The organism is Dyadobacter sp. 22481 (assembly GCF_052044875.1).
Lineage (GTDB): Bacteria > Bacteroidota > Bacteroidia > Cytophagales > Spirosomataceae > Dyadobacter > Dyadobacter endophyticus.
The window spans coordinates 1,209,974-1,267,644 of record NZ_JBQENV010000002.1 but is presented as its reverse complement, the minus strand read 5'-3'; the positions used below and the strand labels follow the sequence as shown (position 1 = coordinate 1,267,644).

Here is a 57,671-nt window from a genome sequence, read left to right as displayed (position 1 = left end):
GATCTCAACGGCGGCACTTCGAGCGGCTACGGTACTTCATTTTCCGCTCCGCAAATCGCCGGTGTAGCCGCCATCCTCTGGCAAGCATTTCCGAACCTGACGGCGCAGCAGGTTATTTATGTATTGAAAAAATCGGGTCACCTGGCTGCTACGCCCGACAATTTGCTGGGCTATGGCGTTCCGAACCTGGTTAAAGCACAGGAAATCGCGCAGAACGAATTCGCACCGCTGGGGACCGAAGGAGAATTGCTGAGCTCCGTCGTTCTTTCACCCAACCCGGCGCAGGATGAGGTGACGCTTACGGTCCCGCAAACGCTGATCGGTAAAATGGCCAATGTAAGCCTGTTTGCGGCAAGCGGCGCAACGGTGCATTCGGCTGCGGCACGACTTGCTGCCAAACACACCATCGCTACCGGTCAGCTCGCGTCAGGCCTTTACCTGGTCCGCGTCAAAGTTGATAACCAGGAAAGGACGTTAAAGTTTATAAAGCGCTAGTTTTCCTTACCATCCGCATAATGGACTCGGAGTCGTTGGAATGCTGTACTTTGGAGACCGGTACCCATTGCACGTCTTTGGATTCACTGTTCAAGACAATTTCCTGCCCTTCCGTCGCTTTGAATGCAAAGCGAATGTCGTAATGGTAATGCTCGGGAATATCTTTATTGACGGGGATTAAATGCACGTCAACATCGAAAATGCCGTCTTTCAATGCTTGCAGGTCGGTGATACCGGTTTCTTCCATTACTTCTTTCATCGCTACTTCGCGCACATCCGGATCGCCGTCGCAATGGCCGCCCGGCTGGAACCAGCGGTCGAGTTTGCGGTGGTGCATCAACAGTACCGAATCTTTCCCAGGTGAAAGCACCCAGCCCGATGCTGTAATATGGCCTTTCAGCAGGGATCGTTCGAAACAATCGGGGTGCTGTTTTACAAAATCGACGGTATCATTGTGCATTTCAGCTTCTAAGCCCTGCTCCGGCTCGTACGATGCTAGCAATGCTAGCAAACTGTCCCTGTTCATTTAGACTATCTGGTTTTTTCGTTCTAATTTCACCACAAGTTTAACAACTGAAAGCAATAAACCACCTTATTCAAACAATGAAAAAGTATCTATTATCCATGTCCCTCGCTGCGTTGTTAGCGACCAGCGCATTAGCCCAACGCGTGCCGGCGCCCAGCCCCGCAGCCACTGTCATGCAAACCGTTGGTGTAACCGATTTCACCGTCAAATATTCGCGCCCGTTCATCAAAGGCCGTAAAGTATTCGCCAACGAATCGGCTTTGGCCCCTTATGACCAGCTTTGGCGCACCGGTGCTAATATGGCTACCGTCTTCGAGTCCAGCACCGAGTTCACATTTGGCGGTAAAAAAGTACCGGCAGGTAAGTATGCACTGTTCTCGATCCCCAATGGTGCCGCGTGGACAGTCATTTTGAATAAAGACTACAACCAGGGTGGTAGCGATAACTATAAAGAATCGGAAGACGTTGCGCGTACGACCGTCGTACCTACGTCGAACGAGTATAATGAGGCATTCAAAATCGAAATCGAACCGGTAACAGACAGCACCGCGTTTTTGAATCTTTCATGGTCGTCGGTAAACGTACCCGTCCCCCTCGCAGTAAGCACAGAATCGCTTACGTTGACGGCATTGAACAAAGCCGTAGCCGAAAAGCCCGAGGACGTGGCTACATTGCAAAGCACAGCAGGTTACCTTTTGTCGAAAGGCAAAGATTTGCAGGTAGCGCTTTCACTGGCCGATAAGGCGATTGGTCTGAAAGAATCATTCGGCGCATTGTGGACCAAAGCGCAGATTTTGAATAAACTCGGCAAAACCGCCGAAGCGATACCCGTGGCGCAAAAAGCATTGACAGTGGGTGCAGCGGCACCCGATGGCGCTTACAACTTCTACAAACCACAAGTGGAGAAAGCTATCGCCGAAATGCAGGCCAAAGCTGCACCGGTGAAAGAAGCGGTTTCGACCGTTAAAAAGAAGAAGAAATAATCTAGAAGAATTAATGCAGACGAGGTTGAAAAACACCTCGCTGTCAACCTGAGCGGAGTCGAAGGGCATTTGCGTCACGCATTTACCCTTCGACTCCGCTCAGGGTGACAACTTAACCACATTGATACAACTTCCATCTTTTACCTGAAAAACCGCGGAACGCTCCATTGGTAACGCACGGCCAATATCCTCAGCACGATAATCACAATGGCCGATAAGATGAATGTAACATTCCGTTCCACGCCGAAACTATCGAGGATCAGGTACACGCAGGCGCCCGTAAAGCACGCGGTTGCATATACTTCCTTTCGGTAAATAATAGGAATTTCGTTCGTCATCACGTCGCGGATCACCCCGCCCATCGTGGCCGTAAAAACGCCCATAATCACGGCAATCTCCGGCCTGACGCCCAAATGCAGCGCCTTTTCAGTCCCTACCAAAGTAAAAAGCGCAATCCCGAAAGTATCGAAGAGGAACAGCGTTTTGCGCAGCCTGAGCAGGAATTTATAGAAAATAAATGTGACAAGAATGCCTAGGATAATGGCATGGATGATGGTAATATCGTTGATCCACACCAGCGGGTAACTGCCCAGCAGCACGTCCCGGAGCGTACCACCTCCAATGGACGAAATAAAGGCTGTGAAGCTCGCACCGAACCAATCCTGGTGCTTCTGATCCTTCACAGCCAATGCGCCGGAAATCGCGAATGCGAACGTCCCGACGATCTCTAATATGTATTGAATACTCATGCCCGGCTACGGTTACACGGCTACCGGGGCCTTAATACCCGGCCATGGGTTGTAATTCCGCAGCTCGAAATCTTCAAATTTGAAGTCCAGCACATCCCTCACTTCCGGGTTCAAAATCATTTGCGGCAATTCGCGCGGCTCGCGGCTGAGTTGTGTTTCTACCTGTTCCAAATGGTTCAGATAAATGTGGGTGTCGCCTCCGGTCCAGACGAAGTCGCCCAGATCGAGGTCGCACTCCTGCGCGATCATCATCGTTAGCAATGCATAGCTGGCAATATTGAATGGCACGCCGAGGAAAACGTCCGCGCTGCGCTGGTAGAGCTGGCAGGAAAGCTTACCTTTCGTTTCGCCTGCCTCGGTATCGGGCGGCGCCACGTAAAACTGAAACAACGCATGACACGGATGCAGCTTCATTTGCGGCAGCTCTGCCGGGTTCCAGGCCGAAACAATAATGCGGCGCGAGTCCGGAGAGTTTTTGAGTTGTTTCAAAACTTCCTTCAGCTGGTCGATCGATTGGCCGTCCGCACCTTCCCAGCTCCGCCATTGCTTGCCGTAAACCGGTCCGAGATCGCCGTTTTCATCGGCCCATTCGTCCCAGATCGACACGCCATGGTCTTTCAGATATTGGATATTGGTATCGCCCTGCAAAAACCACAACAGCTCATAAATGATCGATTTGGTGTGCACTTTTTTGGTCGTTACCAGCGGGAAACCCTTTTTGAGGTCGAAACGCATCTGGTATCCAAAAACGCTGATCGTGCCGGTGCCGGTCCTGTCGGCTTTTCTGACGCCTTCTTTCAGGATGTGGCGCAGCAGGTCGTGGTATTGTTGCATGATTTATTTAAACTGAGGCGATTTCAACGTCGTAAGTAATGGTTGCCAGCGCTTCCAGCTGAGCGGTAGCCGAGCAATATTTCTCCATCGAAAGCCCGATCGCGCGCTGGATCTTGGCCTCGTCGAGATTCACACCCGCAAATTTGAATGTCAAATGTATTTTCCGGAATGGCTTGCGCTGGGTGTCGGGTTCCTGTTCGCGATCGCCGTCGGCCACGATGCGGAAGTCTGTAATTTCCTGGCGCTGCTTTTTGAGGATCAGCACCACATCGATGGCGCTGCAACTTGCAAGGCCCATCAGCAATAACTCCATCGGCCTCACGCCGAGGTTCTGGCCGCCGATCTCTGGCGAGCCGTCGGTATGTACTTTTACTTCGGAGGAACCGGTGCCTTCGAAATGGAAGGCGTCATCTACGCGGACTAGTTCTACTTTCATAATGGTTGCCTTGTGTTTCGAAGGCTGTCTTAATTGAATCTATAAACTCTAAAGCTTTTACAACCGGCCAAAGTTCAAATATACTGGATCGGTATGGAATCGGCCAGATTAACCTTATATTCGTTTCCGGAAATCTCCCTTCAAAACACGGATGCCGCATGGAATGGCATAAGTATTTTGGCAGGAAACAGTACAACAAAACACCCGAAACCATGTGGAAGGAAGAGGACAACAAACTTAAAAAAAGCTATTCGTTCAAGGATTTCCGTGCAGCTTTTGCCTTTATGAACAAAGTGGCCGATGTTGTGAACGAGATGGACCACCATCCCTACTGGACGAATATGTACAACAGGGTCAGTTTTGAATTGAATACCCACGATGCCGGTGACGTCGTAACCGAAAAAGACCATCAGCTGGCCGCGGCGATCGACCGGATTTATAACGCATGAAACTCTATATAGTACCCACGCCTATCGGCAACCTCGAAGACATTACATTAAGGGCAATCAACGTGCTAAAGAGCGTCGATGTAGTCCTGGCAGAAGATACCCGTACATCCGGAAATCTGCTCAAACATCTCGGCATTTCGAAGCCTTTACACAGCTATCACATTCATAACGAGCACCAGACTGTCGCCCGTGTGGTGGAGCGCATCCGCAAGGGTGAGACGATGGCGCTGGTGTCCGACGCCGGTACGCCCGCCGTGTCGGACCCCGGCTTCCTGCTCGTGCGTGCGTGTATACGTGAGGGCGTACCCGTGGAATGCTTGCCCGGGCCTACCGCATTCGTTCCCGCATTGGTCAATTCAGGCCTGCCTAACGACCGCTTTACATTCGAAGGCTTTCTCCCGCATAAAAAAGGAAGACAAACAAGGCTCCAAAACCTTGCCAATGAGGAGCGGACAATGGTTTTTTACGAATCGCCGCACCGGTTGGTAAAAGCATTACATCAATTCGCCGAGCATTTCGGTGCCGACAGGCAGGTTTGCGTTTCAAGGGAATTGAGCAAGATGTTTGAAGAAAATGTCCGCGGGACCGTTACGGAGGCCATCGCGCATTTCGGCGAGAAAACTGTAAAAGGAGAAATTGTGATCGTCGTGGCTGGCAAAGCCGATGAAAAGCGTAAATCCGATGATGAAGATGAGGATTAAACATTTCTATAACACCATGCATTTACCGCGGCTCGCAACGCTTTTGTGCCTTTTCTTCCTGACCTTTCCGTTCGTTTCTCGGGCGCAGTTCACCATTTTGAGCCCTTCGGCTAAGATCAGCCTGGTTACCATCGGCCCGGGGACGGAGCTCTATTCCGGCTTTGGGCATAGCGTGCTTTGGGTGTATGATCCTATGACGGGCGTCGACCGGGCATTCAATTATGGTACATTCAGGTTTGAGGAAGGCAATTTTTATATCAAATTCCTGAGAGGGACATTGCCTTACAGCGTCTCCGTGTCGCCACTTTCTTATCAGATCGCGCATTATCAGGAGGAAAACCGCTCCGTTTCCGAGCAAGTTTTAAATCTTTCAATCCCTCAAAAACAAAGACTTTACAACTTCCTGGAAAACAATTATCTGCCCGAAAACCGGGAATATCAATACAAATTCTTCTACGACAATTGCGCCACCCGCATGACCGTCGCATTGAAAGCAGCCGTCGGCGACAGCCTCATTTACAATGGTTATACCAAAGAAAAACTGAGCTTCCGCCAGTGGATAGACCGGTATGCATTCAAACAAAACCCTTGGGCCGACTTTGGAATGGACCTGGCGATAGGCGCACCGTCCGACGAAATTGCCACCCCTGAGCAGGCCACTTTCCTGCCCGATAACCTCGCCACGGCATTTGCGGATGCCAAAGTGAAAACAGCTACCGGCACTGCGCCGCTTGTATCCTCGACGAGGCCCTTGTTTACCGCTAGCCCACCGCCGCCCGTCAGCCCTTTCACCCCTACTCTCGTTTTCTGGTCGCTTGCCATCCTTACACTGGCGTTTACCTACTGGCAGATCAGGGCCAATAACATCAATTTTGTGTTTGATAAGGTACTTTTTGGAATTGCCGGTTTTGCCGGGTGGATTATATTGCTGTTGTGGTTCGGCACAAACCATGGAGTTACCGGTTATAATTACGATATCCTGTGGGCATTTCCGCTGTGGATGCCGCTGATTTTCTCTCTTTCGAAAAACAGGAAACCCGGTTGGTTTCAGTATTTGTTGATTTTTTATGCATTTCTGTTACTTTGCGCAACGGGTAATCTCGCAAAGCATAACCTGGTGTTGATACCCATCCTGGCGACGTTGATCATCAGGGTTTACTATATTAACAATTCACTTTCAAAAATCCCCCAAAAGGAAGTTGCGTATGGATCTGGAGTTGCTGACACAAAAAACCATTGAAATAGTAAGGCAGGCATCCTCATTTATCCAGCGGGAAGCGGCCCTTTTTTCTCGCGATAAAATCGAGTATAAAGACCTCAATAACCTGGTTTCCTACGTGGACAAGGAAGCTGAAAAGTTGCTGGTAACTGGCTTGCAGGAAATCCTCCCGGAAGCCAGTTTCATTACGGAAGAAGGCACCACCGGCCAGGAACCCGATCCCGAGGCATTAAACTGGATCATCGATCCGCTCGACGGCACCACCAATTTCATCCACGGTATTCCTGTGTATTGCGTGAGCGTAGGCCTCGCACGCGGGAAAGAGCTGCTCGTGGGCGTTATCCACGAACCCAGCCTGAACGAAATGTTCTATGGCTGGCAAGGCGGAGGGGCGTGGTGTAATGGTAAAAATGTCAGAGTCTCATCTGTCCCGAAATTGCAGGACGGCCTCATTGCTACCGGCTTTCCCTATTACAAATTTGAAAAGCAAAAGCGCTACATGTATATCCTCGAACTCCTGATGCAAAAAACCCACGGCATCCGCCGGATGGGCGCCGCAGCGGTAGATCTGGCCTATGTAGCGGCAGGCCGTTTTGATGGTTTCTACGAATACAACCTCAATTCCTGGGACATGGCAGCGGGCACGCTGCTCATCAAAGAAGCAGGCGGCATTGTAACGGACTTTAATGGCGGCGATAACTACCTTTTTGGAGGCGACATCATCGCCGCCGCCCCCGGTGCACATCCCGAACTCGTGCAGGTTATCAGTGAAAATTTCTGAACGCGATACACTCATTCAATTACCACCACATCCATGAACTTGAACGAACTCCAATACCCCATAGGCCAATTCCAGGCCCAGGAAAGCTACACATCTTCCGAGATCAAATCGAATATTCAGATTATCAGTGCATTGCCATCGAAGTTCATCAACCTGCTGGGCAGCTGGGATGATCATCGCCTGGATACACCGTACCGCCCCGATGGCTGGACGGTACGCCAACTTATCCACCACGTGGCCGATAGCCATATCAACGCCTACACCCGTTGCCGACTGGCAATGACAGAGGATAACCCGGTGATCAAGCCCTACGAGGAGCAGCTGTGGGCCGAGTTGCCGGATGCGAAAACTGCGCAGGTTGAATTGTCGCTACAATTGCTGCGCTATGTGCATTTGCGCTGGGTGTTGCTGCTCAACTCGCTGGATGAAAATGACCTGGCACGGACGTATTTCCATCCCGGCTCTCAAAAGTCGTTCCGCCTCGACGAAGTAATCGCCAATTATGCGTGGCACAGCGAGCACCACTACCAGCACGCATTCAGGCTGGCGCAGCGGAACAATTGGCAATAAAAAGCCGTTAGGGATTCATGGAGCAGCAAATCATTATTTGGGTATTATTTTTGGTCGCGGCGGGCTACATGGGCTGGCGGATCTGGAAAGCTTTCGATCGTCGGAATAGCGGCGGATGCGCCAAAGGGTGTGGCTGCGCCGCGGATAAAATGAGTTCGGTTAAGATCAAATAGATTTCTCGCTCTGAGAAAATGCAAAAGGCCCCGATCGGGGCCTTTTGACTTATGTTCAATACTTTCTGATCTTACAATTTACCGGCCTTAATCTCTTCCACAACCGCAGGATCGAGCAATGTCGAAGTATCTCCCAGGTTGTTCACATCACCTTCCGAAATCTTCCTCAAAATCCTCCGCATGATCTTACCTGAACGTGTCTTTGGCAAACCGGATACGAATTGAACCTTGTCCGGCTTGGCGATCGGGCCGATAATGCGGGAAACGGTCGCTGAAATGTCTTTTCTAAACATTTCGGGATCCTGGGGTGCGTGTTCCGTGATCACGTAAGCATAAATGCCCTGCCCTTTAATGTCGTGCGGGTAACCGACCACTGCCGATTCCACCACACCCAGGTGCATATTGATCGCATTCTCCACCTCTGCAGTGCCGATCCGGTGGCCCGATACGTTCAGTACATCGTCGACACGACCGGTAATGCGGTAGTAACCGTCCTCGTCGCGCAAGCAGCCATCGCCGGTAAAATACATGCCCGGATAGGTCGAGAAATACGTTTGGCGACAACGCTCATGGTCGCCGTAGGTGGTGCGGATAATGCCTGGCCACGGGAATTTAATGCAAAGGTTACCGCTTACGCCGTTTCCTTCAATTTCCTTGCCGCTTTCATCCACCAGCACAGGCTGGATTCCCGGCAATGGTAATGTCGCAAACGTGGGTTTTTCCGGAGTAATGCCCGCGAGCGGGGAAATCATAATACCACCGTTTTCCGTCTGCCACCAGGTGTCCACCAGCGGGCAATGATCGCCGCCGATGTTGGTTTTGTACCAGTGCCATGCCTCTTCGTTGATCGGTTCTCCCACGGAGCCCAGCTTTTTGAGCGAAGAAAAATCATGTCCTTTTACATAGTCCAGGCCAAAGCCCATCAGCGAGCGAATGGCGGTTGGCGCTGTGTAAAGGATATTAACTTTATGTCTTTCAACGATTTTCCAGAAACGGCTTGCATCCGGGTAAGTAGGAACGCCTTCGAACACCAGCGAAGTGGCACCGTAGCACAGCGGACCATATACGATGTAGCTGTGGCCGGTAATCCAACCGATATCGGCAGTACAGAAATGCACTTCGCCCGGCTCGTATTGGAACACATTCGCGAATGTGTAGGTGGCGTAGATCATGTAGCCGCCGCAGGTATGCACCACACCTTTCGGCTTGCCTGTCGACCCGGAAGTATACAGAATGAAAAGCATATCCTCTGCATCCATCGGCTCTGCCGGGCACACGGAGTTTACTTGTTTCACTTCGTCTTCCCACCACAGGTCGCGGCCTTTGAGCATATGCACCGGCGTGCGCGTGCGGGTAAGTACGATCACTTTTTCCACTGTCGAGCACTGTACCAATGCTTCGTCCACGGTGTCCTTCATCGGGATCACTTTCGAGCCACGGAATGCGCCGTCGGAGGTGATCACCATCGAGCACTCGGCGTCGTTGATACGGTCGGCTATGGATTTGGCAGAAAAACCACCAAAAACAACCGAATGCACCGCCCCGATACGTGCGCAGGCCAGCACGGCGATAGTCAGCTCGGGCACCATCGGCAGATATATACAAACCCGGTCACCCTTTTTAACCCCATGCTTTTTGAGCACATTGGCAAAGCGGCAAACCTGGTCAAATAAAACATGGTAGGTTAAAGTCACTGCCTGATCTTCGGGATTATTGGGTTCCCAGATAATCGCAGGCTGATCGCCGCGTTCGGCAAGGTGACGGTCGAGGGCATTTTCGGTGATATTCATCACGCCGCCTTCAAACCATTTGGTACGCGCTTCCTGAAAGTCCCAGCTTAGCACTTTCTTCCACGGTTTACGCCATTGAAATTGTTGGGCCACTTCCGCCCAGAAACCTTCGGGATCGTCTACACTTTGTTGGTAAGCAACCTTATACTCTTCAAAGGTCTTAATTCTCATGATAAATAAAGGTTTTAACAGGGATATTTAGGATTTGGCTGCCAAGTTATAATTTTCATTTGGTTAGTCCTACTTGCATAGAAACTGTATTACGGACACTTGAAGGCCATTTTATTGATAATCAATCGATAGCAGAAGATCAGCAATTGTTATCAATCTAATAATATTTCAAATCCTGCCCGCAAAGCGCCGGTATTGCTGTCGATGGATAAAAAGATGTACTTTCGGACTTCGAACTAGTTGAACAAATGAGTAACGGGCAAGGAATGGCCACAGAAGGCGAAGTACAGGAGGGACTAACAGTGGAAGAGATCGCATTCATCCACGGACATTTGCATGATAACGTCGGCGAACTAATCTTGAAAGCCGGCAAGTTCAAAGGATTGGATGTGAAGAAGCTGGCGGCACAGATCCAGTCGCGGCAGAAAGCTCTCAAAAAACTTCCCGAATGGTCGACCAATGAAAAGCTGATCTTCCCGCCTGCCCTGTCGGTGGAACAATGCTCGTCGGAGGCGACGGCGCATTACAAGGCCAGTATTGTTTCCGGCGATAGGCTGATCGATATTACCGGCGGCATGGGCATCGATTGCTACTACATGAGCCGCAGCTTCACAGATACCCATTATTTTGAACAACAACCCGAAGTGGCGTCCACTGCCGCATACAACTTCACGCAACTGGGCGCGACACGTATACATGTACACGCGGGCGAGTCGCTGCATGCGTTGCACGATGGCCTGAACGCCGACTGGCTTTACGCTGATCCTGCCCGCCGCGATGCCAACAAAGAAAAGGTAGTGCGCCTCGCCGATTGCACGCCCGATGTTGCCGGAAATGCAGCATTGCTGTTAAATGCAGCTCCCCATATTTTAATCAAAACCTCTCCTCTGCTCGACATCGACCTCGCTTCGAAAGAACTGCAAAAACTCAAAGAAGTGCATGTGATAGGTTACGAACAGGAATGCAAAGAGCTGCTCTTCGTGCTCGACCGCGAAATGCCGGAGCAGGATTTTAAAATCAAAGTTCGCGTTATCGACGCAGCCGGGCAGCCCATTCACGAGCTGGATTTCGACCGGGAGGAAGAGCGTTCGGCGGTAGTCAGTTATGCCAAACCGCTCGGCTACTTATATGAACCTCACGCCGCTGTGCTGAAAGCGGGCGCATTCAAGACGCTTTGTACGCGGTTCAATGTGCAAAAGTTGGCCATGCATAGCCAGCTTTATACCTCGGAAGAATATGTGAATGACTTCCCGGGGCGCAGTTTCAGGATCGTAGCTGTTTGTAAACCTGATATCCGGGAGATTTCACAGCATATACCCGGCGATAAAGCAAATATCACCACGCGCAATTTCCCCGCGAAACCGGAAGAATTGAGGAAGAAATGGAAACTCAAAGATGGTGGCGACCATTACCTGTTCGCCACCACCCTCGCCGATCAATCGAAAGTCGTGATCGTTTGTGTAAAACCTATTTAAGGTAGGTTTCTTCGTAGATTTTTTCGGAATAACCGAGCGTCAGCGCCTTGCCGTTTTCGTCCTCAATTACCGGCCGTTTAATGGCCGTGGGGTTCGATGAGAGCAATTTTGCGGCAGTTTTCGCGTCGATCACTTTTGCTTTTTCTTCGTCGCTGAGCTCTTTCCAGGTGGTCGAAGCTTTATTTAAAACCTTGTCCCAGGGAAATTCACTGAACCAGCTGCTTACTTTTTCCGGACTGATGCCGTCTTTTCGGTAATCGTAAAACTGGTAGGCCACCTTGTTTTTGTCGAGCCAGGTGCGGGCTTTTTTAATGGTATCGCAATTCGGGATTCCGTAAAGGGTCAACATAAAATTTACTCTGAAAATGACGTGATTTTAAACTTCGGTCGCTTCGGGTTCTTCCACAACCTTGTCCGAATCGTGCATTTTCTGATCATCGAGCTCGCCTTCCCAACGGGCGATAACGGCTGTTGCCAGACAGTTTCCGGTCACATTCACCGACGTACGGGCCATGTCCATTAGTTCATCGATCCCCATGATCAGCAATACAGGCCATTCGGGCATCCCAAAGTTAGCGATCGCGCCCAATAATATCACCAAAGTGGCCCTCGGTATGCCGGCTACGCCTTTGCTGGTAAGCATTAACAACAATACCATCGTAAACTGCTGCCCGATCGACATTTCAGTACCGGTTGCCTGCGCTACGAACACCGTTGCCAAGGCCAGATATAATGTTGAACCGTCGAGATTGAAACTATAACCCGTTGGCATTACAAAAGATACGATCTGCCTGGGCACACCGAATTTCTCCATTTTCTCCATCGCTTTGGGCAATGCGGATTCGGAACTTGTGGTGGCAAATGCAATGGAAACCGGTTCGAAAATGACTTTGGCGAATTTGATGACCGGGATCCTGGCGATCATCGCGATCGGTACGAATACGATGAGGATGAAGACGATCAGCGCACAATATAATGTCGCCAGGAGCAATGCGAGGTTTTTCAAAACGTCGATACCCATGTGGCCTACCGTTTCGGCAATGGCCGCTCCCACCCCGATCGGTGCGAAGTACATGATGATCTTGGTAAATTTGAACATGACCTCGGCCAGCAGCTCTACCCCGTGCACGAATTTCTCTTTCTTCACCGAAGGCAGCAATGCAAGGCTAATGCCAAAAAGCACGCTGAAAACGACGATTTGCAACACCTCGCCGTGGTAAATCGATTTGGCGACGTTTTCCGGGAACGAATGCAACACGATTTCCTGCCAGGTTTGCTGGTTTACTTTGGGCAAAGTCGCATTCAGGCTTTCAGGGGGTATTATGCCTACGCCCGGCTTGAACCAGTTGGCAAATACCAGCCCGATGACCAGCGCAAATGTCGTGACGACTTCAAAATACAACAGCGATTTCCAGCCCATCCGGCCTACCTGTTTCAGGTCGGAATGGCCGGCGATACCGGTTACGAGCGTCGCAAAAAGCAACGGTGCGATCACCGTTTTAATCATTTGAAGGAATATCTGCCGCAGGAAGTGCAGCTCGGTGCCCATTTTCGGGAAATCGTAGCCGATTTCCGTTCCGACGAGCATGGATATCAGGATCGAAGTGGTGAGGTTCCTTTTCAGGATCGCGTACACGATCAGGCTCGCCAGCGCCAGCCAGCGCAGGCTTATGAGCACACTATCAGACAACGGCAGGATATCATAAGCACTTAAAACGGAGGCTATCGCGGCAATGGTAACCAGCACGATATTGATAGTGGTAATCTTGCTCTTCATACAGGGAATTTGGTATTCTAAATTAGTTTGTAACGGTAAACTTATAAAAAATCAAATTAAGCACGACCATACCCTCCAATGCATTTAATCCAAAACACAGAATTATTAGAATGTTTTGAAATATAAAAATGAAATATTGTACTAAACAGAAGAGGATTTATAAAATAAACAACTGTTTGCGGTAAGCTCGGAAAAGTATTGGACAAATACAAAATACCAGCACCGCGACGACGTACCGGCAGACTTTGAAGATCAATTTTTACCCAATTTGGCACAAAATTTGAAACCTTCAAGATTACCCCGGCATTAAATCTTTACCAGAATATCGCCGGGAACTCCGTCCGAACTCCGCCCCGACCAAAAGATGACCAAAGTCCTTGATTCCGGTTACTAAAATCGATATGTTCGGAAATTCCATACCCAAAACATAATTCTGCCAGACATGAGAAGTATCCTGATTGCCGTAGATTTTTCAGAAAATGCCGAGCGCGCACTAGCAGCGGCAAAACTGATTGCCGAAAAAGACGTGACGGAGCTGCTGGTCCTCCACGCCTATCAACCCTATATAGCCGACGTAAATGTTACCCCGGGGAATGTAATGCCTGGCATCGGCGGAGCGGATTTCATGGCCATGGCCACCGAACTGGAAGAAGAATTTCACAAAAGGCTGGACGAATACGCTGCAAAACTCGTCACGGAAGGCTATCATGCGAAAGCGATATGGGCGATCGGCAGCGTGCAATCGGCCATTGAAGAGGCTATCGACGACCATGTGCCGGATATGATCGTGATCGGGCGGACCGGTACCGGAGGTTTACTGGACAAGCTGATCGGCAGTTCGGCGACGCATATTGCCCTCAACTCACCCTGTCCGGTGCTGGTAGTACCGCCTCAGGCCGAGCCGGCGAGATTTAAGAAAGTGGTGTATGCCACGCAATTCGAATACGAAGAGAACAATATCCTGCGGGAGGTTTTCGTGTTGATGAACCATCTCGGTGCCGACCTCACTTTGCTGAAAATCAACTCCGATGCGCAGCCGGATATTCAGCCTGATAACCAGTATATTGCCGACATCAAATCGCATTTCACGATCCGCGACGGCCAGATCGTGATCAGGGAAGCGAAACACGTGCTCGACGGCATAGAAGCCTATTGCGACGAGGTACAGGCCGATCTCCTGATCATGTCGACCCGTGAGCGATCATTTATTGAAGAATATCTGATCAATCCGAGCATTACGCGTAAGCTCGTTGTCGACACACACGTACCTTTGCTGGTGTTTCACCTCAAATAACAAATGATTTGAACGGGACAGAAAGCGGCAAGCCTGCCGGAAGCGCCAGGAACGGCGGCGCCAGAAAATCCAAAAAGTATCGTAAACGCGGCCTGCTCACCTCGCCCGGCACGCTTACTTATATTGGTCCGGAGATTGGGTTAAAGACCAAAATCCGCAGGATCAGGTATGACGAGCATATGTACAAGGAAGATACGGTGAAGTCGCTGGATGAATGCAGGGCCGCAGAACACGGCGAGAGCTTCACTACCTGGCTGAACGTAGATGGCATCCACGAAACTCCCCTCATCGAAAAACTGGGCAAATTCTACCATTTGCACCCGCTGCTGCTGGAAGACGTCGTTAACACCGAACACAAGCCGAAACTGGAATTATACGACTCGGGGCATTTGTTTCTGACCTTGAAAATGCTTCACGTCGATTCGGAATCGCCCATCAGCATTTCCTCCGAGCATGTGAGTTTTGTATTGGGTAAAAATTATGTACTCTCGTTCCAGGAGGAGCTCACTTCCGATATTTTTACCACAGTTGAAAGCCGTCTGGAAGCATCCGTAGGTAAAACCCGTCGTAACGGGCCTGACTACCTGCTTTTTGCATTGCTGGACGTCGTGGTGGATAACTATTTCATTGTACTGGAAAAACTCGGCGACGCACTCGATGCCACCGAAGACCAGGTGATCCGCGGCGTGCAGGAGCTTTCGCTCAAAGACATGTACGCATTGAAACGCGAATTAACATTGGCACGGAGACAGATCTGGCCATTACGCGACATGATCAATCAGCTGATACGCGAGGACAATATGCAGATCAGCCGGGATGTAATTCCCTATTACCGCGACCTTTACGACCACATTATGCAGGTGCTCGACACCATCGACTCCTACCGCGAGCTGGTGGCCAGCCTTGTGGACGTACATTTATCGACGATCAGCAACCGGATGAACCAGGTCATGAAAACGCTGACGATCTTTTCGGCGGTTTTTATGCCTCTGACGTTTATCGTGGGTGTTTACGGTATGAATTTTGAGTTTATGCCGGAGTTGAAAGAACCCTATGGCTACTATTACGTATGGGGACTGATGGTGGCGGTTACGGTAGGGATGATATTTTATTTCAGAACTAAAAAATGGATGTAGATTGATACCTTTGTGCTCTGATTAACGCGCATTGGAATGAGTCTTACAGTCAATACATCCCCCTTTGTAACCACACAAGCCCAGTATATACTGACCGACAGCCGCCAGGTTTCTTTCCCAGGTCAAAGCATCTTTTTTGCCATCAGAGGTGAGCGCCACGACGGGCACCGCTTCCTGCCCGAGCTGTACGCAGCAGGCGTGCGGGAGTTTGTCGTGGAAGAGGCCGCATTCACAGGCGAGTTGCGCGAAACGGCTGCCACGTGGGATGACGCCCAAATCTGGGTCGTAGCATCGAGCATCCGGGCGTTGCAGCAATTGGTAGCGTCTAAAAGAAGGCAGTTCGATATCCCGGTTGTCGGCATTGCTGGAAGTAATGGCAAAACCATCGTAAAAGAATGGCTGGTGCAGCTGTTGTCGCCCGGCCGGAGCATAGTGGCCAGTCCTAAAAGCTATAACTCGCAGATCGGTGTTCCGCTTTCCGTTTGGAACCTAAGCCAGGAGCATTCGCTCGCTATTTTTGAAGCCGGCATTTCCAAAGCGCATGAAATGGAGTATCTGCAACCGGTCATGCAGCCTACAATCGGCATTTTCACCAATATCGGCCCGGCGCATGACGATGGTTTCAGAAGCCGCAAGCAGAAGATCACCGAAAAGCTGCGCCTTTTCACGAAGGTCAGAAAACTCATTTACCGAAAAGACTACCACGAAATAGACGAGGAAATCAGCCTGATCCTGAAACCGGTGAATGCATTCCTCGAGACGCTGAGCTGGGGGAGCAACTATTCCGGCTCGCATGTGCAGGTGACATTCACTCCGCAAAAAGATAAAACCGTTATTTCCCTCACCGGCAAGCTGGGCAACCATACTTTCGAAACCGGCTTCCGCGACGATGCTTCACTCGAAAACCTGACGCATTGCATTGTTTTTCTCCTGGATTTCGGGCTTGAACCTGGCGTTATCCAGGAAAGGGTATTGTTACTCAAACCCGTTTCCATGCGTTTGGAGCTCAAAGAGGGCATTAACCATTCCTATATCATCGACGACGCCTACAATAACGACTTGCAGGGGCTGTCGATGGCGCTCAACTTCCTCGCCCAACAAGAGCAGCGAACCCGCAAAACCGTCATTCTTTCAGATGTACTCCAAACCGGCCAGACGCCTCTTGAACTGTACAAAATGGTTTCACGCTTGCTAAGCGAAAAGGGAATCGACAGGTTGATCGGCATTGGAAGGCAAATCAGCAGCCAGGCATCGCTGTTCGATATTCCGGAGCAGGAGTTTTATGACGATACCGACAGTTTTCTCAAAACATTTGCCTTCCACACGCTCGCGGATACGCTCGTGCTCGTTAAAGGTGCGAGGCCGTTTTCATTTGAGAAGATCGTACACCGCATTCAGCAAAAAGCACATGGTACCGTGCTCGAAATCAACCTCGACGCATTGGTCCACAACCTGAACTACTACCGCGCAAAAGCCGGGCAGGGCACGAAGATCATGGCGATGGTGAAGGCGTTCGCTTACGGCAGCGGAAGCTCGGAGGTAGCCGCATTGCTGCAATACCACCGCGTCGACTACCTCGGCGTGGCCTATACGGATGAAGGCGTAATCCTCCGCCAAAGCGGCATTACTTTGCCAATTATGGTGATGAATGCGACCTTACCGACCTTCGACCTTCTGTGGCAGTACAAACTTGAACCCGAAATTTACAGCCGCCGCATCCTTACCGACTGGATAGAATATATTTCCAGAAAAGGCGAACCGGCCAATACCCCTTCCGTGCATTTGAAACTCGATACCGGCATGCACCGGCTCGGTTTCGTGAAAGATGATTACGAATGGCTCCTGGCGCAGCTTCGCCAGAATCCCGCGGTGAAAGTATCGAGCATATTTTCGCATTTGGTGGGCGCCGACGAAGGTGTCCACAATGAGTTTTCCAGAAAGCAATATGCACAGTTCATGGAAGGTGCCGCGCTGATCGAGCAGACTTTGGGCTACAAAACCATTAAACATATCCTCAATTCGGCGGGAATCGTGCGTTTCCCGGAATACCGGCTTGATATGGTGCGGCTGGGCATCGGCTTGTATGGCGTGGAAGCGACCGGGCAGGACCAGCGGGCATTGCAGTCGGTAGGGACATTAAAAACCATTGTTTCGCAGGTCAAATACCTTACTTCGGGTGAAACGGTGGGATATAGCCGTAAAGGCGTCGTCGACCACAACTCGGCTATTGCCACGCTGGCGATCGGCTATGCGGATGGTTACGACCGCGGACTGGGCAATGGTGTTGGAAAAGTGTGGGTGAATGGCACCTTATGTCCTACTATCGGCAATGTGTGCATGGATATGACCATGATCGACGTCACGCACGCCCAGGTAGAAGAAGGGGATGAAGTGATCGTTTTCGGTAAGGAAGTCCCTATTACGGAACTTGCGAAAACTATCAACACCATCCCCTATGAGATCCTGACGGGTATCGGTGACCGCGTCAAGCGTGTATTTTTCAAAGAATAACTACTTTCCAGCATCAATATGCCCCACTTCCGGATCGGCGCTGGCTGACCCGGAAGTTTCCAGATCCGCAGTGGGTATTGCGGCAGTTTCCACTGCGGCAGTCTCCACCGACTTGTCTTCGTCTTTAAAAAGGTGCGTAGCCATCACCTGGTCAAGGGTCACATTATAGAATGCCTCGTGGATGTTCAGCGGTTCGCTTCCCTCTTCGATCTCGCATTTGATATAGTTTCCATCTTCCTGCAATTCATAGGCATTCACATTGTCTTTCAGGCTATAATACAAAATATGTATCGCTTCCTGGCGCACGCGCGGGTCTACGAGCTTGAAAAGGGATTCAATGCGTTTGTCGAAACTCCGCACCATAGCATCGGCACTGCCACCATAAACCAGTGGGTTGCCGTTCTGGTGGAAGTAGAAAATGCGTGAATGTTCCAAAAAGTCGCCTACGAGCGAGCGGACGGTGATATTTTCACTCAATCCTTTCCGCTGAGGCCTCAGGCAGCACATGCCGCGGACGATCAACTTAATGGGCACACCTGCCTCCGAAGCTTTGTAGAGCTCATAAATGGTGTCGCGGTCTTCCAGGGAGTTTATTTTGATACAAATACCACTTTTCAAACCCGCTTTCGCATTCTCCGCTTCCTGCTGTATAAGCTCGATCAGCTTCGCACGCATGTAGCGCGGGGCTGTGATCAGGTTCTGGTATTCAGAAGGAATCGAATGGCCCGTAATTACATTGAAGAATTCAGAAATATCGTGGGTGTATTCTTCATTGGACGTTAAAAGACCGGTGTCGGTGTATAATCTGGAAGTATCCTCATTATAGTTACCGCTCGACAAATGCGCGTATCGTAATACCCTATTGCCTTCGTTGCGCACGATCAGCAGCAGTTTGGTATGTGTTTTAAGTAAACCGATGCCATAGATCACGAAACAGCCCGCTTTTTGCAGCCTTTGTGCTTCTTTAATATTGTTTTCCTCATCAAAACGCGCCTTCACCTCGAACAATACCGCTACGTGCTTGCCGTTCTCGGCCGCGTGCAGGAGCGCCTCCGTTACGCGCGAGTTTTTCGCGAGCCGGTAGATCGTCAGTTTAATGGACAATACCTTCGGGTCTTCTGCCGCCTGTTCAAGCAGCTGCAATACCGGTTCGAAGTTGTTGTAGGGGTGATGCAGTAAAATATCCCTTTCCCGCATTACCTCAAAAATATCCGGAATGCGTTCGCGGTCGAGGCCTAGCGGCGGCACCGGTGGGTGTATCGGCGGGATCTGGTCTTTAAACTCCGGATGTTTGATAATGCTCCAAAAAGCAGTAAAGTCGATCAATGCGTCGGTGCGGAACACGTTGAGGTCATCTATCTCCCAGCGCTTCTTGATCAGATTGAACAAATCGGGATGGACGTCCGGCTCGATTGAAACCTGCACTACTCTTCCCAAACGCCTGCTTTTGATCTTTTGCTTGATCTCGTCGATAAAATCCGCTTCGATATCGTCACTTTCTTCCAACGTAAAATCGCCGTTCCGGATAATACGGAACAGGTTGGTCGAAACGATATCGACATTTCTGTACAATTTGTTGATAAATGCTTTCGCAATCTGTTCAATAGGCAGGAATAACAATTCCTCCTCCCGCTCAATGGCGTAAAAACGCGGCAGATTGGGAGGCAACTGTACGAAAGAAAGCTTTCTGTCCTCTTCCGAAGTAGTGCCTTTCACCTGGGTGATTACCCCCAAAACAAGCACTTTCGCCAGCAACACCGGAAATGCGTGTGTATAATCGAACAACATTGGCGTAAGCATCGGATACACCGTCCGCTCAAAGTATTCCTCCACGGCAGCATTTTCCTCATTGGTGACCTCATCCATCCCGATGATCCGGAACCCGTGTTTCGCGAACAGCGGCACCAGCTGATTTTGATAGCATTCGTTCTGGCGGCGCACAAAATCGTGCAATTCTTTCATCAATACCTTTCGGAAGGGGATTTCCCGCAGGCCGGAATAGTCGAGACGCTCTTTACCGAAATCGAGGTAGTTATAGAGACTACCGATCCGGATCGATAAGAATTCGTCGAGGTTGGATGATGTAATCGCCAGGAATTTAAGGCGATCGAACAGGTTGCGTTCTTCGTTCGTCACCTGATCAAGTACGCGGTCGTTAAATTTCAGCCAGCTCAGGTCCCTGCTGATCAGGTCGCTTTGCTGCATTTGCGTATTTGCCTTTTCCGACGACGAACTGACTGCCTTGCCGTCTTCTGCCGCAGCCGGTTCTTTCGGACTTTTGAACAGTGCGAACAAATTGGTCAGTTTACTTCGTTTTTCATTATATATATTGTCGGATGAGCCAGACATAACGTTATGCTATTAAAAAGGTGTATCAGGATGGCAATAAAAATTCAACGAATCTAAACAATCTATTGTTTTCGGGCCGATGAAGTTTGTGTTAAATTTTCATTCCAAAAAGAAACGGATGACTGTGTGTTACAGCCATCCGTTTCAATATTGCGGTTTCAACTAATGGCTACACGTCCACACGGGCATACTTGGCGTTTTTCTCGATAAAATCGCGGCGAGGAGCTACTTCGTCGCCCATCAGCATCGAGAACAGGTGATCCGCCTCGGCCGCTGATTCTACAGAAACCTGTTTCAAGCTTCTGTGCTCGGGATTCATGGTTGTTTCCCAGAGCTGCTCAGCATTCATTTCACCAAGACCTTTGTAACGCTGTACGTTCACCGAGTCTTCCTTACCACCCGAGATTTCACGAACCGCCTCTTCGCGTTGTTGCTCGGTCCAGCAGTAACGCTCTTCCTTGCCCTTTTTCACGAGGTACAGCGGTGGCTGGGCGATGTAGATATAGCCATTGTCGATCAGGATCTTCATATAGCGGAAGAAGAAAGTCAGGATCAGTGTACGGATGTGACTACCGTCGATATCCGCATCGGTCATGATTACGATCTTGTGGTAACGGAGCTTGTCGATATTCAATGCACGCTCGTCGCCGTCCTTACCGATCTGCACGCCCATTGCGGTGAACATGTTCTTGATCTCTTCATTTTCATAAATGCGGTATTCCTGCGCCTTTTCCACGTTCAGGATCTTACCACGCAAAGGAAGGATCGCCTGGTAAGCACGGTTACGTCCTTGCTTGGCCGTTCCACCCGCGGAATCCCCTTCGACAAGGTACAATTCGCAGACGTTCGGATCGGTTTCGGAGCAGTCGGACAGCTTTCCTGGCAAACCTGTACCCGTAAGGATGTTCTTGCGCTGTACCATTTCGCGCGCTTTTTTCGCAGCGATACGGGCTTTCGCGGCAAGGATTACCTTGTCGATAATTACACGGGCTTCTTTCGGGTGCTCGTCCAGATACGTATCGAGCATTTCCGACACCACCTGGCTCACGGCACCTGTTACTTCGCTGTTTCCAAGCTTCGTTTTGGTCTGGCCTTCAAACTGAGGTTCCTGAACTTTGATCGAGATCACCGCGGTAAGCCCTTCACGGAAGTCATCCCCGCTTATCTCTATTTTTTCCTTCGTCAGAACACCCGATTTCTCGGCGTAGTTTTTCAGCGTACGCGTCAATGCGGCGCGGAAACCCGAAACGTGGGTACCACCTTCGATGGTGTTGATATTGTTCACATAGGAGAACACGTTCTCGCTGTACGAGGTGTTGTACATCATCGCCACTTCCACCGGGATAGCGCCTTTATCGCTTTCCATGTGGATCGGCTCGGGGATCAATGGCTGGCGGGTAGCGTCAAGGTAAGTCACGAATTCGTTCAGACCTACTTCGGAATAGAAGTCTTCGCCGCGGAATTTACCATCCTCGTCTTCCTCACGCTTATCTTCCAGTGAAATGCGGATTCCCTTGTTCAGGTAGGACAACTCGCGCAAGCGGGTGGCTACCGTTTCGTATTTAAATTCGGTTACCGTGAAGATCGTCGCATCGGGCAGGAAGTGGATGATCGTTCCCGTCTTGTCCGAATCACCGATCACGCGGGTGGAGTAAAGCGGTTTGCCTTCGCTGAATTCCTGTTCGAATATTTTACCTTCGCGGTGTACTTCGGCGCGCAGATGGATCGATAGCGCGTTCACGCAGGATACCCCTACCCCGTGCAAACCACCGGAAACCTTATAAGTATCTTTGTCAAATTTACCACCGGCGTGGAGAACTGTCAGTACAACCTCCAAAGCAGATTTATTCTCTTTGGGGTGCATTCCGGTGGGGATACCGCGACCGTTGTCTTTAACGGTGATGGAATTATTTTTTTCTATCGTAACATTGATGGTATCGCAGTAACCTGCCATCGCCTCATCAATGGAGTTGTCAACAACCTCCCAAATCAAGTGGTGCACCCCTTTGAAGCCAGTGTCACCGATATACATCGCCGGACGTTTACGAACGGCCTCTAAACCTTCAAGAACCTGGATATTTTCAGCCGAATAGCTGTTTACTTCTAGCACTGCTTCGTTTGACATATAGTTTGTTTTACACTTGGATAAAAAGAACCATTATCTGGCTTTTTAAGCACGTAAAGATACGAATTTTTTATGGTTTTACCTAGCAGAACCCATCGCAAACCTGCCATTTTACATGCCTTTCGAGGCAAATCACAGCCAGGAGGCGCCGGACGCCGAAATATGACATTTCTGTGTTATTGAATAAGGGGCCAAAGATAACATCGTCTGTTATCCTGCGCCTGGGGCGGGCTAATATCCGGTTCCTGAAAGCTATTTCAATGCGTATCCGTGGGCGGTACAAACGAGTTGCCTGCCAATCCGGTAGAATGTCTTCTGCCCGGCGCCCGAGACATCCAGAATGCCCAGATCGTAGATACCCGGGTCCAGATCTTTTTCGCGCAGCAAAGTATTGAAACCGTTTTTGTAGTAATTACCGGTTGTGATAATGTTTTTCCGCGTCTCCGTTTTCGGATTGCCGTTCATGAGGGATATGGAGCCGGTTGACGTATCCTTAATAACAAGGAAACGGTCGTCCCAAAAGTGTTTTCGCCTGGGAGACGCATTACTGGAAACAAAGTAGAAGACAATGTCGTCGTTGCCTTCCCGCAGGACACGGTGAATGTCCCAAGTTTCAATGTACAGTCCCTTATCGACCACCGGCACTTTTGCCGCAAACATCGAATCCAGTTCCTTTTTCTCTACGACGGATTCGGGAACCCAGAAGTAACCCTTTTCATAGGCCGGAAACAGGTAAAATCCTCCATAATTGACAATAGACCTCTCCACAGAATACATGCTGCGGTTATTACGCCAGTTATAGATGTCGGCTAGATACGTCGTTTTCTTCGCTGCGACCGTCCCTGTAAACCGGTAATGCGAATAGCCCCAGTAAAAAACACTCAACGCCAGAACGGCTGTATAAACCCATTTTTTACGAAAGAAATCGGTATAGAATACCAGAAACAGGTAGAAAATAGCGGTCGAAAGTGAGGCATAAAGCTGAAAGCGGCTCGCTACGGTCGTGCCGGCCCAGGACCTGAACACGGCGATTACCGTACTGGAAATAAAAATGAATGCAAAAAGCGTGAGTAATTCGATCGTGCCTGGCTTGATCGCCGCGGGCTTTTTGAAATAAACACTTGCAACACGAAATGTTACCAGCACCATGCAAACCACAATCACGAATCCCCAAACGGCCGAGGAAAGCTCCGGCATAGCCCAAAGCGACATCGCAGAACCCACAAAACCGAAGAGAGACGAAAAGAACTGAACCGCATTGTTGGGCAAATTACCAGCCTGCCCCGACTCGTAACCCGCGAGATAAATGCCGAGACATAGAAACATAAAAACGCCCGTCAGAATTGCCTTGCGGAAATCTTTATAGCACAGGAAGAAGAATATGATCGCCGGAAAGGAAAGAATCCCGTTACCATGGGTAAAAGTGGCCAGAAAACAGCACAGCATCGCTCCGTAAAACGCAGGCTTCGTACCGCGGGAAACGAGGATAATAGCCGTCACCGTAAAAGCTGTCAGATACGAATGCTGCATCCCGGTGAGCGCCCAGCCGGACACTTCGTGATACAGCGGATGAAAAAACAGAAAAGGAACCGGGAGGAAATAATAGAGCGGCAGCTTTGCCTTGCAAAAATTGAGGTAAAGGAAATAGAAGATATAAGTTAAGTTGAGCGACACCAGCACGATATAAAAACGAAGGTGCAGACGGCCGGTCAGCCAGTAGTCAAGCAGGGAAATAAACCTGGGCACCACCGCCTTATGATCATTGAAAGTGCGGAACATTTCCTGGATCAAACCTGCAAAACCTACTTTGCCGTCAGAAATGGCATGAATAAATTGAACGAATAAAAAATCGTCCTGGAAAGGAAAATCGACGGAAAAATGGAAATTATAAAGAAAGAATAACAGGATGACGGTACAAATGGCGACAATTGGTAAAAATCGAAGCATGATTCGGGTTGTAACGTATAGTTATGTAGTAGATTTAGGATTCAGGATGGCGGGTAATAGTTGTAAAATACAAAGAGCGGAAGAAAAATCACCCGCTCTTTACTAAATAATATTCAAACTACTCCTCTCAGGCTCACCTCTTTTCCATAGGATGGTCTTTCAGAAGCTGCTCGGGTGAGTAAAAATCTTGCTTGCTTTCGGTAGCAGCACGGACCTGCTTCACTTTTTCAGGCGAGATCGCCGGCCCCTTGTTTCCAAACGAATTTCGTACATAGGTGAGTACCGCAGCTACTTCGTCGTCCTTCAACAAACCTGCGAACGGCGTCATCGGAACCTGGCCGGGGTATTTCTTGCCGTTTACTTCAATCGGCCCGAGTAATCCTTTCAGGGCGATCTTGATCAGCCGCTCGTCGCTTCCAGTAATCCAGGGTCCCGAAAGTGGCGGAAAACCGGATGCTTCCAAACCTTTACCGTCGGGCTGGTGGCAGGTAGTGCAATACCCTTCCTTAGCATAAATCTGCCGGCCCTGGTTGAAAAGGATCAGATCATTGCCTTTCAGGCTCGTGGCAACGACAGCCTGTTTTTCCCTTTTTACATTCTCCCCCTTCAAATGCGCCTCGGCCGCTTCGAACGCGTGGATTGTCCAATCGTCAAGTTCCATTTTTTTGGCTTCCGCTAAAATCGGCAATCCTTTTTCTTTACCGATCCACGATGCTGCTACAATGGCCATCAACCGCACGCGGCTATTCTCGTCACGCGCCGCCTGCATCAGCAGATCGGCCTGATCGGGCACCTGGTGGCCTGTGTAGCGCACCACCTGCACCGCCGCGGCACGTGCGTGGTAGTCTTTTGCTTTCAGTACCTCCTTCAACAGCTTCTGATCTACTTTGTCCATACCCCAGCTCACCCAAAGACCTTCCAGCAAATGGTGCTCGTAACGCGGGTCTTTTTTGTCAAGACCAGCCACCCAGGTATTCAGTTTGGCCAAAACCTGCGACGCGTCGCGCCCACGCAATTCGCGGCGGGTGCGGTAGCGGGTGCGGTATTCCGGAAGTTTAAGGTTATTCAACAGTTCATCGATACTCGCCCCATCGACCTTCGCGGGCGTCACGAGCGGGCGCGAAGGGTAGGTAATGCGGTAGATACGCCCGTGAGAGTGGTCACGCAACGGGTCACGCGCATTGTGCTGCATGTGGCCTATAAGGATATTATGCCAGTCGATCACATACAATGAGCCATCGGGGGCAAATTCCATATCCACCGGGCGGAAATTGCGGTCTTCGCTGACCACCAGGTCCTGGCGATGATGGCTCTTGTAACCGGTACCTTCGTCGGTAAGGGTATGTTCTTTTGTTCCAAGAAAACCGATCGTATTGTTGATCAGGAAATCACCCTGGATATCATCCGGGAAATGACGGCTCGACACGAATTCGAGACCCGATGTCGGACGAACGCGGTGTTTGTCCTCCACCAGCTGCACCGATTTGTGCGTTGCTTCACCGTAACGCGGCAAAACACTGCCAGGTAGCATCCAGCGAACGTCCGGGCTTGATGTTTCAGCGAAAAATGGCTGTCCCCAATCATCGAAAGCGATACCCCACGGGTTCGGGATCGAAAGCTGGGCAGTCCGTTCCAGTTTTTTCAATTGCGGTGCATAACGGTAGAAACCGCCATTGGTTGCACGTACTGGTCCGTAAGACGTCTCTACATTGGTATGCAGGAAAACACCTTCACCGGAGTAGATAGCACCCGATGGGTCCACCGTAAATGCATGGCTGTTGTGGTGCGTATCGTGGTCGTCGAAACCGCTCAGCAGGATTTCTTCCTTGTCGGCCTTTCCATCGCCATTTGTATCGGTCAGCAGTTTCAGGTTGGTACCCTGCGAGACGTAAACACCTTCTTTGGCAATTTCAAAACCCAATGGCAAATGCAGGCCATCTGCGAAGACGGTTTGCTTGTCGGCTTTACCGTCGTTATTGGTATCCTCAAAAATGATAATCTTGTCGTTCGGCTTCGAATCGCCGGGTTTATAATGCGGGTAACTAGGCATCGTAGCAACCCAAAGGCGGCCCTTATTATCGAACGACATCTGCATCGGTTTCGCCAGGTCAGGGAATTCCTGCTCCGAGGCAAAAAGCTCGATTTTATAGCCTTCCGGCACTTTCAACTTCGCCAATGCCTCGTTTCCGTACAAATAAGTGAGGCTACCATTTTTTTCAGGGTTAAAATTGGTTTTTACCTGAGGCAATGTCCTGGTATTTTTATCAGCCGCAGCCAGATCCGTTTTCTCGCCCTTTGAAGCAGCAAGCCAGATTGCCTGGTCACGAATGTCGGTCAACTGGCGGATTTTCTCAATTTCGGCAGGATAGTTATCCGGTCCGAAGGGATTGTACCGGCGACCATAGACGTGTACCCCGTTCGGAATTTTGAAGTCGTTGTGCCACATCCAGTTTTTTTCGTCCACGGCGGCATGCACCAACTCTCTGTTTTTGGCTTTTTCAGCGGCTTTTCCAAAGATTTTATCAACCAGCAAAACACCCAGTTTCTTATAACCTTCCGCATTCAGCTGAGAACCGTCGATCGTGAGGTCCTCTTTCGTTTCGGCATACCACTTTTGCGAAGGGGCGAATGCGTCAACGAAAAGAACTTTATTCTGGTCGGCCACTTCCTTCATTGCTTTGGTATACAAAAGGAGATTTTCGTTCTCCTTCTTGCCATTCGGCAGATCATATTTAGCAGAAAGGTCTTCAAAAGCGATCGGCGAGACGACCACCAGTTGAGGTGCCGAGGTGCCGTTATACTTCTGCTGTAATGTCCATTTAATGAAAGCATCCAGCTCTGCCTTGTAGTTGGCCAGGCCGGCTTTCCCTTCAAAAGATTCATTATACCCGAAAAAGGAAATAATAACGTCCGTTTTTAAGCGGGTGAGCCATTGATCGGGCGTTTCCAGGTGGCCCTCACTTTGCGAAGGATTGGCAAGTTCGGTCTGGAATTTCTCAGCTCCGGGGAACGCCCACGGCGTGTTGCGGCTCGCATGCGGGCGGAAGCCGGGCGTATCGCCACCGTCACACATATTGCGGATAACAAGGTTATCGTCCGGGTAACGCATATACAATTCCGTTTCGAAATTGTCATAATTCATCATCCGGGAACCGAGGTTATTACCTATCAGGGAAATGTGCGTTCCCTTGCCGATTTTGACCGGCGCGGGCTGATTCAACTGGAACGCGCTGAATGCAATAACTGCCAGTCCAAATGCAATAAGCAAAAAATAAACGCTGATTTTTTTGGGTTTAGACATTTGAAAAGATTTTAGGTTGGGTTCTGGTAGCGTTATTTGAAAGTTACTTGGCTTCGCGATATGGGACCTGGATATTCATTTTCCCTTTCCATTCTTTCGGAATTTTCAGGCCCAGTTCATAGTGGATGGCATTGATAATGAGCCGCTGGAATGGTTCGAGCTGAAAATCTTCCGGGTGGCCGAGCGTTGTCATGAACACTTTGCCGCCAAACGAGTTGGTACCCGTCCAGGCAACGGGATTTTCGATCGCCTCTTTATCAGGGTCCACCGATTTACCCATCAACAACCAGGTCGAACCTTTGGTAGGATAGTCGGGCAGCACGCGGTACAACCATGAGCGGGCGTGGAACGGACCTTTTACGCCGGTCAGGATTGGATTTTTGGCTTGCTCAGGAATCACGGTCACGTCCGTGCTGCTCTTATGCCCATAATGCGTATGTTTGGCCGCTCCGCCCCATCCCGGAGGGGCATTCAAAGCAAACTCGCCGAATGCATTCCATTTTTCGCTTTCATGTCCTTTCGGGAAGTTGAATGCATGGGTGGTTGTACGGAAGCCCATCACAGGCTTGCCGGTTTTTAGATATGCTTCGATAAGCGCAAGCTGATCGGGCGGCAACTGACGCCAGCGGAGGTAAAAAACCGCCAAATCCGCATCCTTCAATGCTTCGAGGCCCGGTATGTTCTTCTCGCTGTTATGATCGGGATAGGCTTTGAGGACGATCGTGCGCATGCCGTAGTTCTTTTCGAGCTCGGCCGCCACGATCGGCAGCGTTTCTTCGCCACTGTATTCATGATCGCCCGTGACGAACACAACCAGCGGAGCTTTTTTGTCTTTTTTAGAGGATTGCGCGATCGACAAATGTGCACTGACCATCACTGCAAATGCTGCCAGAACAGCGCAAATGCAGAATTGTTTCAATTTCATGGTGAAAGGATTAAGGTTCAAGCTTTATGAGCAAAGGGGTATATTGAGAAGACTGTTTAGTGCAAATTTTCCCCTAGTTAATGATAAATGAAATATAACGTATCCTGTGTTGTCCTGCTTTGGGTAATACCAATGGCACATCACAGCTTTCAGATGACCAATTTGTCCTTTTCGGTCGGTGTGAAGTATCGTTTACGGACGTCATCGAAAATGAACAAGATGAGAAACAGATGTTTGTAAAGAGCTACTTTCTCCTCGTCTCCGGCCCATTCTTCAAGCCTGGCCTTCAATTCCCTGAAATTTAATTGACTGAGTTCGGGGAATTCCGAGGCAATTTTAAGCAGCTTGTCACGCTGCTGCTGCAACGTTTGAACCTGTTGTTCTGTATCCTCAAACGACTGTTCACCACTTTTATGTCTTTTAATTGGCGGGCAGAAATAGACTGAACACGTGTGAGGGCGGGGTTTATCATAAATCGTGCAACATGTCGAAAAATGGTGGCACGGGAGGTTGAAAAACAATGTTTCCTTAATTTTCAAAGTGACCATTCCGCAATCATCGGCCACTTTCCTATCCGCTTCATCCCGAACGAAGCCTCTCGCAAACAACGTACCATCACAGCACATTCCGCAGCTCACACACAACTCCGAAACCTCCTTTTCGCTATTCGACATATCAAGTTAGAATGAAGACCGGTAATTTTAGCGATAATACTTCAAAACTCCAATCCGCTCAGCACTGTCCTTTCAACACCTGGCATTCAGGAATGGATGCTTGGTTTGGTTGATAATGATATCTCAATCCAAATGGGTACATTTTCGCCAAACTATCACATTGGAACAATCTTAAACAATCTATTATTCCTGAAGATCAATTCATACCGTTGCAACACAACAGTATCGCCCGAAAAATCCACGTATTCAAAAAAAGGATGCTGCCTAACGCATTTCTCAATCTGCCTCTTCGAGAAATTAGTGGTGTTCACAATGCAGACAATCGCTGCCAGCTCTTCTTCTGTCCTTTTGTAACCATCCTGCATGTAGGTAATCGTGAATGCCTGATCTGTAACGATGTACCCGGCACCTGCAATCGCGACCATCAGCACAAGTCCGGCCAAAAAACCAAAAATTGATTTCTGCTTTTTGCTAAAAGGCATTTTGACAAGTATCAAAAAAGTTGAAGGCTAGTTTGCTTGGCACCTATCGAAATGATGAAGCTGTTGCATTGATCATCCTTGTAAATGCTCTTTCAATTCTTCTTTCAGTGCATAATAGTATCTCAATTTATGCACAATAATATCCTTCTCCGTGATTCGCGGCCGGGTGTTTCGCGGCGGATCGTAATCACCTCCGACCACGGTTATCTGGATCGTATCGCCGGGTCGTAACTCCGTTTTTAGCCAGTCCACATGTACGTCGTCAACACTGTCGAGCCCACTTATCGTAATGTCTAGCTCCTCCTCAAAACTATCTCTCCGCAGTACAGCATTTAAAATACAGGTTACGACATAGTTTTCTGCACCTAAACCCGCCCGAATCGGCTGTTCATCGTTTATCTTAACTTCAAAACCGTGCCCCATTTTTGTATTAATCAAATTCTTAACAAACGTTTGGTCTTGCTGAATGCTTGAAGGAGCTTATGATTACTTCGTGGATCTGGAAAATCCCCAAAGGACCGTTGCTTGGGATACCCGTTTCGAATCTCAAAATTATTCAACGCTGGCACTTCAATCGTCAGGAAATCACAAGCATACGATGAATAGGTTCTCCAAAAATAGCCTTCCGGAACCGGCTTTAAATCCATTTAAGCATCCTGCCAAAAGTAAAATAACCGAATCCACCTCCCTAAAAGGCGATACTTGCAACGGAAATTACTTTATGAGGAAGACAATTCGTCGGAGAAATGAATCGCTATACAGGCTAAGTTACCTATCGGATCACAAAAACCGAAACCCAAGCGTGACCGAGAACCGTGAAAGGTCCACACTGTCATCCTTCGACAAATGCAATGTCTCCGTGCTAAACTCGGTTTTGCGTTGAAGGCGGTAGATGGCGCCCATCATGGCGGTTCCGGTAAGGTTGAGGGCGAATTTGGGACTAATGGGTTGCTCAATTCCTACGCTGACGCCCCAATTCATCGTTTTGCCTGAGAATGTGAGCGGCTGGGCGAGCACGACACTTCTATTTTCGTACGGTTGATAGCCGAGCAGCAATGAGGTGAGGATAGCTGTTTTGCCGTTTTTTAGAAACGACCGGTGGATCAATGCGCCACTCAGGTGCTGGATAGTTACCTTTTCGCTTTGTATGCTGTCCATTTTAGCATTACCCTTGTACATTTCATAACGCAAACCAAGGCCGACGTGCTTCCAGGGGAAATAAGCGATATCGCCGCCGAATGCGATGCCGGATTTGAGGTCTTTGATGTATTCCTGCTCGTCGTGGCTGAATACCATTCCTGCGCGGAACAAGCGGTAGGCATAGCCGCCATTCAGGCCGAAACTCCAACGCGGAATGTTGTTTTCCTTCGTTACCTTTTTCCGTATGGCCGGTTTTACAGGCTTATCCATCACCTCTTCCCGGTCCTTCCTCCATTCGGTGATGGAGGCTTCCTGGGCGCTGGCACTTTGGCCGAGCATACCCAAAACCATTAACAAAGCGGCAAACGATCTGACCATTACTTGCGGAACGCGGCGATTTTAAGAACCCAAAACTACTATTTTCGGGTCATATTCAGCCTTCCGATTCTCAGAAATTGTCATATTGCGGGTTTCACACCGGCCTTTTTGAGTTTTTCAAGGATGAATGTGCCGATGGCCCTGCCCTGCTCCTGGCCGTTTTCGATGGCATCGCGGAAATGGATCCCACCGTAAAGACGCGAAACCGCAGCCTCCTCCGAGGCCTGGCGGAATGATTTAAAATCCCTTACCGGCAACTCGAATATGACTTCGGTGTCGTCCCGGAAAGTGAAATTATCGCCCAGCAAAAAGGTGAGTGTTTCTGCAACAGCTGTCGAAACTACGCTATGCCCGCTGGTGTATTCGGGGAACGGCGGGGTTTGCAACAGAGGCTGCCACTGCGGATCGAAGAGCCGGTTGATAACCGTCTCAGGCCTTACCCGGTTGCTGCGGTACTTCTCGTCCCAGCAACTGATGAACGCGTCCATGAGTGTTGCGGCCACGAGCGAATGTACCATAATGCCTTTATCGAGATCGAGGTTGGCCTTGGAGCTGGCAATGCCGGTAATGTTCATCCAGTGACCGCCCGGGCTGATTTTCTTGAACCCGATATTCATGTGCCCCGAAGTATTGATCGCAAATGGGTTACAATCCCAGTACGAAGCAATGAAGCGTTGCTGCTCCGTCAGGTTTTTGCCTACCTCATAAACCTCTTTTGCCAACTTGTAAAAAGCACTGCTACTATCCTTATTGAATTCCACTGGCCGCTTTGGAACGAACTGGCCGCAGGAATCTATCAGTACCGGGCGAATCGTTTTCCAATGCGGCTCTACGCCCTCGATATAACCTGGCGGGGTCGGGTACCAGTATGCGTCCCCTTTCTTCGGACGGTACCGCAGGCGCGTGCTGAGTTTGAGATAACCATCCGTAGAGGCGTCGGCGGCGACTTTTTTTGCCACCTCCTGTGCCACGGCGATCGATTTGTCGATCGTCGCCTGCGAATGCCCTTCCCGCAGCAGCGCGATGATCAGCTTTTTCTGGTCCTCTTCGAGCATATAGCCGGATGGGATAATAATCCGCCCCGTTTCGAGAATGCAATACAGTGCCGCGATCCGGTAATCATAATCCTTCGTGCCGATTGCAACAGGGTTAATGCTTTTTGTAAAATTAGTAGGAGCTATAATCTGCTTGTTGTTCCGGGCTACGATCTCGTGCGCGCCCAGGAGACAATAGGTATAAAAACGGCTCGCCGCGGGCGGGTTCACCACATCGTGGATCATCACCATGGTTACCGAAAACACAGCCGGCTGCAAATGCTTACGCAGCTCCTCTCCGGCTGGTTTGGCAAAAACAGATTGGCTAAATATCAAAAGGAAGAGCAGGGTCCGGCGCATCACTTTCTGGAATTTTTATAAAACTGCAGTGGCTCATTGAATGCGCCGATAACTATAAAAGGCTGGCCTCCGATATTCACCCGCACAGCCGATTTCACGTCGCCGGTTACGGATAATCCTGTGTTAGATTGTTCCACGAACCGGAAGCCGCCTTTGCCATCGCCCACGAAAAGACTACCGTAGTTGGCGTCCATACTGCCCAATTTGAGCCGGTTATCCGTTTTGTTCCCCAAAAGAAGCAGGTCTTTCCGCCCGTCGTGGTCGTAGTCGCCGGTGAGGATCGTGCATACGGGCCCGAACTGTGCGCGGGCGGGCATTGCAAATTTTTCAAACTGGCCGTTCCGATTCATAAAGCACAGGCTCCGAAGTTCGCGTGCTTCGAGTCTGCCGGCTTTGGCAAGCTCTGCGGCGGGGATAATGTCGGGCATCGTTGCATTGGCATAGTCGCGGTAGAACGAAAACTTCTTGCGCATCGGGTAAATCTGATCGTTCAGTTCATCGCGGCTTACGAACGGATAGGATTTACCTTGTACATAAAAGTTAAAAAATGGGTCGATGGAGCCATTCTTGTCAAAATCTGCGAAATACAGCTCCGCGGGCTCCTTTTCCGAGGCTTTGATCTGCGAGTTCTGTCCGAGGTTACCGGCTAGTATATCAGGCCTTCCGTCGCCGTCCAGATCTTCTATTTGAATGGTATTCCAAAAACCGCTCTCCTCGCTTTTGAAATAATCGGCTGTTTTGTCTTCAAAGTCCTTTCCATTATAGGTAAAAACCTTCACGGGCATCATTTCGCCCATAATCACTATTTCTGCTTTGCCATCGCCATTCAAATCACCCCATTGGGCGTCGGTAACCATCCCGATCTTAAAAAACGGTGATTCACGCACTTCGAAACGGCCTTTCCCATCATTTACCAATAAGAAAGACGCAGGTGATTCCGGGTAACGGCCAGGGATAATGCGGCCGCCCACGAACAGGTCGAGGTCGCTGTCTTTATCAAAATCAAATGGACGCACACACGACTTACTGCTGGCCTTCATATTCGGTACCGAGAGTACCGACAAGCTCAGCCCGCCCCTGCCGTCGCTAAGGTAAACCTCGTCTTGCAGCGACACGGTATTGGGCTCAAAAAGCGAGTAGCCGCCTTTCGCGATGTACAAATCATCAAAACCGTCACCGTTGGCGTCAAAAAAAACAGCGGCAGAGATGGCAGATGTGTTTTCGTCACTCACAGCAAAACCGGACATTTCGCGGAATGCGCCGTCTTTCTGTTGCAACCATATTTTCGCCTGCTTGTTCTGGTCGCCACTGACGAAAATATCGTCCAGGCCATCCTTATTCACATCACCTTTCGCCACCACGGGGCCTGTTTGCGAATACATCGAGAGCATCAGCGGCTGTCGTTTGAAATCATTTTCGCTGAACCCTTCGTGCTGGTAGGTAATGGCAGGGGTTTCTTTCTGGAATAGTGTCTTTGAAATGCGCTCCTTACCGGCTTTGTCAGTCTTTTTCCCGCTTTTTTCAACTACCAGCAGCTGATTCCCCTTCACATTCTCGAAAATCTGGGTAGTACCATCCGGCCATAGGATTTGTACTGTATCTGCTGCCGTCGCTTCTCCGAGCCCGAAATGCAGGCGCAATGGTGTGCATGAGAGATAACCGCGGTTCGGGCTCACCTCCTGGTATTGAAGTGCTCCTTTGGTCCTGAGATAAACCCTCGCCCCTATTCCACCTGCATTCGCACCGTTCTGTTTCAGTTTCAATTGAAGCCAGTTGACATTCTTTGCCTCACTGGCCGTGTTTTGGTAGACAAATGCGGGTTCATTGATATTGTTTACAACCAGGTCAAGGTCGCCATCGTTGTCCAGGTCCGCGTACACGGCGCCACTGGATACCGACGCATGTTCGAGTCCCCAGGGCTGCTGCATCTTCGAGAAGGTCAGGTCGCCGTTGTTTTTGAAAATATAGTTGGCCAGCGCCGTGGAGGGCATTGCCTTCACGAGGTCCATCAATTGGAAAGGCTCTTTGTCGACGGCCCTTTTAATCTTATAATCGCCCCAGTATTTTAAAAAATCCTTGTTGGTATAATCCCTCAGATAGCCGTTTGAAACAAACAGATCCTTTAAACCGTCGTTATCGAAATCGGCAAAAAGCGGTGTCCAGCTCCAATCGGTGTTGGAAACGCCGGCATATTGCGCTATCTCACTGAATGTGCCGTCACCGTTGTTGAGCTGCAACATATTGCGCATGTATTGCTTTTGCAGATCCTGACGCACCATGAGCTCAAACGATTCATAGTTTTCCTGCAATTGAAGGAGCTTTTGCCGCTGGTTGTCCTCCGGCAACATGTCGAGCGACATAATGTCGGGTAGGCCGTCGTTGTTGAAATCGGCGATATCGATGCCCATCGAAAACTGCGCCAGATGCCGGAAAGACTGCCTGGTCACGTCCTTGAACGTGCCGTCGTGGTTGTTAATGTATAGGTAATCGGGCTCGTTGTAGTCGTTGGTCACGTAAATGTCCTGCCAGCCGTCCTGGTTCACGTCCGCAATGGCAATGCCTAGGCCGAATGTGAGGGGATACTGATGAATGCCGGCCTTTTGGGTGACTTCTGCAAAATGATTTTGCTGGTTTTCAAAAAGCTTGTTGCCTGCGAGCTCGTCCGTCTGCGTACGGAACTTGGCAAGCTCCATATTGTCGATTTTCTTGGTGGTATGGTTGAGCAACATCATATCCAGATCGCCATCGTTGTCGTAATCGAAGAAAGCGGCCTGGGTGCTGTATGAGATATTGTCCAACCCATATTCCTTCGCCTGCTCGACGAACCTGAGGTTGCCTTGATTGATAAAAAGCTGGTTTTTACGGTCTTCGTCCTTCACTTTGCCCGAATAACAGATATGGATGTCAAGCAAGCCGTCGCTGTTTACATCGGCCATGGTCACGCCCGTTTTCCAGCCACCCTTCCTGCCTTCGAGTCCCTTACCCGCCGACGAAGTAATGTCTTTGAACTTCATCTTCTCCCCTTTCGCGCCCAGGTTTAGGTAGAGCTTGTTGGAACCCATATTCGACGTAAAAAACAGATCGTCGAAACCGTCATTGTTGATATCGCCCACCGCTACGCCACCGCCGTTGTAATAATATTCGTAGGACATCACATTCTGATTCTCCGTTTCGCTGATGGGATTCACGAAATCGATCCCTGTCTGCTTGCCTTCGAGCAGGCGGAACAACCTGCTCTGCGCCTTAACGCTGGTGAAATGTAATGTCAGCAGTAAAATGGAAAGCAGGTAAAAGAGGCGACCCTTATGATTCATTGATAGTGCAGTACCGATTTAGAGAGGAAGAATTACTGCTAAAATAAAAAACTCCAACCAAAAGTTGAAGTTAAGATTATGCCCTACAATAAAAAATTGGGATGGCAGATTGCCATCCCAATTTTAAAAGACATTGCAGTTTAAATATTAAAAGTTTGCAGCTTTCCCGGTATCCCACCACAGACGAGTAGCGATATCATCTTTCGCACCCGTACCCATTTTTGACACTGCATCCGCAACAGCAGCCGTATTACCAGTTCTTTCTGCATTAACAAACGGCATTCTTTTGATCCATTCGTTCGCCGTAATTACCCCCCAATCGCCATTGCTATCGTTTTTAGCCACAGGCGGAATTTTGGGATAACCTGTACGTCTGAAATCCACCCATGCCTCCTGCGTATTGGTGAAGGTATTCAGGTATTTCTGGGTAATGATCTTTTCCAGTTTCAACTCGTTCGAATCCGCATTGTTCCAGGCCACGGTGATGGTGGAAGCAGCAGTAAAGTTGTTGCGGGCGTCGATCGGATCCACATAGCTGATCGGCTTGCTGGTAGCATCGGCGAGGTAGGCATCTACGCCACCCGCTCCCCAATCGGCAAACGACAGCTTGATACCTTCCTCATAGTTAGTTTTAGGATCACCGGCACCTGTCCAGCCTCTCAATCCGGCTTCGGCTTTCAGGAACGCTACTTCTGCTGCGGTGAAGTTCCTTCTGGTTTGGACAGTCTGGAAATCTTCACTCACTTTCGAGAAAGGAACGTGGTCCGCTTTTGCTTTAATATAAGCACCATTTCGAACACCTTTGTAAGGAACAGAAGGGTGATCCGCATACAAAGCCGCGTTGGTCATGGGGGCAAAATACTTGGAGATCCGGCCGTCTTTCAAGCCCACCAGAAACGATTCCATCACGGCGCCCATACGGGTATCATCCCATTCATAGCAAATCTGGGCAACAGGTATCTTATTACCATTCAATGAATTGATAAAGTTATCAGCATTGGTGGTAATCAAACCGGCAGGGTCGGCTAATGCTTTTTCACCCTGGGTTTTGGCCATGGCGGGATCCACTTTTGAAATACGCATAGCCAATCTCAGACGCAACGAGTTCACCAGTTTCTGCCACCGAGGAATGCTTCCACCATACTGTGACGGATCGAATTTTTTGTACCCAGTATACTCCTTATTGGCGTTAAAATCTGTCTGGATAGAATCAAGCTGTTTGAAGAAAAGCGGATAAAGGTCCGACTCCTTGTCATACGCGATGGAGTTGGCCGTGGTACCATACTGCGAATAAATAACCGGCCCGTGTACACCTGTCAATTTGGATACAGCGAAAATACGGATCAACTTGGCCCAGGTCGCAAACATGGGCAGATTGTTGTCTTTGGCCAGCTGGATCACCTGTTTCGAGGGTGACATAACACTGCCATACACACGGTTCCAATAGGTATTCCAACGGATATAGTAAGTAGTGTTATTTACGTTACCCACAAAGTCCGTCGGCGTACCCATGTACCCCATCCAGTTATCGGAACAAAGGTCCTCTTCGATCTGGTGACCGTTGAGGTTGAAGATCATATTCGAAAAAGGGGAGCCTACGAGGTTAAAGTCCTGCTTGAGAAGCTCGTCTGAAATCTGATACGGATTCTGGTTTGTCTCAATAAAATTATCAGTACAAGCCGCGAATGCGATCAGGGTTACCAATGCTATTACTATTTTTTTCATGTCAATAACTTTAGAGTTTTTAGAAAGAAACCTTCAGGTTCAACCCGTAAGATCTTGTAGATGGCAAACCAAACACGTCGGTCGATTGCAAACTGTTGTTGGTACTCATAGCTTGCTCAGGATCGAAAGGCGCTTTTTTGTAGAAGAAGAACAAGTTCCTTCCTACGAAAGAAATAGAAGCATCTTTAAATACGGTGCCTTTGCTCTTAAAGTTGTAGCCCAGAACCAGCTGGCCTAACCTCACATTTGTTCTTGAATACACATAAGGTTCCATGATCTTGTTTCTGTCGCCCACAGCAGAGTAATAAGTGTAAGGAGCAATAGAAGTAACGGCTGTTCCCTCGGGTGTAACCGCATTGATAGAAACTGACCCCGCATCCCTTGCTTTCGCTGTTTCTTCACTCACACCATAGGAATCCAGGAATGCTTGCGTTTTAGAGAATGCAACCCCACCGAATTTACCGTTTACGAGCACGCTCGCAAAGAAGTTACGATAGTTAAAATTGTTACTCCATCCGAGCAAAAGCTTAGGGTTTACGTTACCCACTTTGGTTTGCGTAGCCGCCTTGGTTGGAACGCCGTTTTTATCCAGGAGGATCTGCCCTGCGTCGTTGCGTGCGAAATGATAAATAAAAACGTCATTGAATGAACCACCCGCTTTGATGATCGATGCAAAACCCTCGTCGTCGCCGCCCACCTGATAGTTAGGATTTGATGCAATCAGCTCTACGATTTTGTTTTTGTTCTGAGAGGCGTTAATCGTCGTATTCCAGCTGAAATGATCCGTACGGAAAGGCTCCGCATTAAGCGTAAGCTCAAATCCGCTGTTTTCAATCCTTCCCGCATTCACATAATAGGTTGTATAGCCCGAGCCCGAAGGTGCTGCCAGTGAAAGGAACTGGTTGGTGCTGACGCCATTGTAATAGGTAAAGTCAAGTCCTAACTTGTTGTGGAAGAACTTCGATTCCAGACCGTACTCATTGGCAACGATTTTTTCAGGCTTCAAATTCGTAAAAGGTACCTGCGTAGGTCTGTTGATACCACCGATACCGCTTGGGCCACCGGCGCCGCCGATCGTACTCAATGGAAGAACCCTGTTATAAGGCACTTCGTTAGCCGTTTGCGAGAACGATGCCCGTACTTTCAGCAGTGAAATCGCCTGGGGCAAATCAAACATCTGGCTGATCACAGCAGATCCACCGATGGATGGGTAGAAGTAAGACTGGTTACCGGTAAGGGCCAGTGTAGAAGCCCAGTCGTTACGTCCAGCCAGATCCAGGAAAAGGTAATCTCTGAACCCGAGAGACAAGTTGGCAAATGCACCTTGCTTGATGGTATTGCTATAATTCGGGTGGTTATTGAAAATCACGTTGTAAGGCATGTTCGAAAACGTGAATACATTGGGATACTGCAACGATACCGTTCCGTTGTTCACGGTCATTCCATCGTAGTATTTGTTTTTCTGGTAACTAAGACCCGCCAATGCATTCAAACTGAAATCACCCAGGCTCTTGTTATACGTAAGAATACCATCCGTATATATGGACTGATCTGTATATTTGGCGTAGTTCCAAGTGCCGTTCGGGCTTACACTTACGGAGTTTCCACCTGCCGCGTAGCGCTTGTCGTCCAACACATCGTTATAGTCAATGTTAGCCCTCACCTCAAATCTAAGATTCTCTACAATATCGTACGCGAGCTTTACATTGGCGATGAGTCTTTTGTAGGACTGCAGTTTTGGGTCCTTGTAAAGTTCCCAGTACGGGTTGTTCTGCTTCTCTTCGGTGGAATACCAGTTCATTTTGTCCATATTCCGCTCCTTATTAAACACCGCGTAATTGTCTTTGTAGCTTTGGAAGTCGCGGTCCCTGGCGAACAGGTACAAACCGGTCAACGGGTTGTTGTAGTAGCCCGCACCCGGACGGTTCTTAGAGACTTCCGAAGACAGGATTACACCAGAGCTGATGGTGATCTTGTCTTTCAGCATTTTGGTGCTTTGTCTGAACGAGAAGTTGTTTTTCCGGTAGGTATTGGTTGGCATGATACCTTTGGAAGATACATTTGCATAGGAGAAATAAACATTCGTTTTCGCGTTCCCGCCTGTGATAGCCACCGAGTTGGTAAAGGTAGCACCGGTCTGGAAGAAGTCTTTGATGTAATCTTTCTGATAATTGCTTCCTTTAACCTCCGCAGTTCCGGTGGGAGTCCAGCTGTAATCGCCGCCCACAGTTCCATAGCGAAACTGAAAATCGGGAAGACCGGATACTTTTTCTAAAACGGCGCTCGAGTTGAAATCCACGGACAGCTTGCCTTCCTTACCCTTTTTAGTAGTAATCAAAATTACACCATTGGCTCCCTGGCTACCATAAAGGATAGAAGCGTTAGCCCCCCTCAATATGCTGATACTTTCGATATCATTAGGGTTAATCGAGGAAAGACCGTCTCCACCGTCCGTTCCGCCATAAGAACCCGGTTGACCGCCTTTGTTGTTAACCATCGGAATACCATCGATTACATAAAGTGCCTCACTCGACCCCTGCAGCGATTTGTTCCCCCTAAGTACAGCCCTGGTAGAACCACCTGCACCTGAGCTACTCACTTTGATATCGATACCCGCTGCCTTACCATTCAGCGCGTCGACGAAGTTGGTGTTGGCCGCTTGCCGCAATTCTTGTCCTCCGATTTGCTGCGTAGCATAGGTCAACGCCTTCTTGTCACGCTGGATACCCAAAGCTGTTACAACAACCTCTGCAAGATTGGCAGCATCGGGTAGCATTTTTACGTCCATCGAGGTGCGGCCGCCCACAGTCAGTTCTTGCTTTACATAACCAATGGAGCTGAACATGAGAATATCGCTGTCCTTCAAACTTGATAGTGAGAATTTACCCTCCGCATCTGCGGTCGTTCCTTTTGTTGTGCCTTTCACCGTCACTGAGACACCAGGCAGGCCCTGGTCTTTTTCATCTGTTATCTTGCCGGTTACTGTCCTTTCCTGAGCAGAGGCGGATAACGATGTTAAAAGCAAAATAAGCCCGAGCGGGATCATTCCTTTCCCTAAGGCTTTAAGTAATTTTTCTTTCATAATTTAACAAATTAGTAAATTAAAAATTGGTTAAAATTGGTATCGACCGAATAACTGCTAAGCAATTATCCAAGCACAGCAAATATCCTAAAATATCGATAATTAACTATTGATAATTAAAAAATTTTAAAAACCAGCGGATTTATTTACTCCGATACCGGCATTTTGGATGTGTAGCCGACCAGCGGCAAGGTCATGTTCCGGCATCGTTGGCCCCGGGAAGCCCGACACCACCGTCCTCGCTCACTCTCCCTATGACCTTTCGGTACCGGGTGTGAAATGTGTTAATAGATAGCACCGCAGACTGAGGCGTCGACAGCACAAACTGAAAGGTTCTGCGCATAGATACGTTGGGTTTATTTGGATTTCGTAGAAATTTAAATCTATTAACTCAGATAAGCAATTTATTCGGCCGATTTTAATTGCACTAAACTAATATTCCACTTGTAGCGCATTTAAAAGTATTTAAAACATGTATTTCACATCATGGTGAAATATTATTTGTTCAAAATACAATTATAAAAACACACAGGATTTGGTTGCGTGCTCGAAACACAAATGTATATTCGGTGTTTTTACTTTTTTACGAACCATCTTGGAAGAGCGTAACAAAATCTACAAAAGGCGAGAATTACCACGACAAAAAAGTACTACGCAGCGACGGTAACACCGGACGCCAACTAGTATAAAAGTAAGATTGGAAAAGAGAAGCTACTCGTATTTGCGCCACGCGCCGAGGATCGCACCCGTGAGTGAATATGCGATCACGCTTACGCCGCCATTGATGAGCGACAAGGCCAATGCTCTCATCGAAAACATGTCTTTGACGATCGTTTCAAACAATACGAAGACGATGCCGAACAAAAGCCCGATGAGAAAGCCCATGACCAGTGACTTGACAGGGACTTTGGTGAATATCCAGGCCATGGTGTAGGCCATGAAGGAAGTGGAGACAATGCTGGCAAGGTAAGGGACCGGACTGGTGGCCGACTTGATCTGCTCCATCGTGAAGCCATTCAAAGCCATCCATTGTTCTGAAAAAATGCCGTACCACAACGCTGGTACTATCTGACCTATCACTACACATACTAGCACGGCCCAAAGATTGACAGATTGTTTTCTCATTGTATTGAGTATTTTATTCAGTCATCGAAAGGTACTCCCAGCCCAAATATAAGAGGTTTCAGATATAATTGTGCTTTTTATTCATCGGATATAACAAATTCGATATTACGCTTTAAACCGGCATATTTGGCCCTTTTCACGGGCGATCTTCGGAATATTTCGCGAAATACTTCTTCTGTGATTTCCCGCCAGTCGCCATTTGAAAACCCGGCAAGCTCCTGTGGTAAATTGAATTGCGGTGTCGTGTGCGGGCGCGCGAAACGGTTCCAGGGACAAACGTCCTGGCAGACGTCGCAACCGAAAATCCAGTTGTTGAATTTACCTCTTACTTCTTCGGGTATCGCGTCCTTCAATTCGATCGTATAATAACTGATGCATTTACTGCCATCTACTACAAAAGGCCCGGTAATAGCGTCAGTCGGGCAGGCATCGATACATTTGGTGCAAGTGCCACAATAATCTCCGGTCGCACTGTCGGGCGCCAGGTCCAGGTCACATATGATCTCGCCGATAAAGAAAAAACTACCCATTTCGCGGTTCAGCAAATTGGAATGCTTTCCGATCCATCCCAAACCGCTTTTTGCAGCCCATACCTTATCCATTACTGGCGCCGAATCGACGAAAATGCGGCCATTTACCTCTCCTACTTCTTCCTGAATGGCCGTCAGCAATGCACCGAGCTTTTCCTTTAATATATAATGGTAATCGGTACCGTAGGCATATTTGGAAAGTTTGAGGTCGTCGTCGCCTTCCGGGAGGCGCTCTTCGGGATAATAGTTAAGCAGGACGGAGATTACACTTTTCGCGCCTTCTACCAGTTTGGTGGGATCGAGGCGCTTGTCGAAGTGGTTCGCCATGTAAGCCATAGCCCCGTGGTGGTTGAGCGAAAGCCATTTATCGAGTCGCGGAGCTTCGCTTTCTAGGAATTCCGCTTTTGAGATACCACAAAAATCAAAGCCGCATTCAAGCGCCTTCGTCTTAACAAACCGACTTCTCTCCTGCCTTACGATATCTGCTGCCGTCATACTGCAAAGTTACAAATTGATTGTAAAATGCCATCTTGTCAGTAATTTAGCCGTGGCAAAGTAATTTAGGAGAATAATGGCTGTTGCAAAAGTCACGTAACTGCGAAGAACCATGCCGGAAAATACAGAATTCAACATAGATCAAGACAAAAATTACGAAATGAACGAGGATAAAGCTTCATTGGAAACTGACAATCTGGTAAACGAAGAAAATTCCGAAATTTCCAACAATGTGCCTCTGGACAATGCAGGGCAGGAAATTACAGGGGAGGCACCCTCCGGTGAGGCACCCAAAGCCGACCCGCTCGATGCTGCAAAGGCCGAAATCGCCGAGTTGAAAGACAAATACCTGCGTCTTTACGCGGATTTTGAAAACTTCCGCCGCCGCACCGCCAAGGAAAAACTGGAAATGATCTCGGGAGCAAGCGCCGACACGGTGAAACTCATTCTGCCGATCGTCGACGATTTTGAACGCGCCAAAGTTTCTTTTGATTCTTCTACTGAAATAGATGCGCTGAAAGAAGGGGTGGACCTGATTTACACCAAACTTTACAAAGCCCTGGAATCCAAAGGCCTGAAAGCCATGGAATCCAAAGGCGCCGATTTCGACGCGGAAATCCATGAGTCCATCGCGCAGTTCCCGGCACCGTCGGAAGACCTGAAAGGAAAGGTGATCGATGAAATTGAAAAAGGATATTACCTGAACGACAAGGTCATTCGCTACGCCAAAGTAATCGTAGGCGCTTAATGCACTCAACCTTCCTTACGGGATACATCAGTAATTAAAAATGGCAAAAAAAAGAGATTATTACGAAGTCCTTGGCGTGGACCGCGGCGCTTCCGCGGATGAAATCAAGAAGGCTTACCGCAAGCTTGCGATCAAGTTTCACCCGGACAAGAATCCCGATGATCCTACTGCGGAAGACAAGTTCAAAGAAGCGGCAGAGGCTTACAGCATCCTGAGCGACGAGAACAAACGCCAGCGCTACGATCAGTTCGGGCACGCCGGTGTAGGCGGCGCTTCCGGCGGCGGAGCAGGTGGTTTCGGCGGCGGCTTCACGATGGACGATATTTTCTCGCAATTCGGTGATATTTTCGGGGATAGCAGCCCATTTGGTGACATTTTCGGTCGCCAGGGTGGAAATGGCCGTCGTGTTCGCAGAGGCTCCGACCTTCGGATCAAACTGAAACTGAACCTCGAAGAAGTTGCCAATGGCGTTGAGAAAAAAATAAAGGTAAAAAGACATGTTACCTGTAACACCTGCGGTGGCAATGGCGCTAAAAACGGCACGTCGCTGACTAACTGTAACGGCTGTAACGGAACCGGCCAGGTACGTAAAGTGGTGAGCACCATGCTCGGCCAAATGGTTTCGACTGCCACTTGCCCTACTTGTAATGGTGATGGCAAGATCATCAGCGAACGCTGCGACTCCTGTGCCGGCGAAGGACGCCTGCTGCAAGACGACCTGATCACGCTGAACATCCCGGGTGGTGTGGCGGAAGGCATGCAACTCTCGATGTCGGGCAAAGGAAATGTCCCTGCGCGCGGAGGCGTGGCGGGCGACCTACTGATCGTCATCGAAGAAGAAGAGGACTCATTGTTGAAAAGAGACGGCAATAATGTAATATTCGATATGCATTTGAGCTTTATAGATGCCGCGCTTGGAACGTCGGTCGAAATACCCACCATCGACGGCAAAGCACGCATTACGATCGAGTCGGGAACGCAAGCCGGCAAGATATTGCGCCTCAAAGGCAAGGGTATCAAAGACTTGAATGGCTATGGGAAGGGCGACCAATTGGTACATATCAATGTATGGACGCCGCAGCAACTGACTTCCGACGAGCGCTCTACCCTCGAATCGCTCCGTCACTCGCCGAACTTCCAGCCGAAACCTGGCAAGAACGAAAAAGGCTTTTTCGATAAAATGAAAGATTTCTTCCATTGATCATGCCTGTTCAATAAATATTACAAAAGAGCTGCTTCATTACCGGAGCGGCTCTTTTTGCTTGACACCAATAGCGGCCCGCCGCAACTCATCATCGATCATTAAACAACCAAAAACATTTTCTCAATGAAATCTCTGATGCTTACCGGCGCATTACTTTGTCAGGGGCTAGCCAGCCCGGGATTGCTCGTGGCGCAAACCGAATCCGTGCCCCCTTCTACTGTTACATTTGTCACTTACAATGTGAGTATGGAGGCCGAAAACTACTTCCCACGCGGCACTCCCGGCAATTCCGAAAAGGTATTGATTAAGGAACTGGCTTCCGGCTCCAACCAGCAGATCAAAAACATCGCGCAAATCATCAAGACTGTGCGTCCTGATGTGATTCTCCTGAATGAGTTCGATTATATCAAAAACCCGCAGGAAGGAGTAGTCCAGTTTGTAAAGGCCTATTTAAAAAAGGATTCGAATGGGATGAAAGGCATCGATTACCCCTACTATTATTATTCCACCGTCAACACCGGCCAGCCGACTCCCTATGACCTCGACAGAAACGGCAAAACGGAACAATACGGCTCCGATGCCTGGGGGTTCGGCAACTACCCGGGCCAATACGGAATGGTGCTCCTATCCCGCTTTCCAATCGATACCAAGGCTGTCCGTACGTTCCAGCATTTCAAATGGAAGGACATGCCTAATGCATTAAAAACCACTACCGAGGACGGCTCCGCCTGGTACGCCCCGGAAGCCTGGACTCAATTCCCGCTTTCGTCCAAATCGCATTGGGACATACCCGTAAAAGTCGGCAACAAAACCATCCACATTCTGGCCAGCCATCCTACCCCACCCTCATTCGACGGCAAGGAAGACCGCAACGGCAAGCGCAACCACGACGAAATCCGTTTCTGGAACGACTATATCACCGAAGGTAAAAGCAGCTACATTTACGATGATAATGGCAAAAAAGGTGGTCTCACCGCAAATGCCTCGTTCGTTATCCTCGGCGACCAAAATGCCTCACCTGACGAAGGCAGCGCCATCGCCGACGGTATTCGCCAGCTCATCGCCAACCCGGCCGTAAATGGCGGCACTGCCCCTGCCAGCAAAGGTGGCTCCGAACATTCACCGAGCAATGCATTTGCTAAAAACCACACTGCATTCTGGCGTATGCGCGCGGATTACGTACTACCGTCGCGCAAAGGTTTTCAAGTTATCGATAGCGGCGTTTTCTGGCCTGCGAAGGGCGAGCCCCTGGCCGAGCTGGTGGAGAAACGTGAGTCGAGCTCGGATCATAGGTTGGTTTGGGTTAAGTTGAAGGTTGAGTAATGCATCCCTTCTTAAAAAAGAAAGCGGCCCCGGAAATCCGGGACCGCTTTCTTTTTTAAGAAACTAATATTACTGCCCTCCGCCATACATATTAAACGCAGCCAGATGCTTCTGGAAAATCGCTTCGTATTTCTTCGCAGCGGCTTCCTGCTTCGCGTCGCGGCATTCCTGGACGATCACTTGCATGATGTACAGATAAACGTTACTGTCGCGGCGGCGGGTGGTAGCGTTGTTCTTGGCCCAGGTCAGTACTTCGTCGGCGCGTTTGGCCATTGTTTCGGCGATTTCCAGGGCTCTTTTGTTTTCGCCCAGGTCGAACAATGGGCCGATGAAGTTGGCCGAAAACTGGTCGTATGGGATGCTCTTATCCGGCATCGTCGTCAGTGAGCGTTCGATGGCTTTCTTCGCTTCTTCCTTGCGGCCATCGGCAATCAGCTGGCCTGTGAGGCGAAGGAATGCGATGCGCGCGGTTGCTACCGGTGAGCCCAGGTAGGTATTGTCATAATAAGTGTTCGGATTGTCGAGCTCACGCCAGAACATCTTCGTCATCAGATTATTGTACATCACATCCGCATTCACATATCCATCGCTTGCACCGGGTACCTTGACTGGCAACAGGCGGTATGCGTAGCCTTCGAGCTGCATGTACTCTTTCAGGTTCAGGTAGCTCGATCCGCCCAGGGTCGATGAGAAGTAAATGGGACGTTTCCAGTCGTTGGATGCGATGATATCGAGCATGATCAGGTCTGATTTATACAAATCTCCCTTACCGATCGTCCAGCTGATAGAATCGCTCACGAATGGAACGAGGTCGCTTTTAATGATATTCATCTTCTTCACGGCCTCCGCATCCACCGGCAGGAACAATACCGAAGACGGCAGAATAGACGTCATATCGCCGCTCGTCAATGGCACCTGAATAGCCTTGTTTTCCTGTTTTACCAGTCCAAGGTATTCTTTCAGGTTGATACCCGCTTTCACGCTTGGTATTTCATAGAAAGGCACGATATCGTTCTTTCCGAATGCATAGTTGTTCTTGTCGAGCGAAATCGGTAATGCTTCCGACAGGTAAGTCTTGCGCTTCATCTGGTCGATGTACCAGTCGGTCCCGAGAAGGCTCAGGTTACATACACGCACGTCCGTACGGAAGCCTTCCACTTCCTGCACATACCACAAGGGGAATGTATCGTTATCACCGCCAGTAAAGAGGATGGCATTCGGTGCACACGAGTTCAGGAGGTTTTTGGCAAAATCAACCGAGTGGTAGCGATGGTCGCGGTTATGGTTATCCCAACCTTTGGTACCCATAATCACCGGGGCAACCAGGCCGAGGGCCGTAGCAACACCCGCACGCGCCGTACCGCTTTTTACAAACTTGCTGATCGCATCCGCAATGGCAATGACGCCATAGCCGATCCAGATACAGAAAATATAGAATGAACCCACATAAATGTAGTCACGCTCGCGTGGCTCGGTGGGCGGGGAGTTGAGGTAAACCACCAGAGCTACACCGGTCAGGAGAAACAAGAGTCCCAATACCAGCAAATCGCGTTTCTGGCGGAAGTAGCAGATGACAATACCGAACAATCCGAGCAGGAATGGCAGCATAAAATAGTTGTCGTGTGCTTTGTTTTTCGCAATCGGCTCGGGATATTTTGTAGAAACATCCCACGGAGTCATATTGCCTGCACCTTCCTCGTCGCTTTCGCGTCCCACGAAATTCCACAGGAAATAGCGCCAATACATATGCCCGATCTGGTACGAGAACATAAACGAAAGGTTATGCGACATGGTCGGTTTCTGGCCTTCAGCCAGCCCGGTCATTTGCATATACAACTGCGGGTGACCCGGCTGCGTGCTGTACATACGCGGAAGCAACATATTCGCGCCAGGCTCATATTCATACTCCGGACGGTAATCGTAAATAGCATACTTGCCATCCTGCTTGCGGTACATCGGCGCGCCGCGTTTCTGACTCACCGGACGTGATACGAACGACGGTCCGTACAGCAACGGACGGCTGCCATACTGCTCACGTTTCAGGTAGGAAACGAAGCTCAGGACGTCGTTAGGGTTGTTCTCGTTAATCGGCGGGTTGTATTCGGCCCGTACCAGTACCATCAGGTAGCTGGCATATCCGATCAATACAAATGCCAGTGAAAGCAAGCTGGTATTCAGCAGCACATTGCCTTTCTTTTGAGAGAAACGAATCCCCCAGATCAGCGCCCCGATAAACAATATGATAAAGAAGATCACCCCTGATTTGTAAGGCAATCCCAATGTATTAACAAAGAATATCTCAAATTTACCCGCCATGCTCGGCAAGCCGGGAATAATACCCGAGTTGATGACCCCCAAAACGACCAGACCGCCAACAAAGGCCAGAATACCGCCTAACACGCTGGTTTTCTCGTATTTTTTAAAATAATAAACCAATGCAAGTGCAGGAATCGTAACAAGGTTCAGCAAGTGAACACCGATAGAAAGTCCCACGAGATAGGCGATCAGGATGAGCCAGCGGTTTTCAGCCGCAGGATCCTGGATACGCTCCCATTTGAATACAGCCCAGATCACAATAGCTGTAAAGAAGGATGACAATCCGTAAACCTCAGCCTCCACAGCCGAGAACCAGAACGAATCCGACCAGGTATAAGCGAGTGCGCCAACTATACCGGCACCCATTACCAGCAGTGTATCTGCCTGAGTAAGCTCTTCATCGTTTTTGGCAACCAGTTTGCGAACCAGTAAGGTAATGGTCCAGAACAGGAACAGGATCGTAAATGCGCTGCTCAACACGGACACCATGTTGATCCAGTAAGCCACTTGCAACAAATCGCCTAATGCGAAAAGGGAGAAAATACGGCCGATCAGCAGGAAGAAAGGTGCGCCGGGAGGGTGAGGGACCTGCAATTTGAATGCACAGGCTATGAATTCCCCGCAATCCCAAAAACTGGCAGTACGTTCGACTGTAAGGGCATATGTGATGAATGCAATAGCAAAGACAATCCAACCCGTAAGGTTGTTGGTACGGTTGAAACGGGTCATCTGAAAGACGGTAAATTTGAAAAAGTTATATGCACAATGCGCAAAGATGACGACTCTTTTTGAGCAGTTCTATCATTGATCGGCCAAAATTAGCAAAATAACCACAACGGCAACGGTTTGGGAATCTTAAAAAACGTTAAAGGGCAGGGCCGCGACCCGACAGCCGACAATAGACCGCCGACCGCTCACTTATAAAATATCCACTTCACCAGCTCCTTATAACTAACCTTCTTCCCGTACATGAGGATACCGACGCGGTAGATGCGGGCGGCGATCCAGGTGGTGCCCATGAAGCCTAATATGAGCAGCACCATCGATAGCGCGATTTCCCAGGCCGGCACGCCGAACGGAATGCGGACCATCATGATGATCGGCGAGGTGAACGGGATAATCGACGTCCAGAATGCGAGCGTGCCATCCGGGTCCCGGAGGACGAATTGGGCAAAAACGAAGGAGAAAATAATGGGTAATGTAATGGGAAGCATGAATTGCTGGGTGTCGGCGTCGTTGTCGACAGCCGCTCCTACCGCGCCGAACAATGCACTGTAGAGCAAATAGCCGCCCAGGTAGTAGAACAGGAAGCAGCCGATGATCAGGGGGATATTCAGACTGGCTACTGCGCCGAGCACTTCGGTTACAGGATTATCGACGTTGCCGCCGGGCATTCCCTGGCCAGGTACCTGCGCTTTGTTCATCTCTTTTGCCACCTGAACCGATTCCTTGGATAACTGGCTGCCTATTATGGCCGACGTTGCGCTCGTCAATGCCGTGGTAAGCAGTATCCAGAGTACGAATTGCGTTAAGCCAACCAATGCCACACCGATGATCTTGCCAAGCATCAGGTGGAATGGTTTGACGGACGAAATGATCACTTCCACGATCCGGCTCGTCTTTTCCTCGGTGATCCCCCGCATGACCTGCGTGCCGTAAATAAATACCGACATATAAATCAGGAAAGCACAAATTCCCCCGATGACCGTGGCCGCGCCTGAACTGCTCGTTTTCTCGCCTTCTTCGCTCAGGCTTATCGTTTCGGAATTGATATTGACCCGGGAATCTTCCAAAATTTTATGCGTAATGCCTGCCTCTGCGAGTTTGATATCTTCAATTTCTTTCTCGATTACCTTTTCAATATCCGATTTCAAATCCAGGCTTACATTTTTGGCCGCGTAAATGCGGACGCTCTTCGGGGCTTTGATCACATTGGCGGGAATGTAAACCAGCGCATTGGCCTCGCTGCTCGGGAATGCGGCTTTGGCAGAATCGATACTCTTGTCCGTGAACACGAATTTCAGGGTTTCCGAGTCCTTGAATTTGTTACGGAACAAGCCGCTTTCGTCGAGCACCTGTACGGTTTTGGTATCTACCGAGCTTGCAGCAGCCCAGAATACCGTCCCATAGAAAGCTACAAAAAGTAGCGGTCCCAGCACGGTCATCACCAGAAACGACTTCTTTTTGACCCTTACCAGGTATTCTCTTCTAATGACCAGAAATATATTTCGCATGGGTTTCGGATTAATAACGGTAAATGGAATGCGCCCCGGTTACGCTTCGGGAACTTCATTAACGGCCTTCATAAAAATATCGCTCATGCTCGGGATGTTTTCACCGAACGCACGGATCTCCACTTTCGACAGCAGATTGAGCAGCAAGGCATTGGCATTTGTCTCTCCACCCAGATGAATATCCGAACGGAAGTAGCCGTCTTCGGTTACTCTCCGGTCGAGTATCTGGTAAATGGGGTCCAGTTCGTCGAGATGGCCTTTGTATTCGACAAAATAGGTATGCGTCTTGAACTGCTCCTTGATCTCCTTTTTGGGACCGTCGAGTACTTTCCTCGACTTGTGGATCAATGCAATATGGTCGCAAAGCTCCTCTACGGTTTCCATTCTGTGGGTGGAGAAAATAATGGTGCTTCCCTTCTGTTTAAGTTCCAGAATTTCATCACGGATGAGATTGGCGTTAATCGGGTCGAATCCGGAGAATGGTTCGTCGAGAATGATCAGATCGGGCTCGTGCAGGACGGTAGAAACGAACTGTACTTTTTGCTGCATTCCCTTGGAGAGGTCGCCGATCGTTTTGTCCCACCAGGTTTTGATATCGAACTTAATGAACCAGGTTTTCAGCTTTTCCATCGCCTCCTTTTGCGAAAGGCCTTTTAGCTGCGCCAGGTAAAGCAACTGCTCCCCTACTTTCATCTTTTTGTAAAGCCCGCGTTCCTCCGGCAGGTATCCGATCCTCGAAATATGATTGGGGTTAAGCGGCACGCCGTCGAACAACACTTCTCCGCTGTCGGGACCGGTGATCTGGTTGATAATGCGGATCAGCGACGTCTTCCCCGCACCATTCGGCCCCAACAGCCCGAAAATACAACCTTTCGGAATGGATAAACTGACGTTATCCAGGGCTGTATGGCTGGAATATTCCTTCGTTACATTCCTTACCTCTATGATGTTCATAATCTCTAAACGGTGTAACCGCAAATATGCGAAGTAATTTCCCGGGTCGCGGTAACCACAGGTACAAAAGCCTCATTTGGCTGATCAATGGCAAAAATAAAAAGCGGGCGGAATAATCCGCCCGCTTTGCCCGGCACATGTCCGTTAATATTATGCGTATTTTTCGCGGATCTGGAACAATACCCAGAAACCGATAATTCCTCCAATGATGAAACCGAGAATACTCAACTGGATAAGGTTACTGATCAGGCCAACCAGCAGCGCATAATAGAGCAGGTTCCATCCAGCTCTTTTGCGTGCTTTGAGCGGCGAAAAGGCCATCAGGTACATGACCAACGTAACGATACCGAGTGCGATCCCGACGTAAGCATTGAACGCAAGACCTGCCGAAAGCCCCCCAGCCCCTAAAACCGCGCCACCTACGCCCAACGCCGTGACCAGGCCCAATACCCCGAGAACAGAGAGCACAAGGATAATGTAAGGGCCATATTGTACGAGAAATTCTTTAACACTCTCTGAAAACGGCGGAAATTTTTGAAGGAAAATTGGTTCGAGTTCCTTCTCGAGAAGTAGTTTAGATTCCATAGACGGGGGATTTTTTTAGCTGAGTTTCAAATTATTAATTTATAAAACTAAAACAAAATCCGGGAACCCGATCCCCACAATCTAGTAAGCGTTCCAACTGTTTATTTAGCGGCCTGTCAGCAATTTTCAATCGACATCCAGCCGCTAATCTTCGGGATAAGGCACATATACGAAACCCGAAAACTCGCCTATCAATGCAAACAGACAGCAGAACTCTTCCGGATTCTTGTAATTTTCCGTAAAAAGCAGCACCGATTCCGGTGCGATAAGATTGCGGTCGACAAACTCCTGCATATACGACGCCTTGTAAACATAATTGTTGGCCAACTCCGTCGAATCGATCAGCAGTACGCCGAGATCGACCTCATTGTTGGTAACGGCAAAGATCGGGTATTCCGAAAACCCGCGTTTACGTATCTGGTAAGAGGCTTCTTTGAGTTGGTCGGCGACCTTGATAAAATCCTGCGATATGTATCCCATCAATTTCTGATTCAAATCCGGAGAATTTGCATCATCCATCAGGGCATTTTCATTACTATTGTTGATCATATGGTACTTCGGCCTTTGGCTATCGGCCGTCGGCTTTTTTGTTAAATACTAGAAATTCAAAAGGCCGACAGCTAAAAGCCGACAGCCGGAAGCTCTCACATTCTCGCCGCTAACAACAACGTCAAATCCTTATAACGCATATTAAAGCTGCGGGCGATGTGTGAATTGGTTAGGGTGCCCTTGTGACAATACACTCCCTTCATAAACCAACGATTGGCATAAATCATTTCCTCGATGCCTCCGATTGTCCCGGTTTGAAGCAAAAACGGCAAAAATACGTTACTGAGAGCCGTGCTCGCCGTGTGCGCCACGCGCGACGGGATGTTGGGTACGCAGTAATGAATGACCTCACTGTATTTGAAAATCGGGTTTTTGTGCGTCGTCATCCGTGACGTTTCGAAGGACCCGCCCTGGTCGATGCTCACGTCGATGATCACCGAGCCCGGTTTCAGCTTCGATACCATTTCCCGCGTTACCACCATCGGGCTCAGGCCATTTTCGGCCCGCATCGTGCCGATCACCACATCTGCACGGCCGATCGCCTCTGCCAGCGTTTCGGAGTCGATAATGGAAGTGTACAGGTTTTGCCCGATCGAGTATTTCAACCTTTGCAGGCGGTAAATATGTTTGTCAAAAACCTTTACGTCGGCGCCCAGGCTCAGGGCCGCGCGTGTGGCATATTCGGCTACGGTACCGGCGCCAAGGATCACGATCTTCGTCGGCGGCACACCGGTAATACCACCGAGGATCACGCCCCGCCCGCCGTTTGGCGTGGAAAGGTATTCAGCGGCGATCAGCAGCACGGTGCTGCCGGCGATCTCGCCCATCGCCCGGATAATCGGCTTTCCCCCTACCTTATCCTCGATCAGTTCGTAGCCGATGCCGGTTATTTTCAGCTCATTCAGTTTCTCAAAATATTGCTTTTCCAAAGCGGGCAGATTGAGGGCCGAAATCAACGTCGTTCCGGCTTTCACATAACCGAACTCCTCTTCCACCAGCGGCTCCACTTTCAGGATTACATTGGCCTGGTAAACTTCCTTGGGGCTGCTGACGATCTTCGCACCGGCTTCGCTGTATTCATGGTCCGACAGGTTGGCTCCTTTGCCGGCATCCTTTTCTACCCACACTTCGTGCCCGTTCCTAACCAGGATCCCGACCGCGTCGGGTGTGAGCGCGATGCGGTTTTCCTGTAACGAAACCTCTCTCGGCAGGCCTATATGCAGTGAATTCTGGTCCTTTCGGACGGCCATTAACGATTCCTGGGGGTACAGCACCGACTGCTTGGCGAGCTCTTCAAAACCGGTAATCTGAGGTTGTGCCATTGACTAGCAAAATGAAAGTGAAACTGTAACTAACTAAATGTGACCTCTTATACCCTGGTGACTTCCAATATTCTCATGCCACTTTCATCCGCTTCCAGATGAAGTTGCATATAATTCAGCGGCCAAAGGCTCTCAACCTTCCCCGGCCACTCGACAAAGCAGAAATCCCCCGAATCGAAATACTCCTCCACGCCCATGTCCAGGGCTTCTGTTTCGTCCTTAATCCTGTAAAAATCAAAATGGTAGATTGTTTTGCCGCCCGCGTCATATTCATTCACCAGGGAGAAAGTGGGGCTTTGCACGTGCGTTGTAACCCCGAGATGGCCGCACAATGCCTTGATGAGCGTCGTTTTACCGGCTCCCATCTGACCTTCGAAGAGCCAGACGGGCGTCTCCGCGCCAAGCCTCAGCAGCGCTTCGGATACATTTGCAAGCTCGTCGAGTTCTTTAAAACGAATAACCGTGGGCTGTCCAATCATGTTGCAAAAATACACAATTTGGAAAAACCCGTGACAATTTTATGCCTTCCGGCGCGTCATACTTTCCATTCTTTTCGCATCGACCGGCCCAACAGCTCGTTCGCCTTTTTATCTCCTTCAAATTGTTCCTTCACCGGGTCCCATTTCAGCGAACGCTCCAAGCCGTACGCGATGTTGCCGATATTGCAAACCGACGCCGTCCGATGCCCGGTTTCGACATCGCAAATCGGCGGTTTCCTTGTCCGGATCGCATTCAGAAAGTCTTTATAATGGTTGGTACTGACATAAACGCCGGCATCACCCGCATTGACGGTCTTGTCTTTCAATGGCTCGGGCGTCGTTTTCAGCTCTCCGCGGGCTACAAATACTTCGCCGTCGGTGCCTACAAAATGGCAATGCTGCTTGCCTTCCATTGGTCGGTGGATTACCTCTACGCCGTTGGCGTATTTGTAAACCAACCCTTTTCCAGGTTCTGAATAAACCAATTCAGTAGGTCCGCTCGCGTCCATATTCAGGCCCCATTGCGCAATGTCGAACATGTGTGCGCCCCAGTCGGTCATGCCGCCGCCGCCGAATTCGACGTAATCGCGCCATTTAGGCCAGAATTTAGCATCCATAGCCGGCGCGAGTTCATTGTTATAAGGTCTTTCAATCGTATTTGGACCCATCCATAGGTCCCAGTCGAGACCTTCCGGCTTGGTTTCGCCTTGCAGATCCCACACTTTCGGCGGGCCACCTACATTGACATATACTTTTTTCACAGTTCCGATAGCCCCGCTGCGTACCAGCTGCACGGCTTTTGTGAATTCAGGCGCCGAGCGCTGCATACTTCCGGTTTGGAAAACCCGGTTATGATTTCGAGCCGCATTTACCATTGCCCGGCCTTCCTTAACCGTCAGGGAAAGTGGTTTTTCACAATAAATATCCTTTCCTGCCTCGGCAGCACGGACGGCCATGGCAGCGTGCCAGTGGTCGGGTGCAGCTATCACCACCGCGTCAATATCTTTGCTCGAAAGCAACTCCCGGAAATCCTTCATGCCGACAGCCGCCTTGTAAGTGCCCTGACCCAGCTTTTCGGAATACCATTTATTGGCCGCATTCACAAATGCCTCCTGCTTGACCGCATACACATCCGAGGCTGCGACAATGCGTGTTTCCTGCGTATCCAGAAATCGGTTACGCAAGCCTCCGCTCTGCCGCCCGCAGCCGATGAAGCCCAGGGCAATCATGTCGCTCGGCGCTTTGTAACCACGCCCGAGCACATGCCGCGGCACGATCATAAAGGAAGAGATAACAGCACCTGCTTTCAGGAAATCGCGGCGGTTCAGACGTTCGGCATTCATATTTTTTCAGGAATTTGTACTAATTGAATTTAAATTAAAGGCCGAAGTAAGTGATTCTACTGAATATTGGAGTCTTATAGTTAGGCTACATTCAACTTCCTAAACCACAGCCGTTATGATCAGACTACTACTGGCGTTTGCCCTGGCGATAGCATTGTCCGGGGGCGCCCAGCCTGCGGGCGCACAAGTCACCCAGCGAAACATTCTCGCCCGGAAGTACAGCCAGAGCGCATTCAGCGAAGCACTCATTCCGCTTGATCAATGGGCACCCTACCCCAAAACACCCGAAGAATGGCGCAGCAAAACCGACCCGGCCGAACTCGCGAAAATCATCAAAGCAGGTGAAGAGGCCTTGGAAAAGCCTATTCCAATGGTTACGGCAAGCCTTTTGCTCGATTTTACCCGCAGCGGCGACCGCGAGCGACACGCAGCCGCGTCGTTCGGGCGTAGAAACCAGTTGATGAGCCTCGTGCTCGCCGAGGCTGTGGAGGGCAAAGACCGTTTCATGGAAGCCATTCTGAACTCGGTATGGGCTATTTGTGAAGAAACCTACTGGGGTGTACCGGCGCATTTGAGCGTGCAAAAAGCCAAAAACGGCCTGCCCGACGTACAGGATCCGACCGTCGACCTTTTCGGCGCCGAAACCGCAGGCGTATTGGCACTTACTGATTATTTCCTGGGAGCGAAACTGGATAAAATGTCCCCCCTCATCAGGCCGCGCATTTACTTTGAAACCAATAAAAAGATATTCGAACCGCTGAAAGACGCCAAACGCTACGGCTGGCTAAGCACTACCAATCCCGTGAACAACTGGAACCCGTGGATCGTATCCAACCTGCTGATTGCCGATTTGCTATTGGAAAAAGACGCCCAAAAACGCAGCGATAATGCGTATCAGTATATGGTGTTCCTCGACCGGTATTTCAATAGTCTAGGCGACGACGGTGGTTGTGACGAAGGCCCCAGCTACTGGTTTGCCGCCGGTGCCAGCGCCTATGATGCACTCGCGATTCTGGAAAGCGCTACCAGTGGAAAAATCAATATTTATGACAATGATCTGATCCGCAAAATGGCGGCTTACGTTTACAAAGTGCATATTGCGAACGATTACTTCGTCAACTTCGCCGATGCCGACCCGAAGCTGAAACCGGACGGGTTAATGCTCTACCGCTTTGGAAAGGCCGTTCAGGACCCGGAACTGACTGCGCTAGGCGAATGGGCTTACGGCCAGTTCGGCGCGATTACCGGCGGCAATGGTTACCAGCGCCCCAGAAAAGTATGGAACCTTCTCACAACCTCCGAATTGAAGCCAGATCAATCCAAAACTTACAAGCAAGTAGCACAATCATGGCTTTCCGACATTGAAGTGCTAACCGCCCGCTCCGACAACGGCCTGTACCTGGCCACACACGCCGGCCACAATGCCGAAAGCCATAACCATAATGATGTCGGCGATTTTATTGTGTATGCCGATGGCGAGCCCGTGATCGTCGATGCCGGCCGCGGTAACTATACGGCGCGGACGTTTTCTTCCAAAAGGTACGAGCTTTGGTTTACC

47 protein-coding genes (2 of these 47 running past the window's edge) are annotated in these 57,671 nt (G+C 49.5%); 16 read left to right on the top strand and 31 right to left on the bottom strand.

Going from position 1 to position 57,671, the window contains the following annotated elements; genetic code table 11:
- Positions 1 to 495, top strand: partial view of a S8 family peptidase gene (locus tag ACTJJJ_RS15225; protein ID WP_440702228.1) — the 3' end only. Its footprint begins 1,170 nt before the window's first position; 495 of the gene's 1,665 nt are visible here — the last part of the coding sequence; its start codon lies off the left edge, out of view; the stop codon is at positions 493 to 495.
- Here ACTJJJ_RS15225 and ACTJJJ_RS15220 read toward each other — a convergent pair.
- On the bottom strand, positions 482 to 1,021 hold the full coding sequence (locus tag ACTJJJ_RS15220) for an NUDIX hydrolase (RefSeq protein ID WP_440702227.1): 540 nt from the start codon (positions 1,019 to 1,021) through the stop codon (positions 482 to 484). The two genes, ACTJJJ_RS15225 and ACTJJJ_RS15220, sit on opposite strands and share 14 nt — an antisense overlap.
- A gap of 77 nt (positions 1,022 to 1,098) precedes the next feature.
- Between ACTJJJ_RS15220 and ACTJJJ_RS15215 the strand changes: the two genes are divergently transcribed.
- The gene (locus ACTJJJ_RS15215) at positions 1,099 to 2,004 is read left to right on the top strand and encodes a DUF2911 domain-containing protein (protein ID WP_188933735.1); all 906 of its coding nucleotides are present in this window, start codon (positions 1,099 to 1,101) and stop codon (positions 2,002 to 2,004) included.
- Between the two features lie 140 nt (positions 2,005 to 2,144).
- Here ACTJJJ_RS15215 and ACTJJJ_RS15210 read toward each other — a convergent pair whose 3' ends face one another.
- The 3 genes from ACTJJJ_RS15210 to ACTJJJ_RS15200 are packed head-to-tail and all read right to left on the bottom strand — an operon-like array spanning position 2,145 to position 4,023.
- Positions 2,145 to 2,753 (bottom strand): trimeric intracellular cation channel family protein, encoded by a 609-nt coding sequence (locus ACTJJJ_RS15210; protein ID WP_188933737.1) that lies wholly within the window; start codon positions 2,751 to 2,753, stop codon positions 2,145 to 2,147.
- A gap of 12 nt (positions 2,754 to 2,765) precedes the next feature.
- Entirely contained in the window at positions 2,766 to 3,587 is an 822-nt protein-coding gene (locus ACTJJJ_RS15205) for a thymidylate synthase (RefSeq protein ID WP_440702226.1), read from the bottom strand.
- Positions 3,588 to 3,594: 7 nt separating this feature from the next.
- Positions 3,595 to 4,023, bottom strand: a complete 429-nt coding sequence (locus ACTJJJ_RS15200) for an OsmC family protein (RefSeq protein ID WP_106596020.1) — start codon at positions 4,021 to 4,023, stop codon at positions 3,595 to 3,597.
- Positions 4,024 to 4,235: 212 nt separating this feature from the next.
- Between ACTJJJ_RS15200 and ACTJJJ_RS15195 the strand changes: the two genes are divergently transcribed.
- Genes ACTJJJ_RS15195 through ACTJJJ_RS15170 form a run of 6 tightly spaced genes read left to right on the top strand, consistent with a single transcriptional unit; the run spans position 4,236 to position 7,916 of the window.
- Entirely contained in the window at positions 4,236 to 4,472 is a 237-nt protein-coding gene (locus tag ACTJJJ_RS15195; RefSeq protein ID WP_426295902.1) for a 4a-hydroxytetrahydrobiopterin dehydratase, read from the top strand.
- On the top strand, positions 4,469 to 5,173 hold the full coding sequence (gene rsmI / locus ACTJJJ_RS15190; RefSeq protein WP_440702225.1) for a 16S rRNA (cytidine(1402)-2'-O)-methyltransferase: 705 nt from the start codon (positions 4,469 to 4,471) through the stop codon (positions 5,171 to 5,173). Before ACTJJJ_RS15195 ends, rsmI begins: the two co-directional genes overlap by 4 nt.
- Positions 5,163 to 6,413 carry a lipoprotein N-acyltransferase Lnb domain-containing protein gene (locus tag ACTJJJ_RS15185; RefSeq protein WP_188933745.1) on the top strand — a complete coding sequence of 417 codons (1,251 nt, stop codon included), beginning with the start codon at positions 5,163 to 5,165 and terminating at the stop codon, positions 6,411 to 6,413. Before rsmI ends, ACTJJJ_RS15185 begins: the two co-directional genes overlap by 11 nt.
- Positions 6,379 to 7,173: an inositol monophosphatase family protein gene (locus ACTJJJ_RS15180; protein ID WP_188933747.1), complete on the top strand. Its 795-nt coding sequence runs from the start codon at positions 6,379 to 6,381 to the stop codon at positions 7,171 to 7,173. The genes ACTJJJ_RS15185 and ACTJJJ_RS15180 overlap by 35 nt, the downstream gene beginning before the upstream one ends.
- A gap of 33 nt (positions 7,174 to 7,206) precedes the next feature.
- Positions 7,207 to 7,743 (top strand): YfiT family bacillithiol transferase, encoded by a 537-nt coding sequence (locus ACTJJJ_RS15175; protein ID WP_188933749.1) that lies wholly within the window; start codon positions 7,207 to 7,209, stop codon positions 7,741 to 7,743.
- A 17-nt stretch (positions 7,744 to 7,760) separates the two neighbouring features.
- Positions 7,761 to 7,916, top strand: a complete 156-nt coding sequence (locus ACTJJJ_RS15170; protein WP_188933751.1) for a FeoB-associated Cys-rich membrane protein — start codon at positions 7,761 to 7,763, stop codon at positions 7,914 to 7,916.
- A gap of 71 nt (positions 7,917 to 7,987) precedes the next feature.
- Here the strand turns inward: ACTJJJ_RS15170 and acs are convergent, their stop codons facing one another.
- The gene (gene acs / locus ACTJJJ_RS15165) at positions 7,988 to 9,877 is read right to left on the bottom strand and encodes an acetate--CoA ligase (RefSeq protein ID WP_188933753.1); all 1,890 of its coding nucleotides are present in this window, start codon (positions 9,875 to 9,877) and stop codon (positions 7,988 to 7,990) included.
- Positions 9,878 to 10,125: 248 nt separating this feature from the next.
- Here acs and ACTJJJ_RS15160 point away from each other — a divergent pair, with 248 nt between their 5' ends.
- Positions 10,126 to 11,352 carry a THUMP-like domain-containing protein gene (locus ACTJJJ_RS15160; protein WP_440702224.1) on the top strand — a complete coding sequence of 409 codons (1,227 nt, stop codon included), beginning with the start codon at positions 10,126 to 10,128 and terminating at the stop codon, positions 11,350 to 11,352.
- Here the strand turns inward: ACTJJJ_RS15160 and ACTJJJ_RS15155 are convergent.
- Together ACTJJJ_RS15155 and ACTJJJ_RS15150 are read right to left on the bottom strand one after the other, a co-directional pair.
- The gene (locus ACTJJJ_RS15155) at positions 11,345 to 11,701 is read right to left on the bottom strand and encodes an ArsC family reductase (RefSeq protein ID WP_188933757.1); all 357 of its coding nucleotides are present in this window, start codon (positions 11,699 to 11,701) and stop codon (positions 11,345 to 11,347) included. The genes ACTJJJ_RS15160 and ACTJJJ_RS15155 overlap by 8 nt on opposite strands.
- 27 nt (positions 11,702 to 11,728) lie before the next feature.
- Positions 11,729 to 13,129, bottom strand: coding sequence for a dicarboxylate/amino acid:cation symporter (locus ACTJJJ_RS15150; RefSeq protein ID WP_426293166.1), 1,401 nt, complete (start codon positions 13,127 to 13,129; stop codon positions 11,729 to 11,731).
- Positions 13,130 to 13,571: 442 nt separating this feature from the next.
- Here ACTJJJ_RS15150 and ACTJJJ_RS15145 point away from each other — a divergent pair, with 442 nt between their 5' ends.
- The 3 genes from ACTJJJ_RS15145 to ACTJJJ_RS15135 are packed head-to-tail and all read left to right on the top strand — an operon-like array spanning position 13,572 to position 18,070.
- A complete protein-coding gene (locus tag ACTJJJ_RS15145; protein ID WP_440702223.1) occupies positions 13,572 to 14,423 on the top strand; it encodes a universal stress protein in 852 nt (283 codons plus the stop codon).
- An 8-nt stretch (positions 14,424 to 14,431) separates the two neighbouring features.
- Complete coding sequence (gene corA, locus ACTJJJ_RS15140; RefSeq protein WP_188933763.1) at positions 14,432 to 15,559, top strand: magnesium/cobalt transporter CorA; 1,128 nt, start codon at positions 14,432 to 14,434, stop codon at positions 15,557 to 15,559.
- Between the two features lie 36 nt (positions 15,560 to 15,595).
- A complete protein-coding gene (locus ACTJJJ_RS15135) occupies positions 15,596 to 18,070 on the top strand; it encodes a bifunctional UDP-N-acetylmuramoyl-tripeptide:D-alanyl-D-alanine ligase/alanine racemase (RefSeq protein WP_440702222.1) in 2,475 nt (824 codons plus the stop codon).
- Here ACTJJJ_RS15135 and ppk1 read toward each other — a convergent pair whose 3' ends face one another.
- From ppk1 to queG, 16 genes are all read right to left on the bottom strand, one after another.
- The gene (gene ppk1 / locus ACTJJJ_RS15130; RefSeq protein ID WP_440702221.1) at positions 18,071 to 20,419 is read right to left on the bottom strand and encodes a polyphosphate kinase 1; all 2,349 of its coding nucleotides are present in this window, start codon (positions 20,417 to 20,419) and stop codon (positions 18,071 to 18,073) included.
- A 169-nt stretch (positions 20,420 to 20,588) separates the two neighbouring features.
- Positions 20,589 to 22,544, bottom strand: a complete 1,956-nt coding sequence (gene gyrB / locus ACTJJJ_RS15125) for a DNA topoisomerase (ATP-hydrolyzing) subunit B (protein WP_188933769.1) — start codon at positions 22,542 to 22,544, stop codon at positions 20,589 to 20,591.
- A gap of 252 nt (positions 22,545 to 22,796) precedes the next feature.
- Positions 22,797 to 24,491 (bottom strand): hypothetical protein, encoded by a 1,695-nt coding sequence (locus ACTJJJ_RS15120; RefSeq protein ID WP_440702220.1) that lies wholly within the window; start codon positions 24,489 to 24,491, stop codon positions 22,797 to 22,799.
- A 133-nt stretch (positions 24,492 to 24,624) separates the two neighbouring features.
- Positions 24,625 to 27,792 (bottom strand): PVC-type heme-binding CxxCH protein, encoded by a 3,168-nt coding sequence (locus ACTJJJ_RS15115; protein WP_440702219.1) that lies wholly within the window; start codon positions 27,790 to 27,792, stop codon positions 24,625 to 24,627.
- Positions 27,793 to 27,835: 43 nt separating this feature from the next.
- Positions 27,836 to 28,717 (bottom strand): ThuA domain-containing protein, encoded by an 882-nt coding sequence (locus ACTJJJ_RS15110; RefSeq protein ID WP_188933775.1) that lies wholly within the window; start codon positions 28,715 to 28,717, stop codon positions 27,836 to 27,838.
- A gap of 149 nt (positions 28,718 to 28,866) precedes the next feature.
- The gene (locus ACTJJJ_RS15105; protein WP_188933777.1) at positions 28,867 to 29,391 is read right to left on the bottom strand and encodes a hypothetical protein; all 525 of its coding nucleotides are present in this window, start codon (positions 29,389 to 29,391) and stop codon (positions 28,867 to 28,869) included.
- Between the two features lie 155 nt (positions 29,392 to 29,546).
- Positions 29,547 to 29,873 (bottom strand): hypothetical protein, encoded by a 327-nt coding sequence (locus tag ACTJJJ_RS15100; protein WP_229222389.1) that lies wholly within the window; start codon positions 29,871 to 29,873, stop codon positions 29,547 to 29,549.
- A 72-nt stretch (positions 29,874 to 29,945) separates the two neighbouring features.
- Positions 29,946 to 30,311 carry a hypothetical protein gene (locus tag ACTJJJ_RS15095; RefSeq protein ID WP_188933781.1) on the bottom strand — a complete coding sequence of 122 codons (366 nt, stop codon included), beginning with the start codon at positions 30,309 to 30,311 and terminating at the stop codon, positions 29,946 to 29,948.
- A 342-nt stretch (positions 30,312 to 30,653) separates the two neighbouring features.
- Complete coding sequence (locus tag ACTJJJ_RS15090; protein ID WP_440702218.1) at positions 30,654 to 31,352, bottom strand: hypothetical protein; 699 nt, start codon at positions 31,350 to 31,352, stop codon at positions 30,654 to 30,656.
- Positions 31,353 to 31,471: 119 nt separating this feature from the next.
- Positions 31,472 to 32,785, bottom strand: coding sequence for a vanadium-dependent haloperoxidase (locus ACTJJJ_RS15085; protein WP_440702217.1), 1,314 nt, complete (start codon positions 32,783 to 32,785; stop codon positions 31,472 to 31,474).
- Positions 32,785 to 36,099 carry a VCBS repeat-containing protein gene (locus ACTJJJ_RS15080; protein WP_440702216.1) on the bottom strand — a complete coding sequence of 1,105 codons (3,315 nt, stop codon included), beginning with the start codon at positions 36,097 to 36,099 and terminating at the stop codon, positions 32,785 to 32,787. The genes ACTJJJ_RS15085 and ACTJJJ_RS15080 overlap by 1 nt, the downstream gene beginning before the upstream one ends.
- A 147-nt stretch (positions 36,100 to 36,246) precedes the next feature.
- Complete coding sequence (locus tag ACTJJJ_RS15075) at positions 36,247 to 37,824, bottom strand: SusD/RagB family nutrient-binding outer membrane lipoprotein (protein WP_188933789.1); 1,578 nt, start codon at positions 37,822 to 37,824, stop codon at positions 36,247 to 36,249.
- A 19-nt stretch (positions 37,825 to 37,843) separates the two neighbouring features.
- On the bottom strand, positions 37,844 to 40,906 hold the full coding sequence (locus tag ACTJJJ_RS15070) for a SusC/RagA family TonB-linked outer membrane protein (protein WP_229222409.1): 3,063 nt from the start codon (positions 40,904 to 40,906) through the stop codon (positions 37,844 to 37,846).
- A 193-nt stretch (positions 40,907 to 41,099) separates the two neighbouring features.
- On the bottom strand, positions 41,100 to 41,249 hold the full coding sequence (locus ACTJJJ_RS15065) for a hypothetical protein (RefSeq protein WP_188933791.1): 150 nt from the start codon (positions 41,247 to 41,249) through the stop codon (positions 41,100 to 41,102).
- A gap of 368 nt (positions 41,250 to 41,617) precedes the next feature.
- On the bottom strand, positions 41,618 to 42,031 hold the full coding sequence (locus ACTJJJ_RS15060) for a DUF1761 domain-containing protein (RefSeq protein ID WP_440702215.1): 414 nt from the start codon (positions 42,029 to 42,031) through the stop codon (positions 41,618 to 41,620).
- 77 nt (positions 42,032 to 42,108) lie between these two features.
- A complete protein-coding gene (gene queG, locus ACTJJJ_RS15055) occupies positions 42,109 to 43,056 on the bottom strand; it encodes a tRNA epoxyqueuosine(34) reductase QueG (RefSeq protein WP_426293156.1) in 948 nt (315 codons plus the stop codon).
- A gap of 160 nt (positions 43,057 to 43,216) precedes the next feature.
- Here queG and ACTJJJ_RS15050 point away from each other — a divergent pair, with 160 nt between their 5' ends.
- The 3 genes from ACTJJJ_RS15050 (at position 43,217) to ACTJJJ_RS15040 (ending at position 46,331) form a co-directional block, all read left to right on the top strand.
- Entirely contained in the window at positions 43,217 to 43,804 is a 588-nt protein-coding gene (locus ACTJJJ_RS15050; RefSeq protein WP_426293155.1) for a nucleotide exchange factor GrpE, read from the top strand.
- 40 nt (positions 43,805 to 43,844) lie between these two features.
- Entirely contained in the window at positions 43,845 to 45,005 is a 1,161-nt protein-coding gene (gene dnaJ / locus ACTJJJ_RS15045) for a molecular chaperone DnaJ (RefSeq protein WP_188933799.1), read from the top strand.
- Between the two features lie 126 nt (positions 45,006 to 45,131).
- Positions 45,132 to 46,331, top strand: a complete 1,200-nt coding sequence (locus ACTJJJ_RS15040) for an endonuclease/exonuclease/phosphatase family protein (protein ID WP_440702214.1) — start codon at positions 45,132 to 45,134, stop codon at positions 46,329 to 46,331.
- 69 nt (positions 46,332 to 46,400) lie between these two features.
- Here ACTJJJ_RS15040 and ACTJJJ_RS15035 read toward each other — a convergent pair whose 3' ends face one another.
- The 8 genes from ACTJJJ_RS15035 to ACTJJJ_RS15000 form a co-directional block, all read right to left on the bottom strand.
- On the bottom strand, positions 46,401 to 49,376 hold the full coding sequence (locus tag ACTJJJ_RS15035; RefSeq protein WP_440702213.1) for a glycosyltransferase family 117 protein: 2,976 nt from the start codon (positions 49,374 to 49,376) through the stop codon (positions 46,401 to 46,403).
- A gap of 185 nt (positions 49,377 to 49,561) precedes the next feature.
- The gene (locus tag ACTJJJ_RS15030) at positions 49,562 to 50,881 is read right to left on the bottom strand and encodes an ABC transporter permease (RefSeq protein WP_188933806.1); all 1,320 of its coding nucleotides are present in this window, start codon (positions 50,879 to 50,881) and stop codon (positions 49,562 to 49,564) included.
- A 39-nt stretch (positions 50,882 to 50,920) separates the two neighbouring features.
- Entirely contained in the window at positions 50,921 to 51,835 is a 915-nt protein-coding gene (locus tag ACTJJJ_RS15025) for an ABC transporter ATP-binding protein (protein WP_188933807.1), read from the bottom strand.
- 150 nt (positions 51,836 to 51,985) lie between these two features.
- Complete coding sequence (locus tag ACTJJJ_RS15020; protein ID WP_188933808.1) at positions 51,986 to 52,420, bottom strand: hypothetical protein; 435 nt, start codon at positions 52,418 to 52,420, stop codon at positions 51,986 to 51,988.
- 144 nt (positions 52,421 to 52,564) lie between these two features.
- Entirely contained in the window at positions 52,565 to 52,969 is a 405-nt protein-coding gene (locus tag ACTJJJ_RS15015) for a hypothetical protein (protein WP_188933809.1), read from the bottom strand.
- Between the two features lie 95 nt (positions 52,970 to 53,064).
- Positions 53,065 to 54,291, bottom strand: coding sequence for an alanine dehydrogenase (locus ACTJJJ_RS15010; RefSeq protein ID WP_188933810.1), 1,227 nt, complete (start codon positions 54,289 to 54,291; stop codon positions 53,065 to 53,067).
- Positions 54,292 to 54,338: 47 nt separating this feature from the next.
- On the bottom strand, positions 54,339 to 54,770 hold the full coding sequence (tsaE, locus tag ACTJJJ_RS15005; protein WP_188933812.1) for a tRNA (adenosine(37)-N6)-threonylcarbamoyltransferase complex ATPase subunit type 1 TsaE: 432 nt from the start codon (positions 54,768 to 54,770) through the stop codon (positions 54,339 to 54,341).
- A gap of 56 nt (positions 54,771 to 54,826) precedes the next feature.
- On the bottom strand, positions 54,827 to 56,113 hold the full coding sequence (locus ACTJJJ_RS15000; protein ID WP_188933814.1) for a Gfo/Idh/MocA family protein: 1,287 nt from the start codon (positions 56,111 to 56,113) through the stop codon (positions 54,827 to 54,829).
- 115 nt (positions 56,114 to 56,228) lie between these two features.
- On the opposite strand from ACTJJJ_RS15000, the gene ACTJJJ_RS14995 reads away from it, so the two are divergent.
- A protein-coding gene (locus tag ACTJJJ_RS14995; RefSeq protein WP_188933816.1) for a heparinase II/III domain-containing protein crosses the window boundary here: on the top strand, positions 56,229 to 57,671 show its 5' portion. It continues 507 nt past the right edge of the window; only the first 1,443 of its 1,950 coding nucleotides appear in the window; the start codon lies at positions 56,229 to 56,231; its stop codon lies beyond the right edge, outside the window.

Bases quoted from the DNA above. Each gene is read 5' to 3' on its own strand.
- ACTJJJ_RS15060 (WP_440702215.1), bottom strand. From the start codon at position 42,031: ATGAGAAAACAATCTGTCAATCTTTGGGCCGTGCTAGTATGTGTAGTG.
- ACTJJJ_RS15215 (WP_188933735.1), top strand. From the start codon at position 1,099: ATGAAAAAGTATCTATTATCCATGTCCCTCGCTGCGTTGTTAGCGACC.
- ACTJJJ_RS15115 (WP_440702219.1), bottom strand. From the start codon at position 27,792: ATGTCTAAACCCAAAAAAATCAGCGTTTATTTTTTGCTTATTGCATTT.
- ACTJJJ_RS15020 (WP_188933808.1), bottom strand. From the start codon at position 52,420: ATGGAATCTAAACTACTTCTCGAGAAGGAACTCGAACCAATTTTCCTT.
- ACTJJJ_RS15080 (WP_440702216.1), bottom strand. From the start codon at position 36,099: ATGAATCATAAGGGTCGCCTCTTTTACCTGCTTTCCATTTTACTGCTG.
- ACTJJJ_RS15170 (WP_188933751.1), top strand. From the start codon at position 7,761: ATGGAGCAGCAAATCATTATTTGGGTATTATTTTTGGTCGCGGCGGGC.
- ACTJJJ_RS15100 (WP_229222389.1), bottom strand. From the start codon at position 29,873: ATGCCTTTTAGCAAAAAGCAGAAATCAATTTTTGGTTTTTTGGCCGGA.
- ACTJJJ_RS15205 (WP_440702226.1), bottom strand. From the start codon at position 3,587: ATGCAACAATACCACGACCTGCTGCGCCACATCCTGAAAGAAGGCGTC.
- ACTJJJ_RS15155 (WP_188933757.1), bottom strand. From the start codon at position 11,701: ATGTTGACCCTTTACGGAATCCCGAATTGCGATACCATTAAAAAAGCC.
- ACTJJJ_RS15085 (WP_440702217.1), bottom strand. From the start codon at position 32,785: ATGCGCCGGACCCTGCTCTTCCTTTTGATATTTAGCCAATCTGTTTTT.
- queG (WP_426293156.1), bottom strand. From the start codon at position 43,056: ATGACGGCAGCAGATATCGTAAGGCAGGAGAGAAGTCGGTTTGTTAAG.
- ACTJJJ_RS15070 (WP_229222409.1), bottom strand. From the start codon at position 40,906: ATGAAAGAAAAATTACTTAAAGCCTTAGGGAAAGGAATGATCCCGCTC.
- ACTJJJ_RS15105 (WP_188933777.1), bottom strand. From the start codon at position 29,391: ATGTCGAATAGCGAAAAGGAGGTTTCGGAGTTGTGTGTGAGCTGCGGA.
- ACTJJJ_RS15040 (WP_440702214.1), top strand. From the start codon at position 45,132: ATGAAATCTCTGATGCTTACCGGCGCATTACTTTGTCAGGGGCTAGCC.
- ACTJJJ_RS15025 (WP_188933807.1), bottom strand. From the start codon at position 51,835: ATGAACATCATAGAGGTAAGGAATGTAACGAAGGAATATTCCAGCCAT.
- ACTJJJ_RS15050 (WP_426293155.1), top strand. From the start codon at position 43,217: ATGAACGAGGATAAAGCTTCATTGGAAACTGACAATCTGGTAAACGAA.
- ACTJJJ_RS15160 (WP_440702224.1), top strand. From the start codon at position 10,126: ATGAGTAACGGGCAAGGAATGGCCACAGAAGGCGAAGTACAGGAGGGA.
- ACTJJJ_RS15175 (WP_188933749.1), top strand. From the start codon at position 7,207: ATGAACTTGAACGAACTCCAATACCCCATAGGCCAATTCCAGGCCCAG.
- gyrB (WP_188933769.1), bottom strand. From the start codon at position 22,544: ATGTCAAACGAAGCAGTGCTAGAAGTAAACAGCTATTCGGCTGAAAAT.
- ACTJJJ_RS15185 (WP_188933745.1), top strand. From the start codon at position 5,163: ATGAGGATTAAACATTTCTATAACACCATGCATTTACCGCGGCTCGCA.
- ppk1 (WP_440702221.1), bottom strand. From the start codon at position 20,419: ATGTCTGGCTCATCCGACAATATATATAATGAAAAACGAAGTAAACTG.
- ACTJJJ_RS15030 (WP_188933806.1), bottom strand. From the start codon at position 50,881: ATGCGAAATATATTTCTGGTCATTAGAAGAGAATACCTGGTAAGGGTC.
- ACTJJJ_RS15150 (WP_426293166.1), bottom strand. From the start codon at position 13,129: ATGAAGAGCAAGATTACCACTATCAATATCGTGCTGGTTACCATTGCC.
- ACTJJJ_RS15015 (WP_188933809.1), bottom strand. From the start codon at position 52,969: ATGATCAACAATAGTAATGAAAATGCCCTGATGGATGATGCAAATTCT.
- ACTJJJ_RS15210 (WP_188933737.1), bottom strand. From the start codon at position 2,753: ATGAGTATTCAATACATATTAGAGATCGTCGGGACGTTCGCATTCGCG.
- ACTJJJ_RS15180 (WP_188933747.1), top strand. From the start codon at position 6,379: ATGGATCTGGAGTTGCTGACACAAAAAACCATTGAAATAGTAAGGCAG.
- ACTJJJ_RS15065 (WP_188933791.1), bottom strand. From the start codon at position 41,249: ATGCGCAGAACCTTTCAGTTTGTGCTGTCGACGCCTCAGTCTGCGGTG.
- ACTJJJ_RS15145 (WP_440702223.1), top strand. From the start codon at position 13,572: ATGAGAAGTATCCTGATTGCCGTAGATTTTTCAGAAAATGCCGAGCGC.
- acs (WP_188933753.1), bottom strand. From the start codon at position 9,877: ATGAGAATTAAGACCTTTGAAGAGTATAAGGTTGCTTACCAACAAAGT.
- ACTJJJ_RS15110 (WP_188933775.1), bottom strand. From the start codon at position 28,717: ATGAAATTGAAACAATTCTGCATTTGCGCTGTTCTGGCAGCATTTGCA.
- ACTJJJ_RS15135 (WP_440702222.1), top strand. From the start codon at position 15,596: ATGAGTCTTACAGTCAATACATCCCCCTTTGTAACCACACAAGCCCAG.
- ACTJJJ_RS15010 (WP_188933810.1), bottom strand. From the start codon at position 54,291: ATGGCACAACCTCAGATTACCGGTTTTGAAGAGCTCGCCAAGCAGTCG.
- ACTJJJ_RS15120 (WP_440702220.1), bottom strand. From the start codon at position 24,491: ATGCTTCGATTTTTACCAATTGTCGCCATTTGTACCGTCATCCTGTTA.
- ACTJJJ_RS15195 (WP_426295902.1), top strand. From the start codon at position 4,236: ATGTGGAAGGAAGAGGACAACAAACTTAAAAAAAGCTATTCGTTCAAG.
- rsmI (WP_440702225.1), top strand. From the start codon at position 4,469: ATGAAACTCTATATAGTACCCACGCCTATCGGCAACCTCGAAGACATT.
- ACTJJJ_RS15200 (WP_106596020.1), bottom strand. From the start codon at position 4,023: ATGAAAGTAGAACTAGTCCGCGTAGATGACGCCTTCCATTTCGAAGGC.
- tsaE (WP_188933812.1), bottom strand. From the start codon at position 54,770: ATGATTGGACAGCCCACGGTTATTCGTTTTAAAGAACTCGACGAGCTT.
- dnaJ (WP_188933799.1), top strand. From the start codon at position 43,845: ATGGCAAAAAAAAGAGATTATTACGAAGTCCTTGGCGTGGACCGCGGC.
- ACTJJJ_RS15000 (WP_188933814.1), bottom strand. From the start codon at position 56,113: ATGAATGCCGAACGTCTGAACCGCCGCGATTTCCTGAAAGCAGGTGCT.
- ACTJJJ_RS15090 (WP_440702218.1), bottom strand. From the start codon at position 31,352: ATGCTCGGCCAAAGTGCCAGCGCCCAGGAAGCCTCCATCACCGAATGG.
- ACTJJJ_RS15075 (WP_188933789.1), bottom strand. From the start codon at position 37,824: ATGAAAAAAATAGTAATAGCATTGGTAACCCTGATCGCATTCGCGGCT.
- ACTJJJ_RS15035 (WP_440702213.1), bottom strand. From the start codon at position 49,376: ATGACCCGTTTCAACCGTACCAACAACCTTACGGGTTGGATTGTCTTT.
- ACTJJJ_RS15220 (WP_440702227.1), bottom strand. From the start codon at position 1,021: ATGAACAGGGACAGTTTGCTAGCATTGCTAGCATCGTACGAGCCGGAG.